Genomic DNA, 47,692 nt, shown 5'->3' on the forward strand with positions numbered 1-47,692 from the left:
GGATGATCGGACGGGGGCCGTCCAGCACCAGGCGAACGGCTTCGTCCTTGAACTGCTGTGTATATCTCTTCGGCACGTGCTTTCTCTTTCCGGTTTCCTACAACCCTACGCGGGTCGCTGTCCGGAAGATCAAGGGCACCTCATCCCGACATCCGAATCCCAGCCATATTCATCGGACCCTGCTCCCCGCGCACGCGGGGATGGTCCCCGGCCCTAGGCGGGTTTGGAGGCCGCTAGCCACTGCTCCCCGCGCACGCGGGGATGGTCCCTGACGAGGTAAAGCGCCTGGCGGCGGGTCAGGCTGCTCCCCGCGCACGCGGGGATGGTCCCCGGCCCTAGGCGGGTTTGGAGGCCGCTAGCCACTGCTCCCCGCGCACGCGGGGATGGTCCCAAGGCCATCAATGATTTGAGTACGCGGCTCGACTGCTCCCCGCGCACGCGGGGATGGTCCCGCCCCGCCGAAAATTTGCATGATCGAGTCAAACTGCTCCCCGCGCACGCGGGGATGGTCCCCGCGTGCTGTGCGTCACCGGCACCGGATACGGCTGCTCCCCGCGCACGCGGGGATGGTCCCAGGCCCGGGAACAGGGCGGATCCGGTCTCACCCTGCTCCCCGCGCACGCGGGGATGGTCCCCCGCTGGCGGAGTCGCGTTCACCGTTCGCGTTCTGCTCCCCGCGCACGCGGGGATGGTCCCGTCTGCGCCAGGGTCAGCGCGGTGAAGGTCTTCTGCTCCCCGCGCACGCGGGGATGGTCCCGGCCCATGCCGCACGAAGGCCGACCTCGACGCCTGCTCCCCGCGCACGCGGGGATGGTCCCACCGAGGCGTCGACCACCATGGCGAGGAAGTTCTGCTCCCCGCGCACGCGGGGATGGTCCCAGGGAGGCACGACCATGATCCGCACCGTGATCCTGCCCCCCGCGCACGCGGGGATGGTCCCACCGACGCCGCGAACAAGGCGGCCGGCGACGCCTGCTCCCCGCGCACGCGGGGATGGTCCCGCGGCCTCTGTGGCGACGAACCACAAGGAGCGCTGCTCCCCGCGCACGCGGGGATGGTCCCATGGCCTCCAGGACATGCTGGTAGGCCGTCGTCTGCTCCCCGCGCACGCGGGGATGGTCCCTCGCGCGCCAGGAGGCTGCCGCTGATCGAGGGGCTGCTCCCCGCGCACGCGGGGATGGTCCCGCGAATCCGATCACGTCCCCGGGCCGCATTTGCTGCTCCCCGCGCACGCGGGGATGGTCCCTGCTGCCGGTACTGGCCGGCGATCGTGGTCGACTGCTCCCCGCGCACGCGGGGATGGTCCCTCGATCGGGCTGACGTGCACGTGCATCCGTCCCTGCTCCCCGCGCACGCGGGGATGGTCCCAGGGGCGCGCCGTTGACGTCGATCAGCGCAATCTGCTCCCCGCGCACGCGGGGATGGTCCCAGGGGCGCGCCGTTGACGTCGATCAGCGCAATCTGCTCCCCGCGCACGCGGGGCTGGTCCCTACAGACTCCGTCATGTGCAGAAGGGGTAAGGCCGGGCCGGGTATTGGGCGATCACGGAGTGGTGGGACGTGCATGGGCGTTACCGCGAGTTGCAGCGCCGGCTCGACGTAGCATGGGCCGACCTGGGCGGCCTGGGTGTGGGGGCTCGAGACTGCGCCGCCCTACGCGGACCCGCTGCGAATGCGCATCGATCCGATCCGGTGCTCGTGGAGGAGGCGGTGCGGGTGATGAGTGACCCGTCCGGTGAGAGCGGATGCGACAGCACCGAGGTGGCGGCCCACGACGGCTTCGCCCGGGAGTCCCGGCGTGGATTGGAGCCTCGGACAACCTCCGCAGTGCGCGGCACCGTCCCGATGGACGGGTGGGCGGCGTACGGCGTTCAAGACAAGACGCCTGATCGAGAAGGTGCCCGACGGCGGCGATGTGGCAGGCGACGACGGGGCTGGGGATGCGGCGCCCGCGGGTGCCGCCGGTGTTGTGGGCACATCTGGAAGTCCGCGCTCGCCAAGGCCGGCGTCATCGGGATGCCGGCCGAGGGCGAGTGGTGCGTGGAGTCTCGGAGCGGGGGATGCATACGCTTTGGCGCCACTGCGTCGTTGTCGTGGTGGACGTGGGTGAGAACATCCGGGTGCTTGCCCGAGTATCTGGGGCACGCCGATCCCGGTTTCACACGCCGGATCTGTACCCACCTCATGTCCGCGGGCGACGAGTGCATGAAGAAGGCCGCCGACCGCGTGATGGCAGCGGTCGACGGCCTTGTCTTCGGGAGGGCGGCGGGGCCGCTCTCGGGGGGTTTAGATGTCGAAGTAGAGCTCGAACTCGTGGGGGTGGGGGCGCAGGCGGACCGGGTCGATTTCCTTGGTGCGCTTGTATTCGATCCAGGTGTCGATCAGGTCCTGGGTGAAGACGCCGCCTTCGAGGAGGTACTCGTGGTCGGCCTCCAGGGCGTCGAGGACCTCGGCGAGGGTGCCGGGGACCTGGGGGACGGCCTGGTGCTCGTCGGGGGCCAGCTCGTACAGGTCCTTGTCGACCGGCTCCAGCGGCTCGATCTTGTTCTTGACGCCGTCGAGGCCGGCCATCAGCTGGGCGGCGAAGGCCAGGTACGGGTTGGCCGACGGGTCCGGGACGCGGAACTCGACGCGCTTGGCCTTCGGGTTGCTGCCCGTGATCGGGATGCGGATGCAGGCCGAGCGGTTGCGCTGCGAGTAGACCAGGTTGACCGGCGCCTCGAAGCCCGGGACCAGGCGGTGGTACGAGTTCACCGTCGGGTTGGTGAAGGCCAGCAGCGACGGGGCGTGCTTGAGCAGGCCGCCGATGAAGTAGCGGGCGGTGTCCGACAGCCCCGCGTAGCCCTGCTCGTCGTAGAACAGCGGCGAGCCGTCGGCCCACAGCGACATGTGGCAGTGCATGCCCGAGCCGTTGTCGCCGAAGATCGGCTTCGGCATGAAGGTCGCGGTCTTGCCGTTGCGCCACGCGACGTTCTTGACGATGTACTTGAACAGCATCAGGTCGTCGGCCGCCGCGAGCAGCGTGTTGAACTTGTAGTTGATCTCGGCCTGGCCGGCGGTGCCCACCTCGTGGTGCTGACGCTCGATCTCCAGACCCGCCGCCTCCAGCTCCAGGGAGATCTCCGCGCGCAGGTCGGCGAAGTGGTCGACCGGCGGGGTCGGGAAGTAGCCGCCCTTGTAGCGGACCTTGTAGCCGCGGTTGTTCTCCTCCGCACCGGTGTTCCAGGCACCCGCCTCGGAGTCGATGTGGTAGAAGGACTCGTTCGCGCCGGTCGCGAAGCGCACGCTGTCGAACACGTAGAACTCGGCCTCGGGGCCGAAGTACGCCGTGTCGGCGATGCCGGTGCCGGCGAGGTAGCGCTCGGCCTTCTTCGCGACGTTGCGCGGGTCGCGGCTGTACTCCTCATCCGTCAGCGGGTCGTGGATGAAGAAGTTGATGTTGAGCGTCTTGTCCTTGCGGAACGGGTCGAGTCGCGCCGTGGACAGGTCCGGGCGAAGCGCCATGTCCGACTCGTGGATCGCCTGGAAGCCGCGGATCGAGGATCCGTCGAAGGCCAGCGTCTCACTCGGGTCGAAGGTCTTCGCCGGAACCGTGAAGTGCTGCATCACGCCAGGCAGGTCGCAAAAACGAACGTCGACGAACTTGACGTCGTTGTCGGCGATGTATCGCGACACCTCTTCGGCGTTGTTGAACATCAATCCTCCTCGACCCGGCGCCAGGCGCGGGTAGTTGCGTTCGCGGGGAGCGGCCTCCTCCCCGGTGGCCACTAGGCCATGAAGGTAGGCGCGAGCGGTTTCCCGTCGGTGTCCCTCGTGTTTCCGGGATGTTACGCACCCACCCGTACGGTCTAGCCGGTTTGCCTGGATGCGTGCCCGTGATCGGCCACCCGTATGCCCACCCCCGGGGCGGGTGAATCGGCCCGGCTCGTCTACTTTGGAGGGGTGGACGAGAACACGAGCGCATCGCGGACCCAGGCCTCCGGGGCGGCGGACGACGAATTCGCCTACCGCGGCAAGCGTCTCGGGTTGCCCGAGGACGGACCCAATTCACTGGCGCCGACCGGGCGCCGGCTCCTTGCCCTGGTCATCGACTGGGGCATCTGCTACGTCATCGCGCTGTCCTTCCTGGGCGGCGGCAAGCTCAACGCGGTCGGCACCAGCTGGGGCACGCTCGGCGTGTTCGCCGTGGAGAACCTGCTCCTGGTGAGCACGCTCGGCTGGACCCTGGGCAAGCGGATCATGGGCATCCGGGTGGTCTCGGTCACCCGCGGTTCGCTGCTGCCGCTCGCGGTCGTGGTGCGGACGTTCCTGTTGTGCCTGGTGATCCCGCCGGCCATCTACGACCGGGACGGGCGCGGCTTCCACGACAAGGCGGTCGGCACGGCGGTGGTCCGGGCTTAGGCCCTCCTGCGACATCCGTGCTCCGAAACAGAAGAGACAGAAGAGAGCGGCGGCGATCCGGGTTCGGATCGCCGCCGCTCTCGCGTCGAACGGGGGACGGGCGCGGGTGTCGCGCGGGTGCGTGGCGCCGGAGTGGGTCAGCCGCGCGGGCCGCGCGGCATGCGCGCGCCCTTCGGCATCGGGCCCTTGGGCACCGGCATGTTCTTCATCAGGTCGCCGACCGCCCGCAGCCGGTCGTTGACCTGCGCGACCTCGGGCTTGGCCATGGTCGGGGTCAGCTTCATGATGTGCCGCTGGAGCTTGAGCAGCGGGACCTGACCCTCGTCGTTGCCGACGATGATCGTGTGCACCGTGGTGTTCGCCGCCAGTCGGGACATGCGCTTCTTCTCATCGGCCAACAGTCGCGTCACACGACCTGTCTGACCCTCGCCCACCAGGATGATGCCGGGGCGACCCACGGCGCGGTGTACGACATCCTGGTTGCGGGTGATGGCCACGGTGGGGGTCACGACCCAGCCACGCTTGAGTGACTGCATGACCGCCAACGCGGCGCCGGGCTGGCCCTCCATCTGGCCGAGCACCGACTTCTCGGCCCTGCGTCCGAAGATGAAGGCCGCCGCGAGCAGACCCACGAGGGCACCGAAGATGCCCAGGTAGATCGGATGTCCCCACCAGAAGCCGATGGCCAGGAGTACTGCGAATACGCCCAGGCCCCAGGCCGCCACAATCAAGCCGACCCACGGATCGGCCTTCTTCGTCTGCTGGTAGGCGAGCCGGATCTGCTTCAGCCGGCCGCTCTTCTCGGATGGTTCCTTGCTCGCCATGTGAAAAGGATACTGGCGTGCCGTCCACCGGGGACAATGCCTGGCGCCGGCTTGTCGCGACCTTCCCGCCGAAGGCGCGGCGATTCGGCCGTCCGGCGGGAAATCCATCCCGCGAGGACGGCCGAATCACGGGCCGACCGGCCCCGCGCGGCCCTAGCGCGAGCCGGCGCCCGGTGCCTGCTTGACCGGGGCCAGCCGGGCCAGGATGTCGGAGGCTTCGGCGCGGGCCCGGGCGCGGCTGCGGTCGGCGCACACGGCCGCCCACGCGTTGCGGCGGGCGGTGCGCTGACCACCCTCGAACATCAGGACGGTCTCGACGGCCCGGAAGACCCGGCCGACGGTGGCCCGGCGTGCGGCGAGGCCGCGATCGAACGCGCCGCGCAGCACCGAGACGTTGTCCTGCTGCGTGTCTGGCATGAGGTCGTCCCCCTAGCTGTGCTCGATGCGAGCTTCGGCCGCACCACGACCGACTCTCGCGACACTGTGTTGCCCGATGATGGCGCCCGGGTCACACCGAGGTGAAACTCTGCGCACCTTCGGCCGACGCGGCGCGCGTCTCGCGCACCTCCAGGGCTTGGCGGTACAGCCGACCCGCGCGGTACGACGAGCGGACCAGGGGTCCGGAGAGCACGCCCGCGAAGCCGATCTCCTCGGCCTCCTCGTTCAGCTCGACGAACTCCTCCGGCTTCACCCAGCGCTCGACGGGGTGGTGCCGCACGCTCGGCCGCAGGTATTGCGTGATGGTCAGCAGTTCGCAGCCGGCGTCGTGCAGGTCCTGCATCGCCTGGCTGATCTCGGCGCGCTCCTCGCCCATGCCCAGGATCAGGTTGGACTTGGTGACCAGACCCGCCGCCCTGGCCTGGCTGATCACGTCGAGCGAGCGCTCGTAGCGAAAGCCGGGCCGGATGCGCTTGAAGATGCGCGGCACGGTCTCGATGTTGTGCGCCAGCACCTCGGGGCGCGAGGAGAACACCTCGGCCAACTGGTCCGGTTGCGCGGTGAAGTCCGGGATCAGCAGCTCGACGCCGGTGCCCGGGTTCAGCTCCTTGATCTGCCGGACGGTCTCCGCGTACAACCACGCGCCGCCGTCGGGCAGGTCGTCGCGGGCCACGCCCGTGACCGTGGCGTACTTCAGACCCATCGCCTGGACCGACTCGGCCACCCGACGCGGCTCGTCGCGGTCCAACTCGGCGGGCTTGCCGGTGTCGATCTGGCAGAAGTCGCAGCGCCGGGTGCACTGGTCGCCGCCGATCAGGAAGGTCGCCTCGCGATCTTCCCAGCACTCGTAGATGTTGGGACAGCCCGCTTCCTCGCACACCGTGTGCAGCCCCTCGCGCTTCACGAGTTGCTTGAGCTCGGTGTATTCGGGGCCCATCTTCGCCCGGGTCTTGATCCACGAAGGCTTGCGCTCGATGGGAGTCTCGGCGTTGCGGACTTCCAGGCGAAGCAGCTTGCGGCCGTCGGGTGCGACAGCGGACACGCGCGACTCCCTCTTCTCGGGTCGGCCTGCGGGCGGGACAGACCGCAGTGGGCCCGACAGGATGGGACGGGCCCGTGGTGGGGCGGTACGTCCAGAGTACGCCGAGCGGATCGGGGCTCCGGACGCCCCGTCAAGTGGCAACCGGGACGAACCCGGGTGGATTCCCCGGTGGTCGGGTCCGGGGCGAGGCGTGCGTCACGCGGCGCGGGTCGTGCGGTGCGGTGCGCGTCACGCGGTGTGCCCGCTACGCGGCTCGCCTCACGCGGCTCGCATCACGCCGGGATCCGGGCGAAGACGTCGGCCAGGTGCCGCTCGGCCAGCGGCAGGATCTCGGCGACGGTGACCTCGCGGCCGAGTTCGCGGCTGAGCGAGGTGACCCCGGCGTCCTTGATGCCGCACGGCACGATGCGGTCGTAGTAGGTCATGTCGGCGTCACAGTTGATCGCGAAGCCGTGCATGGTGACCTTGCGCGAGACCCGGACGCCGATCGCCGCGAGCTTGCGGTCGTCGCCGCGCTGCCCCGCGTTGGAGGGCGCGTACTCCGGACCGGCCAGCCGCGGGTCGAACTCCGGGTGCAGGCGCGGGTCGGGCACGGCCGTGAGCCGGCTGTCCAGGCGCAGGTCGAGGCCGCCGGTCGGGGCGGCCCGCTGCGGCACCGCGTCGCCCAGGACCCACACGCCGCTGCGTCCCTCGATCCGGGTGGTCTCCAGACCCAGGTCGGCGCAGACCCGGATCAGCGCCTCCTCCATCCGACGCACGTGCGCAACCACGTCGACCGGCTCGGGCAGGCGCACGATCGGGTAGCCGACGAGCTGGCCGGGACCGTGCCAGGTGATCTTGCCGCCGCGGTCGACGTCGACCACGGGCGTGCCGTCCATCGGGCGCTCGGAGGGGTCGGTACGGCGGCCGGCGGTGTAGACCGCGGGGTGTTCCAGGAGCAGACAGGTGTCGCCGATTTCGCCGCTCACCACCTGCTCGTGCACGCGGCGCTGTTCCTCCCAGGCAGCCTCGTACGGAACGGCGTCGGCGCCGAGGCCCAGGTGCACGAATCGCAAGAAGCTGGTCACGCCCACCAGCGTACGACGGGGTCGAACGTCACCCGCGACCGGCGTCGAGGCCGCGGACTCGGCAGGTCACGCCGGTGAAGGTGCAGCTGATCGCCTCGACCCGGCCGTACAGGCCGAACTCGATCACCACGCTCGCCCCGGGCGCCAGCGGTCCCCGGCCGCGGGCGGTCGCGACGCCGCGATCGGTGCTGGTGCGCATGTCCTCGCCGTAGAGCATGGTGAAGCCGCTCTGCCGGCCCGACGTGGTGAGCGTGAGGTCCCAGGCGGGCAGCGGGCGCGGGGTGCGGTTGGTGATCACCACGGTGCCGTCGGCGCCCCAGCCGGAGTCGGTCACGGTGGCGTCGACGGAGATGTCCGCGGGGCCGGTGGTGGCGGGCGGCGGCGGGACGGGCGGGACCGGCGGCGCGCTGGAGCGGGTCGCGGTCGCGCTCGCCCCGGGGTTGGCGCTCGCCGAGGCGGACGGGGAGCGGGTCGCCGACCGTGTCGCGCTCGCGGTCGTCGGCGGGCCCGTGGCGGTGGCCGTACCCGCGCCCGGGCTCGCCGCGGCGGTGCCGGGCAGCGGGAACGCGGGCGCCGGCAGCGGCAGGTTCCGGTCGAGCGAGACCGGGGCGTCGCCCCGATCCGAGTCGCCGAGTCCGGCGAACAGGAAGACCCCGCTGGTGAGCAGCAGGCAGACGATCGCGACCGCGGCGAGGGGGATCACGATCCCGCGGGCGGTGTCGTCCGATTGCCGGGTCACGCGTGCGTTTCCTTCGCCTGGTCGCGGGCGGCTCGCGATTCCCGGACACTCCGGCCGATGTGGCCCGACGCCCCCGAGGCGCGTCCGCGCGGACGTCGGCCGCGCGGAAGTCGATCACCCCAACGGGTGAACTGCCTCGCGCATGTTCCACCACCGCTACGCGCATCGCAAGCGGCGGCAGCTGGTGACAGCGCGGTGGATCCGTGTCGCCGATTCGGCAGGTTTTGCCGAACTTGGCCGAACCGGGGCTTCCTCGGGGCGAATTCGCCCCATCCCGACGGGTCCTTCGGGCGTAACTCGAAAGGGTCATTGTTGTGAGCGTTCGGGTTGTAGCGCTCCAGAAATCGCTAGATTCTCGCGCGATCACCCACCCACACCCGAACCACCGCACCAGCGGGAGGCGTTCATCTCCATGGCAGCCAGGGTCGAGCGGCGCCCCAATCACCGGCTGGCGGCGCTTGTCGAGGAAGCCGGCTTCTCGCATGCCGGTCTGGCCCGACGCGTTGACCAACTCGGTGCGGAACAGGGCATCGATCTCCGGTACGACAAGACCTCAGTGGCACGCTGGCTGCGGGGCCAACATCCGCGCGGGATCGTGCCGATACTGCTCGCGGAGGTCTTCACCCAACGACTCGGCCGCAAACTCAGCGCCGAGGATCTGGGCATGGCCGGATGCCGGCCGGACTACGCCGGGCTGGAGTACGCGTCCGGTCCGCCCGAGGCGGTCGAGATCGTCACCGGCATGTGGCAGGCCGACTCGGCGCAGCGATCCGCCCTGGTGGAGGCCGCGTTCACACCCGGGGCGCTGGTGGTGCCCAGCCGGGACTGGCTGATCGGCGCCGGCGACGAGCGGCCGGCGCGGCAGGACGGGGACCGCGTGGGCCTCGGCGACGTGGCCGCGGTGCGGGCGGTCGGCGAGGCGTTCCGGCGGTTGGACAACTCGTTCGGCGGGGGGCACGGCCGGCAGGCGCTGGTGCGCTACCTCGACACCGAGGTGACCGCGATACTGCGCGGGACCTACGACTCGCGCACCGGCAGCGCGCTGTTCGGCGCGGCGGCCACGCTCACCCGCCTGGTCGGCTGGATGGCGTACGACGTGGGCGTGCACGGGATGGCGCAGCGCTATTTCGTCCAGGCGCTGCGGCTGGCCCAGGCGTCGGGGGATCGGGCGCTCGGTGGGTTCGTGTTGTCCACGATGAGCCGGCAGGCGGTATACCTCGGGCACGGGCGCGAGGCGGTACAGCTGGCGCGGGTCGCCCAGCAGGGCGCGTCGGCGGCGGCCACGCCCCGGGTGCGCGCGCTCTTCCACGCGGTCGAGGCGCGCGGACACGGCCTGCTCGGCGACGCGCGGGCGTGCGGGGCGGCGCTGTTGCGGGCCGAGCAGGCGTTGGAGTGCGTCACGTCCGGGGACGACGAGCCGGAGTGGGTCGCGTTCATGAACGAGGCCCAGTTGGCCGACGATCACGCGCACTGCTACCGGGACTTGGAGGACTACGACAAGGCGCGCGAATACGCCGAGCGTTCGTTGCGGCTGCGCGGGAGCGAGTACGCGCGCAGCCGGTTGTTCTGCCAGACGATCCTGGCCACCGCGTTGCTGGAGCTGGGCGAGGTGGAGCAGGCATGCCGGGTGGAGGCGGAGGCGACCGAACAGGCGGAGGGGCTGCGGTCGTCGCGGGCGGTGGACTATGTACGCGAGTTCACCCATCGGTTGGCGCCGTATCGGGACGTGCCGGCGGTACGCGAATTCGAGGCGCGGTCGGGCTGCTTCGTCCGCACGGCCTGAGCGGCGCGGCGGGTCAGGCCGCGAGGGCGCCCAGGTCGGCGAGGGCGGAGCGGGCCGCTCTGCGACCGGAGGCCAGGGCGCCCTGGATGGAGCTGGAGTCGCGATGGTCGCCGCAGACGTACAGGCCGCCGATCAGCCGGACCGGTCGGCGGAAGTTGTGGCCGGGCTCGACGACCGGGACGGCCTGCGGGATGTGACAGGTGGTCAGGTGTGCCCACGTGGTGGTGGGCGTGTCGTGGACGACCGCGAGCCGTTCGCGGACCCGTAGTTCGAGCTTGGCCGGCTCCGAGCCGTCGTGCCCGAGCACGGTGGTGGCGATCAGCGCCCGGCGGTCCGGCGCGTAGGTGGGGGCGACCTGGCTGACCACCGTCGTGTGCGCGAACGGGCTGCGGGCGTCGGCCTCCACGAGCAGCGACGCGTCGGCCCGGGGCGCGCCTCGGGCCACGTGGTACAGCGTGGTCACCGGGTGGAACGCGGGCATCCGCAGACCCGGCAGCAGCGCCACCGCCGTACTCGGATCGGTGGCCACGATCACCGCGCGGGCCCGGATCTCGCCCGCCAGGTCGGTCAGTACACGATCGGCCGAGACGGACGACACGCGCACGCCGTAGTGCACCACGCCCGCCGGCAGGGCCGCCGCGAGCTGGGTCGGCACCGCCGCCATGCCCCGGGCGGGCAGCGCCACCCGGCCGCGCAGGAAGGACCGGAGCATCAGCTCGGCGAACCGGCTGGACGAGCGCAGCTCGGGATCGTGCAACAGCGCGGCCAGCAGCGGGCGCAGGGTCCGCCGGGTCAGCTCGGGCGGCAGCGCGCGCAACACCGGCGCATCGGCGGCGGCCGTCTCGGCGGCGCCGAACACCCGCGCCACCGGGGCGGACGCGGTCCGGGCGAGCAGGGCGGCCAGCCGCGCCCGGTCGGTGCCGCTGCCGTTGCGCAGCCCGCCGATCGCGTCCCGGACCCGGTGCACGTCGCCGATCCGCTGCGTGCGGCCGTCCTCGTACAACAGCACACCGGGCTGGAACGCGCGCAACCCCAGTGCGGCGACATCGAGTTGCCGGCGCACCTGGGGCCAGGAGGTGGTCAGCGACTGAAAGCCGCGGTCGACCCGGAAGCCGTCCACGACATCCGTCCGCACCCGCCCCCCGGGTCGATCGCCCGCTTCCAGCACGGTGACCGGCACCCCGGCCGCGGCCACGGTCCGTGCCGCGCTCAAGCCGGCCAACCCGGCCCCCACCACGATCACCTCGGTACGGCGCACGTCGACCACGATCGTCCTCCCGTCCCCCAGCCCACGACCACCCACGCCGCGGTGTCGGTTTCATCGCCTACAGGTCGTACCCCTCGAAAGCCGGGTCGGTCTCACCGCCTACAGGTCAACCCCTCGAAAACCGGGTCGGTTTCATCGCCTACAGGTCATACCCCTCGAAGGCCCGGTCGGTTTCATCGCCTACGGGTCATACCCCTCGAAGGCCCGGTCGGTTTCATCGCCTACGGGTCATACCCACCAAAAGCCCGAAGGAGCGCACCGACCAACACCGGTTGTCCGACGGGCAACAGCAGGGCGTCCACCTGTCGACGAGCGTGCCGGACGTGACGTCGGGACTCAGCCGTCGAGGGCGGCGGCGATCGCGGTGTCGATGGTGGGGTGTTCGAAGGTGAAGGCGGAGTCCAGGAGGGCCCTGGGGACCATGCGTTGGCCGGTGAGGATTTCCTTGGCGAAGTCGCCGAGGGCGATGCGCAGGGCGAATGGGGGGACCGCGAGGAAGGTGGGGCGGTGCAGGGCCCGGCCCATGGCTTTGGTGGCCTCGGCGTTGGTGACCGGGTGCGGGGTGGTCAGGTTGACCGGGCCGGACAGGGTCGGGTGGTCCAGGACGTGGCGGATCGCGGCCACCTCGTCGGTCAGGGAGATGAAGCTCCAGTATTGCCGGCCCGAGCCGAGTCGGCCGCCGAGGCCGGCCCGGAACAGCGGGAACATCCGGCCCCACGCGCCGCCGGAGCGGGAGACCACCAGGCCGGTGCGCAGGTGGGCGACTCGGATGCCGGCCTCGACGGCGGGCGTGGTGGCCGCCTCCCACTCCGTGCACAGGTCGGCCAGGAAGCCGGTCCCGGGCGGGGACGACTCGTCCACCTCGCGCTCGCCCGTGTCGCCGTAGTAGCCCATCGCGGAGCCGGACAGCAGTACCCGCGGCGCCGGTCGCAGGGCCGCCAGCGCGCGGGAGACGGCCGCCGTGCCCAGGACCCGGCTGTCCCGGAGTTCGCGCTTGTACGCGGCCGTCCAGCGCCGATCCCCGATGCCCGCGCCGGCCAGATGCACCGCCGCGTCCACCGGGCCGAGCGCGGCGGTGTCCACCGTGCCGCCGTGCGGGTCCCAGCGCACCTCGTCGGGCCCGCGGGGGGCCCGGCGGACCAGCCGGACCACCTCGTGGCCGTCGGCGGCGAGCGAGCGGACGAGAGCGGAACCCACGAGGCCGGACGAGCCGGTGACGGCGATACGCATGGGAGCATCCTCGCCCACCCGTCGCCGAACATGGCGAAGGCGGCCCGGACCGGGGTCCGAACCGCCTTCGGGTCGTGCGTGTCGCCGGCTGCCTACAGGCGGGTGCCCGCAGCCGGCTGGGCTGCCTACAGGCCGAGGTCGCCCTCGAAGGCGCCTTCCTCGAGACGGGTCTTCACCGTCTGCAGGAAGCGGGCCGCGTCCGCGCCGTCCACCAGACGGTGGTCGTAGGACAGGGCCAGGTACACCATCGAGCGCACCGCGATGACCTCGCCGAGCGTCGGGTCGTTGACCACGACCGGGCGCTTGACGACCGCGCCCGTGCCGAGCATCGCGACCTGCGGCTGCGGGAAGATCGGCGTGTCGAACAGCGCGCCGCGCGAACCGGTGTTGGTCAGCGTGAACGTGCCGCCGGCCAGCTCGTCGGGGCTGACCTTGTTGGTGCGGGTGCGCTCCGCCAGGTCCGAGATCTTCCGGGACAGGCCCGCGATGTTCAGGTCACCCGCGTTGTGGATGACCGGGACCATCAGACCGCGGTCGGTGTCCACCGCGATCACCAGGTGCTCGGCGTCGTGGTAGGTGACCGTGCCCGCGTCCAGGTCCATCGAGGCGTTCAGGACCGGGTGGACCTTGAGCGCCTCGACCGCCGCCTTGGCGAAGAACGGCATGAACGACAGCTTGACGCCCTCGCGGGCCACGAAGTCGTTCTTGGCCCGGTCGCGCAGGCGGGCGATGTTGGTGACGTCCACCTCGACGACGGTGGTCAGCTGGGCCGAGGTCTGCAGCGACTCGACCATGCGCTTGGCGATCACCGTGCGCATCCGCGACAACTTCTCGGTCCGACCGCGCAGCGGCGACGGCTCGATCGGCGCCGCGGCCTTGGCGGCCGGAGCGGCGGCGGGAGCCGCGGCCGAAGCCGAGGCAGCCGCAGCGGCCTGGGCCGCCTGCTGCTTGCGGGCCGTCTCCAGGACGTCCTGCTTGCGGATGCGGCCACCGATGCCGGTGCCCTCGATCGCGCCCAGGTCCACGTTGTGCTCGGCGGCGAGCTTGCGCACCAGCGGCGTGACATACGCGCCGTCGGCCTCGGCCGGCGGGGCGAGCTGCGCCGCCGGGGCGGCGGCCTGCGGAGCGGGAGCCGGCGCGGGCGTCGGAGCCGGCTTCGGCGCGGGCGCCTGAACCGGAGCCGCGGCGGGAGCCGGAGCCGGAGCGGGCGCCGCGGCCTGGGCCGGCGCGGTGGCCGGAGCAGCCGCCGGAGCCGGAGCCGCAGCCGCCGGAGCGGGCGCCGCCGCCGGAGCCGCACCGGGCGCGCCGATGACGGCCAGCTCGGCGCCGACCTCCACCGTCTCGTCCTCGGCGACCTTGATCTTCAGCAGCACGCCGCCGACCGGCGACGGGATCTCGGTGTCGACCTTGTCCGTCGAGACCTCGAGCAGCGGCTCGTCGGCCTCGACCGTGTCACCCTCCTGCTTCAGCCAGCGGGTGATGGTGCCCTCCTGCACGCTCTCGCCGAGCGCGGGCAGCAGCACCGGGGTGCCCTGCGCGTCGCCGGCGGGCGCGGCCGGAGCCTGGGCGGGCTCCTGCGCGGCCGGAGCGGCGGGTGCGGCGGGTGCCTCGGCGGCCGGAGCAGCCTGCGCGGGCGCGGCCGGCGCCGGAGCCTCGGCCTCCTGCGGAGCCGGCGCGGCGGCCGGAGCCGCAGCCCCTGAGCCGTCGTCGATCACGGCCAGTTCGGCGCCGACGTCGACCGTGTCGTCTTCCTGGGCCTTGATCGACACCAGGATGCCCGCGGCGGGGGAGGGGATCTCGGTGTCGACCTTGTCGGTCGAGACCTCGAGCAGGGGCTCGTCCAGCTCGACGCGCTCACCCTCCTGCTTCAGCCAGCGGGTGATGGTGCCCTCCTGCACGCTTTCGCCGAGCGCGGGCAGTGTTACGGAGACCGGCATGGGTCAATGACTCCTTCTCAACGCTTCAAGGCGTGGGTCTTGGATGACGGGGCGCGATAGGGGGCGCGTCGTCAGTCGTGGACGTGCAGAGGCTTGCCCGCCAACGCGAGGTGGGCCTCGCCAAGCGCCTCGGACTGCGTCGGGTGCGGGTGGATGAGCTGGGCGACCTCGGCCGGCAGGGCCTCCCAGTTGTAGATCAGCTGGGCCTCCGAGGTCAGCTCGCCCATCCGGGCGCCGACCATGTGGATGCCGACGACCGGGCCGTCCTTGACCGAGACGACCTTGACCTGGCCGGTCGTCTTGAGGATCTGGCTCTTGCCGTTGCCGCCGAGGCTGTAGCTGATCGACGCGAGCTTGTCCGAGCCGTAACGCTCGACCGCCTGCGCCTCGGTGAGGCCGACCGAGGCCACCTCCGGGTCGCAGTAGGTCACGCGCGGCACACCCGCGTAGTCGATCGGCACCGGGTTCAACCCGGCGATCCGCTCGGCGACCAAAATGCCCTCGCCGAAACCGACGTGGGCGAGCTGAAGGGTGGGGATGAGGTCGCCCACGGCCGAGATCGTCGGCACGTTGGTGGCGCAGTACTCGTCGACCAGGACGTAGCCGCGGTCCATCGCGACGCCGGCCTCCTCGTAGCCCAGGCCCGCCGAGACGGGGCCGCGGCCGACGGCGACGAGCAGCAACTCGGCCTCGATCTGCTTGCCGTTCTCCAGCGAGACCCGAACGCCCGCGTCGGTGTACTCGACACCGGAGAAGCGCGCGCCGAGTTCGAACTTGATGCCGCGACGACGGAAGGCGCGCTCCAGGAGCTTGCTGCTCGCCTCGTCCTCCAGGGCGACCAGGTGCGGCAGCGCCTCGACGATGGTCACGTCCACACCGAAGGACTTCCAGGCGCTGGCGAACTCGACGCCGATCACGCCGCCGCCCAGCACCACCGCGGACTGCGGGACCCGGTCCAGCACGAGCGCGTGGTCGCTGTTGATCACGCGGTTGCCGTCGACCTCCAGGCCCGGCAGCGACTTCGGCACCGAGCCGGTCGCCAGTACCACGTGTCGACCCTCGTAGCGCTGCCCGTTCACCTCGACCGCGGTCGGCGACACAAGCTTCCCGGCGCCCTCGACGACGGTGATCTTGCGGCTCGCGATCAGCCCGGTCAGGCCCTTGAACAGGCGCGAAACGACGCCGTCCTTGTACGCGTGCACCGCGGCGATGTCGATGCCGTCGAAGGTCGACTTGACGCCGAACTGCTCGCTCTCGCGCGTCTGGTCCGCGACCTCGCCGGCGTGCAGCAGCGCCTTGGTCGGGATGCAGCCGTTGTGCAGACACGTGCCGCCGAGCTTGCCCTTTTCGACGAGGACGACGCGCATACCGAGTTCGGCCGCGCGCAGGGCGCACGCGTAGCCGCCACTCCCGCCGCCGAGAATGACTACATCGAAAACGGCTCCGGCGTCGTTCGCCACGTCACGTCCTCCTGTGATTGCGATGCCGACCCGCGCGGTACGCGGCGGGCGGCACCCCCTTCTTGTGGAAGGTCTCAAGTGCCGGTACAACATCCTCCCACTTGTCGGAGGCAGCCGAGCACTCCGCCCCGGTGTTGCCTGTCCCACAGGGGCCGCACCGAAATGGCGGGTCGGGGGCACAACACACCCTCGTGACTCGTTGTTCCGGCACGATCCCGGCGTCCGCGCAGGACGGACGCGGGCGAACGCGCGAACGACAGGAAGGAAATCCCCGTGGGGCTGTTCCGACGCAAACGCGGTACCGGCACGGACGCGCCCGATCGTAAGCAGGCCGCCGCGACGGCCGACCACCTGAGCGAATTCGCGCGCAGCCGCAAGGGTGTCGAGGCGTACATCGAACCGGTGACCACGCTGAGCGGCACGACCGTGGTGTTCATCGCCGACACGGGGGAGTGGACCCGGCGCCGGGTCGCCGACCCCGCGGCGGCGCGCTCCCTCGCGCGCAAGCTCGGCATCCCGGTGTACGAGGCGGCCCTGGTGGGTTACCCCAAGCGCATGCGCGAGTGGACCCGACGGCAGTCCGGCGGCGGTTCCTGACCCGATCCGCCGCCGCGCCGTGCGCGGGTGAGGCGCACGCCGGCGCGGTACGGCCGGTCCGGCCGGGGCGCCTGCGTGCCCCGGCCGGACCGGACCGCCGTCCGCGTCCGGGTCAGATCCGGTTGTCCGCCACGTCCTGCGCGACCTGGAGCAGCGAACGCACCGCGACGCCCGTGCCGCCCTTGGCCCGGTAGCCGCCGGCCTCGCCCTCGTGGAACGCCGGGCCCGCGATGTCCAGGTGCGCCCAGTGCACACCCTCGGCGACGAACTCCTGGAGGAAGATGCCGGCGATCAGGCCGCCACCCATCCGCGAGTTGCCCATGTTCTTCAGGTCCGCGATCGGCGAGTCCATCTGCTTGCGCATGTCGGCCGGCAGCGGCATCGGCCAGGCCTGCTCGCCCGCCCGCGTCGCCGCGTCGTACACCGCGTCGCGGAAGGTGTCGTCGTTGGCCATGATCCCGTACATGTCGTTGCCCAGGGCGACCATCATCGCGCCGGTCAGCGTGGCCACGTCGATCAGCATCTGCGGCGACTCCTCGCACGCGCGCGTGATCGCGTCGGCGAGCACCAGGCGGCCCTCGGCGTCGGTGTTCAGCACCTCGACGGTGCGACCGCCGTACATCCGCAGCACGTCGCCGGGGCGGATCGCGGTGCCGGAGGGCATGTTCTCCGCCAGCGCCAGCCAGCCGGTCACGTTGACCTCGAGGCCGAGCCGGGCCACCGCGGTGACCGCGCCCAGGACGGCCGCCGCGCCGCCCATGTCCATCTTCATCGTCTCGTTGGACCCGGCCGGCTTGAGCGAGATGCCGCCCGAGTCGTAGGTGATGCCCTTGCCGACCAGCGCGATGGTGCGCTTGGCCTTGGGGTGCGTGTAGCCCAGGCGGACCAGGCGCGGCTTGTTGGCCGAACCCTGGCCGACGCCGAGGATGCCGCCGAAGCCGCCCTTGGCGAGCGCCTTGTCGTCCAGCACCTCGACCTTGAAGCCGGCGTTCTTGCCGGTGTCCACCGCGATCGCGGCGAAGTCCTTCGGGTTCAGGTCGTTCGGCGGGGTGTTGACCAGGTCGCGGGCGTGGTTCACGCTCTCCGCGGTGATCGCGGCGCGCTCCGCGGCGGCCTTGACCGCCTTGTTGGCCTTCAGGCCGAGCAGCACGACGTCCTTGACCGCGTCCTTGCGGCCCTCGCGCGACTTCTCCCGGTAGGTCTCGAAGGAGTACGCGCCGAGCAGCACGCCCTCCCCGAACGCACCCACCGCCTCCGCACCGGCCAACGGCAGCGCCACACCGGCCTTCTTGACGCCCGCGAGCGCCCGCGCCACGGTGCCGCCCACGCGGCGCAGCGTCTCGTGCGCGAAGCCGTCGGCGGGCTGCTCGCCCAGGCCGACGACCAGCACGAGCGGGGCCTTGGCCGCGCCGAACGTCGGCACCCGGTGTAGTTCGCCCTCGGCCCCGGTGGCGTCGACGGCGGACAGGGTGGCGGTGAGCCGGCCGTCGAGCGCCGCGTCGACGCTTTCGGCGCCCTCGGCCAGGACGGCGCCGTCCTTGCCCTTGACGGCGCCGATCACGAGAACGTCGGCGCGCAGGGAAAGGGCCGCGGTGGAGCCGATACTCAGTGTGGTCACGAGTGTCCTGTCTCTCATCTCTCGGAGGTGCTGAGTGCCCGCACGATCGGTGGGGCACCGACGCGGCGATCCTTGCTCGGGATGCCTCGTCGAGCGGTGACGAGCCGTATGGAAGATACGTTCGCCCTCAGCATTTCACGCCTTCCCGGCAAACGTCTCAGCCAGTGGACAGGACCACCAGCGCGACGCAGCCGGCGGTCTCCACGACGGCGCCCAGCACATCACCGGTGATGCCGCCGAATCGGCGCGTGGTGTGCCGCAACAGCAGGGCGGCGGCGGTGAGTCCGGCGATCGCCGCGCCCAGCGCGCGCAGTGCCTCGGCCGGGTCCCGGACGAGGCCGTACAGGCCGGCGCCGGCGACCAGGACGAGCGACCAGGCGAGCAGCACGCCGCGCCCGACGGTGCCGGCGACCATCGCCCCGAGTCCGTCGGGACGTGCCGACGGTACGCCCCGGCCGCACGCGATCGACAGCGCGACCCGACCCGTGACCACCGCGAACACCAGGGCGGCTGCGGCCGATCCGCCGCCGTGCTGCCCGAGCCGACTCAGCGCGCCGATCTCGATCAGGACCAGGAAGAGCAGAGCGAGCACGCCGAACGGGCCGATGTCGGACGCCTTCATCACGCGCAGCGCGTCCGGGGCGGGCTTGGCCGAGCCCAGGCCGTCGGCGGTGTCGGCCAGGCCGTCCAGGTGCAGCCCTCGGGTGAGCAGGGCCAGGGTGGCGACGGCGAGCGCGGCGGCGGTGAACGCGCCGGTGCCGGCCCATTCGGCGAGGGCCAGGACACCCGCGGCGAGGCCGCCCAGGACCAGGCCGACGAGCGGTGCGCAGGCCATTGCGCGGCCGGCCACCGGGCGGTCCACCCGCGCCACCTCGACCGGGATCACCGACAGGATGCCGAACGCCAGGCGCAGCCCGGCCGAGGTGGTACCGGCGCTCACGGGGTGGGCTGCACCCGGGCCACCAGGTCGACGGCCGCGCGCAGCACCGGGAGCGCGAGCAGCGCGCCGACGCCCTCGCCGCCGCGGACCCGGTAGTCCAGGACCGGTTCGAGGGCGAGCCGATCCAGCGCCTTGACGTGGCCGGGCTCGGGGGTGACGTGGCCGGCCAGCCACCAGTCGGGCGCGCGGTAGGAGATCCGCTGGGCGACCAGGGCCGCTGCGGCGGTGGAGACGTCGTCGAGCAGCACCGGCGTGCGGCGGACCGAGCACTGGAGCAGGAATCCGGTCATCGCGGCGAAGTCGGCCCCGCCGCTGACGCCGAGCAGCCGCATCGGGTCGCCGAGCACGGGCCGGGCCCGGCGCAGCGCGTCGCGGATGGTGGCGCACTTGCGGATCCAGGTCGCGTCGTCGATGCCGGAGCCGCGGCCGATCACCGCCGCCGCGTCCATGCCGGTGAGCGCGCCGATCAGGACGGCCGCCGGGGTGGTGGCCGCCGCGCCCAGGGAGCCCAGGAGCAGTACGTCGGCGCCGGAGTCGATCTCGGCGTCGGCGATCTCGGTCCCGACCCGAAACGCCGCCTCGGCCTCGCCGGGAGCGAGCGCGTCCGCGCTGTCCAGCGCGCCGGAACCGCGCCGGATCCGGTGGCGCGCGATCGGCTCGGGGAAGGCGTCGGGCTCGGTGTCGACGGCGATGTCGACGACCCGGATCGGCGTGTCGAGCGCGGCGGCGAACGTGGCCGCGGGCGTGGTGCCGGCGAGGGTGGCCCGCACCTCGCGCGCGGTCCAGCCGGGCGGGCGGACCGACACCCCGTGCGCGACTACGCCGTGGTCGGCGGCGAACAGCACCACGCGGGGGGCGCCGATGGGCGCGGTGGTCTTGCCGCCCCGGATCGAGGCGTACCGGATCGCGAGCTCTTCGAGTCGGCCGTACGCGCTCGGGGCGCCCGCGAGGTCTGCCAGGTGTGTACGGACGCGTGCGCGGGCGTCGTCGTCCGGGCGCTCCACCTGTGCGGCCAGGGAGTCGAGGTCGATTGTCACCTGGTCAGGGTAGTTGTCGTCGGCGCGGTGGTTGCGCTTCGGTGGGCTCGGGTCGGTTTACCCACCCGCTCCACCCGTTGCGTTGCGCCCGAAGCCTGCGGTCATACGGCGCAGGGGCCCACCGATCCCGCCCCACAAGCCCGCTCGGGGCCGTTGCGAGTCCTCACGAAGCCCCGGCCGCGGTCCCGCTTCCGCCCGCCCGCTTGCCCGCTCGCCCGCCTGCCCGCCCGTTTGCCGGCTTGCCCGCTCGCCCGCCTGCCCGCCCGCTTGCCGGCTTGCTCGCCTGCCCGCCTGCTCGCCTGCTCGCCTGCCCGCCTGCCCGCCTGCCCGCCTGCCCCCTCGCTCGCTTCGCGGGTCTCCGCGGTTGGCGTCAGGAGGCGGCGTGTTCGGCTTGGCTCGGGAGGGTGCGCAACGTGAGGACCTGACCCGCCACGACCAGCAGGACCTCGTCGGATTCCGCCGCGATCGTCGCGTTGAGGCGGCCCAGTTCGTCGCGGAATCGGCGGCCGGCGGGGGTTGCCGGCACCACCCCGCTGCCCACCTCGTTGCTCACCCCGACCACGGGGACGCGGCACGCCCGCCACGCGGCGGCCAGCGCCGCGACGTCGGCCCGCACCGCCTCGCGCGCGCCGCCGTCCGCCCACGCGTCGTCGTCCCACGCGCCGTGCGCGTCCATCACCGCGGTCAGCCACAACGACAGGCAGTCCACCAAGAGCGGCCGACGCGCCTTCGTGAGCAGCGCGGTCAGCTCCACCGTCTCGGCGGTGCCCCAGGTGTCCGGTCGGCGATCACGATGCAGCGCGACTCGCTCGGCCCACTCCGGATCGCCCTCCCGGGTGCCACCGGTCGCCACGTAGAGCACGTCCGGACAGGCCGCCAGGCGCCGTTCGGCCTCCGCCGACTTGCCCGAGCGGGCCCCGCCCAGGACGAGGGTGCGATGCGGACGCGGCCTCGGCGAGGGGTCGGCGCCGACTCGCACCACACCGCCGTCCGGCACCGCGCGAGCGCCCCACGCGGCCAACCGGCGGTGCAACTCCTCGCCCGGCGGCGACTCGTGCGACAGGTGGATCGCCAGCACGTCGGTGTCCTCGGTGACCGCGCCGTCGCGACGCAGCGTGGCCAGCCGCTCCGGCCACGACACCACGTCGAGCAACACCACGTCGTAGTGCCCGCCCTCGCGCGTCCAGGCCCGGCCGGCCTCGGCCTCCGGCGGCAGCGTCGAGGGCGGCACGTACAGCAGCCGCGTGCCGTCGGCTCCGATGACCTCGTAGGCGACTCGCCCGGGAGTCCCGCCGGGCAACACCCGTATTCGCCGACCGTCCACCTCGAACGTGTCACCCGCCGCGACCCGTCGCCACCGCGGCCCGCCCGCCGAGGGCGCCGGCAACCAGGCCGGCGGCGCGGACGGCGCGGCCACCTCGTCGAGCCCCGCCGCGGGCAGCCAGGCCAGCGGCGCGGCCTCGGCCGGACCGCTCAGCAACAACCGTCGCACCCCGGTCAGCGGGTATCCGGCCCGCGCGGCGGCGTGCGCGGGCTCCGGCCCGCAGTCGAGCAGCAGCGTGCCGTCGAGCAGCACGCACGCGGGTCCGCGCACCGCCGGTCCGGTGCACCCCAGGCACGAGGCACACGTGCAGAACGGCTGGGGCCAGCCCTTGGGACCGGCCGTGCCGAGCAGCGTCAGCTCCATGGGTGTCGTCGAGCTCCTGGCTATGAGGTGGGTGGGCTTGATCTACTGTGCAGGTCTTTTGACGGTCCGAGATCCGAGATGAGGAGCCCGACATGTCGTGGGTGTGGCGGTATGAGGACGCGGACGGTGCCCCCGTCGAGGGCCCGGAGGCCGAGGACTTCACCAACCAGTCGGACGCCGAGAGCTGGCTCGGCGAGACCTGGAAGGACCTGCTCGCGGCGGGCATCGAGCAGGTGAGCCTGCTGGAGGACGACGCCGTCGTCTACGAACACATGAGTCTGCGCGCGGCCGAGGGCTGACCCCGCGCGGCGGACCGCGCCGATCGCACACGCCGGAGGGCGCGGCCAGGGCCGCGCCCTCCGGCGGTTCGGCTACGGACGCGTGCTCGGGCTCAGGGTGAGCGCCGGGTCGCGGTTGACCACCGGGTCGAGGATCACGTCGATCTTGGTCAGCAGGCTCTCGTCCAGCCGGACACCCGCCGCCTTGACGTTCTCCCGCACCTGCTCCGGGCGGGACGCGCCGATGATCGCGGCCGACACGTTCGGGTTCTGCAGGACCCACGCGACGGCGAGCTGGGCGAGCGAGAGACCGACCTCGTCGGCCAGCGGGCGCAGCTGCTGGACACGGGTGAGCACGTCGTCCGTGAGCATCCGCGAGACGAAGTCCTGGCCGCCCTTGTCGTCGGTGGCGCGCGACCCGGCCGGCGGCGGCTGCCCCGGCAGATACTTGCCGGTGAGCACGCCCTGCGCGATCGGCGACCAGACGATCTGGCCGAGCCCCAGCTCCTCCGAGGCCGGCACCACCTCGGCCTCGATCACCCGCCACAACATCGAGTATTGCGGCTGGTTCGAGACCAGCGGCACCCGCAACTCGCGGGCGAGTTCGGCGGCGGCGCGGATCTGCTCGGCGGTCCACTCGGAGACCCCGATGTACAGCGCCTTGCCGGCGCGGACCACGTCGGCGAAGGCCAGCATGGTCTCTTCCAGCGGCGTCGCGTAGTCGAAGCGATGGGCCTGGTACAGGTCCACGTAGTCGGTGCCCAGGCGCGACAACGACCCGTCGATCGCCTCGAGGATGTGCTTGCGCGACAGACCCCGGTCGTTGCGACCGGGACCGGTGGGCCAGTAGACCTTGGTGAAGATCTCCAGGCCCTCGCGGCGCTCGCCCTTCAGCGCCCGGCCGAGCACCGATTCCGCGCGCGTCTCCGCGTACACGTCGGCGGTGTCGAAGGTGGTGATGCCACAGTCGAGCGCGGCCCGCACACACGCGAGTGCCGCGTCCTCCTCCACCTGGGAGCCGTGGGTGAGCCAGTTGCCGTAGGCGATCTCACTGATGACGAGACCGCTGCGGCCGAGGTGTCGGAAGTCCATGCGAACACCCTATGTCGGACACCCGCGCGACGATCTTCCGCATCACCGGACACACCCGTCCCATGACGGAACACCGGGCCCCTCCGACGACGTCCCGCCCCCCGAAGCCCGGGCGCGTCCTAGCGCACGGTCTTTTCGGCGACCAGGTGCAGGACCGGCGCGATCAGGCGGTACGGGTCGCGGCGCGACGCGTCCTCCTCGCAGGCGAGCAGGTTCGTCCACGCCTTCTGGCCGCGCGGCGGCTCGGCGTCGTCGGGCTGGAGGCCGCTGAAGACGCCCACGCCGTACCAGTCCAGGACCGGCGCGCCCAGGTCCGCGAGCACCGTGCACAGCCCGTCGACGGTGTCCGCGCGCAGCGTGCCGCCGGCCGGGTTGGGGTACGTGGTCGCGGACAGGCCCTTGAGCGTCGCGGTCCACTGGGCCGCGGCACCGGCGCGCATCGCCAGCGAGCCGGCGTTGCGCGAGGTGACCGAGATCAGCCCGCCCTGCGTCATCATCCGGGCCAGCGCGGCGAGCATGCCGTCGGGCTCTGGCTGGGCCTCCAGCACGTCGTGGCAGATGGCCAGGTCGAAGCTGCCCGGCGGGAAGTGCCGGCCGGCCTCGGCGCCGTCGCCCTCGACCAGCCGCATCCGCCCCTGCACGTCGGCCGACTCCCGAGCCAGGTCCTCGTGCAGTGTCGTGAGCACGTCGGTGTCGGTGTTCACCGAGGTGACGATGTGTCCCGCACGGGCGAGCAGGATGCCGGGCGAGGCCGGCCCGCAGCCGACGTCGAGCACCCGCAGCGGACCGCGGTCGCGCAGGCTCGTCATGTGCTCGGCCAGTTGGCGGGCCACCAACTCGCGGCGGACCTGCGTGTGCAGGTCGCCGCTCAGCCCGGTGATCGTCGTCATGCGACCTTCTCGCCTCGTTTGACCTGCGGTTTGGGCAACCGCAGCCGACGGAGCTGGAGACAGCGCATCAGCGCGTACGGGGTGACGCCCTTGAGGTTCTCCTTCGGGAACTTCGCCCGCAACGCCTTCTTCAGGCCCACGTTGACCCGGACCGAGTCGAGGATGATCAGCAGGATCACCGCGATCCACAGGAAGAGCGAGAAGTTCTTGATCGCGAGGCTGGGCAGGATGCTCAGGATCAGGATGATCACGGCCGAGGGCAGGAAGAACTCGCCGACCGTGTAGCGCGCGTCGACGTAGTCGCGGGCGAACCGGCGCAGCGGCCCCCGGTCGCGGGCCGGCAGCGCCCGCTCGTCGCCGGTGAGCAGCGCCTGGCGCTGCGTCTCGCGCTCCTCGCGCATCCGCAGCCGGGCCTGCCTGCGCGCCGCCTTGGGGTCCTTGGGGACGGACACCTTGGTCTTGCGGTTGGCCTGCGCCTCGGAGCGCTTGGGCGTGGGGCGGCCCTTCGGGGCCTGGGGGTCCCGGACGGCCGACTCGCCCTGGAGACGCTCCAGGGACTGCTCGGCGGTCTCGGGCTCTGCGTGGGAACGTCGTCGGAACACGGTCAAAGCCTACGTGTTCGAGGGGCGGGAGATTTCAACGCTCCCCGAATCGGGCACGAGGACGATCCGGAACTCTCGCGGGCGGGAACACGTCAAGTGAGGCAAAGCCCTGCTGCCACAAGGTCGCTTGGGCATTTAGGCTTCAGGGAGCAGCACGGGTTGCCTACGAAGGGGGCACGCGAGGCCCATGAGCGGTGTAATGAAGCGAATGGCGATGATCTTCCGCGCGAAGGCCAACAAGGCCCTCGACAAGGCCGAGGATCCACGCGAGATGCTCGATTACTCGTACCAGAAGCAGCTCGAACTGCTGCAGAAGGTGCGCAGGGGTGTGGCCGATGTGGCGACCTCCCGCAAGCGGCTCGAATTGCAGATGACCGGTCTGCAGCAGCAGTCGGGCAAGCTCGAGGACCAGGGCCGCAAGGCGCTGGCGCTCGGTCGCGAGGATCTGGCCCGCGAGGCGCTGATGCGCCGCTCGGGTGTGCAGCAGCAGATCTCGGACCTCGGTACCCAACACCAGAACCTCCAGGCGGAGGAGGAGAAGCTCGTCCTGGCCTCGCAGCGACTGCAGGCCAAGGTCGACGCCTTCCGCACCCGCAAGGAGACGATCAAGGCGACGTACACGGCCGCCGAGGCCCAGGCGCGGATCGGTGGCGCGGTCGCCGGCATCTCCGAGGAGATGGGCGACGTCGGGCTCGCGATCCAGCGGGCCGAGGACAAGACCGCGCAGATGCAGGCCCGTGCGGGCGCGATCGACGAGCTGCTCGCCTCGGGCGCGCTCGACGACCCGACCGGGATGGCGAAGGACGACATCACCGCCGAGCTGGAGCGTTTGTCCAGCACGTCGGATGTGGAACTGGAGCTGGAGCGGATGAAGGCCGAGTTGTCCGGAGGCACCCCGCCGCCGGCGATCGGCCCGGGTCAGCCCCGGCCGCGGTTCGACAAGCAGGGAGAAGGCACATGATCGTGCGGATCGTGGGTGAGGGCCAGCTCGACGTCGCGGAGGAGCATCTCGATGTGCTCAACCGGCTCGACAACGAGCTTCAGGCCGCGATCGAGGGTGGCGACGACGCCGCCTTTCGCGCGGGGCTGACGGCGCTTTTGTCCAGGGTCCGCGAACTCGGCGCCCCGGTGCCGGACGACGAGATCGTGCCCTCCGACCTGCTGCTGCCGGCGGAGGACGCGCATGTGGACGAGGTCAGGAAGATGTTGAGTACGGACGGCCTGATCCCGGGCTGACCGAACCATCGCTCTTCCGTGCTGCGTGTGGGCGGTGTGCCCCGGGGTTTCCGGGACACACCGCTCGCTCACGTGGGTACACCGCCCGCGCCCGCCCGGCGACGATCCGCCGTCGGGGCCCGCGGTGGCGGGCGCCTAGGGCAGGGCCAGCATGCGGTCCAGCGCGACCTTGGCGAACTTCTCGGTCTCCGCGTCCACCCGGATGCGGTTGACCACGGTGCCCTCGACCAGCGACTCCAGGGCCCAGACCAGGTGCGGCAGGTCGATCCGGTTCATCGTCGAGCAAAAGCACACCGTCTTGTCGAGGAAGACGACCTGCTTGTCCGGATGCGCCGCGGCGACCCGGCGGACCAGGTTCAGCTCGGTGCCGATCGCCCACGCGGACCCCGGCTCGGCGGCGTCCAGCGTGTTGATGATGTATTCGGTCGAGCCCACGTGATCGGCGGCGGTGACCACCTCGTGCCGGCACTCCGGGTGGACCAGCACGTTGACCCCGGGGACGCGTTCGCGCACCTCCTCGACGGAGCTCACGTCGAACCGGCCGTGCACCGAGCAGTGCCCGCGCCACAGGATCATCTTCGCCGCCCGCAGCTGCTCGACGGTGAGGCCGCCGTTCGGCTTGTGCGGGTTGTACAGCACGCAGTCGTCCAGGCTCAGCCCCAGCTCCAGGACGGCGGTGTTGCGGCCGAGGTGCTGGTCGGGCAGGAACAGCACCTTCTCGCCCTGCTCGAAGGCCCAGTCCAGGGCCCTCTTGGCGTTGGACGACGTGCATATCGTGCCGCCGTTGCGGCCGGTGAACGCCTTGATGTCGGCCGAGGAGTTCATGTACGAGACCGGCACGGTCACGTCCGCGATGCCCGCCTCGGCGAGCACGTCCCAGCACTCCTCGACCTGCTCCGAGGTGGCCATGTCGGCCATCGAGCAGCCCGCGGCCAGGTCCGGCAGGATCACCTGCTGCTCGTCGGAGGTGAGGATGTCCGCGCTCTCGGCCATGAAGTGCACACCGCAGAAGACGATGTACGGCGCGTCGGGTCGGGCCGCCGCCTCGCGCGCGAGCTTGAACGAGTCGCCGGTCACGTCGGCGAACTCGATCACCTCGTCGCGCTGGTAGTGGTGACCCAGGATGAAGACCTTGTCGCCGAGCTTCTCCTTGGCCGCGCGTGCCCGCGCCACCAGGTTCGGGTCGGAGGGCGAGGGAAGGTCGCCGGGACACTCGACGCCGCGTTCGCTGCGCGCGTCGGCGGCGCGCCCGAGCATCAGCAGGGCGAGCGGCGTCGGCCGCACCCCCGGCGGCAGGTCCAGATCGTGTGTCGCGGTCACTGCGCGCACCTCTTTTCGTCTACTTGACATTAATCATCTTATCCTGTTCATGTCAGGTTGACGAGAGTGGGGGTGTGCGACCATGAGTAAAACGCGAGGGCCCGAAGCATGATGTGGGAATAGGGCCGAGCCACCATCGGTTGCCGACGGTGGAAGTGGCGTACGAATGTCGAACCACCACGTGGGAGCTTGCAGATGACTGTCCAGGACGAGACCACCAAGACCGGTGGCATCCTCCTCAGCGATGAGGCGGCGGCCAAGGTCAAGACTCTGCTGGAGCAAGAGGGTCGCGACGATCTCGCGCTGCGCGTGGCCGTCCAGCCCGGCGGTTGTTCCGGCATGCGGTACCAGCTGTTCTTCGACGAGCGCTCGCTCGACGGCGATGTCGTGGCCGACTTCAACGGTGTCTCCGTGGTCACCGACCGGATGAGCTCGCCCTACCTGAGCGGTGCCACCATCGACTTCGTCGACACCATCGAGAAGCAGGGCTTCACGATCGACAACCCGAACGCGGCCGGTTCCTGCGCGTGCGGCGACTCGTTCCACTGATCCTGTCGGGACACGTCCCGAACCACGACGCCGCGTCGGCCCGCAGGGGCCGGCGCGGCGTCGTCGTGTGTGGGTCCGGGGCGGGTGCGGTCAGCCGGCGGTGAAGGGATTGCCGCCAGGGGTGACGGTCGCGCCGGTCTCGGCGTCGACGAGCCGGCGGGCGCCCAGCGGTGTGGGAAGCATCACGTCGGCTTTGTTCTCGACGGCCATGTCGGTGCATACGTCGCCGGTCCGGGTGACCTCCACCCGCACGGCCACCGCGTCGGCCGTGTCGCTCGCGACCACCAGGCGGTCGCTCTCGCACTGGCCGCCCCACAACCACGCGGTCAGGGCGCGGCCGTCGGGGGCCAGCGTGTAGCGGCTGAAGCGGGTGTTCGGCTGGGCCGGGTGATAGGTGTGCGGAGCGGCCCCGGGCAGCACGGGGGAGGACGTCGAGGTGTCGGGGCCCGCGCCGTTGTCGGCGGCGGGCGCGCCGGGTCGGGCCTGGGCGGGGTCGCTCGGGGAAGCGGGCGGAGCGCCGCTCGCCGCGCCGCCGGGGGCGACCGGTTCGGTCTGCGCCGGTGCGCTCGGGTCGGCGGCGCTCGAACGGGGTGATCCCTTGTCGCCGTCGCCCTGCAGCGCCCAGGCACCGCCGCCGATGCCGAGCACCCCGACGATCGCCAGGACGGTGATCAACGGGCGCCGGCGCGCGGTGGGTTCGGGTCGGATGCGGTCATCGGGCTCGCCGTGGATACGCATGACCCTCGGACGCGCCCGCCGCCGGGGCGGTTCCCGCGGTGGGGCGGCCCGGGACGGTCAGTCGCCGTACTCGGACATGCCCGCCACGAGGGTCGCGCCGTGCGCGGGCACGTCGGTGGCGGGGGCGTGCGAGCCGGCGGGCGCCGCCTTGGCCGGCGTGCGCTCCGGGCCGGGCGTGGTCCACGACGCATCGATGTGACGGCAGTCGCCGCGCAGGTCGTCGAGCGTCTCGGGCTCGGCCTGGGACGGCATCGCGGGCATCACGGGCATCGGGGACATTCCCTGACTCCTCGACTTGACTGATCATCGGGTGTTTTCCAGCCTAGTTCGCACGGAGCGTGACGGCACGATGTACCGATGGGTAGTTTGCGAAGGTCACCGGAGCGAGGTGGGTTAATGTGTGTGGGTTTCCCTCCACCCCCTTCCTCGTTCGCACCGTTGCTCGCCGTACTCCACAGGAGAGACGTGCCATGCGTATTGCCGTGACCGGATCGATCGCCACCGATCACCTGATGACGTTCCCGGGTCGCTTCGCCGACCAGCTCGTCTCGGACAAGTTGCACGTGGTCTCGCTTTCCTTCCTCGTCGACAGGCTGGACATCCGACGCGGCGGAGTGGCGCCGAACATCTGCTTCGGCATGGGCTGCCTGGGGTTGTCGCCGATCCTGGTCGGCGCCGCCGGCGCGGACTTCGTCGACTACCGTTCGTGGTTGGACCGACACCAGGTGGACACCGAGTCGGTGCACATCTCGCAGACCCACCACACCGCCCGGTTCGTCTGCACCACCGACGAGGAGCACAACCAGATCGCCTCCTTCTATACGGGGGCGATGAGCGAGGCGCGGGAGATCGAACTGCGCCCGGTGGCCGATCGGGTCGGCGGCCTGGACCTGGTCGTGATCGGCGCCAACGACCCCGAGGCGATGTTGCGCCACAGCGACGAGTGCCGCGAGCGCGGCTACCCGTTCGCGGCCGACCCCTCGCAGCAGTTGGCGCGGATGGACGGGGAGGACATCCGCCGGCTCATCGAGGGCGCCGCTTACCTGCTCACCAACGAGTACGAGAGCGCGCTGATCGTGCAAAAGACGGGATGGTCCGAGGCGGACATCCTGAAGAAGGTCGGCGTACGGGTGACCACTCTCGGCCCCGGCGGCGCCCGGGTGGAGCAGGCCGACGCGGACCCGATCGTGGTGACCTGCCCGGCCGAGGAGGCCAAGGTCGACCCGACGGGCGTCGGCGACGCGTTCCGCGCCGGCTTCCTGTCCGCCATCTCGTGGGGCCTGTCCCTGGAGCGCGCTGCGCAGGTCGGCAACATGCTCGCCACCCTGGTCATCGAGACGGTGGGCACCCAGGAATACTCGCTGCGCCGCGCGCCGTTCCTGACCCGGCTCGCCGGGGCGTACGGCGACGCGGCCGCGGCCGAGGTCGCGGAGCACCTGCCGCTCTGACGTGAGGACGACTCTCGGGTGCCGGTCGGGCCGAAGCGGCCCGACCGGCGCCCGAGGTCGTCGCGGCGCGGATCAGCAACGGCGCCGGACCACGTACGCGCTGCCGCGCTCGCGGGGTTCGGCGCGGACGAACTCGTGGCCGGTCATCTCGCACCAGGCCGGGATGTCCAGCGCCGACGCCTCGTCGTCGGAGAGCACGGTCACCGCCGCGCCCTCCTCGACGTCGAGGATGCGCTTGGCCAGTTCGATCACCGGGATCGGACAGCGCCGGCCCAGCGCGTCGACCACCACACCCTCCTCGGCGCCGACCGCGGCCGGCGCCGCCGGCGGTTGCGCGACCACCGTGCGCAGCCGGGCGACCAGGCCCGGCAGCAGCGCCAGGAAACGGTCCACCTCGGCCTCGGCCGTGCCGCGCGGCAGCGAGACGCGGATGTTGCCCTGGGACAACACGCCCATCGCCTCCAGGACATGACTGGGCGTCAGCGTCGAGGACGTGCACGAGGACCCCGAGGACACCGCGAACCCCGCCCGGTCCAACTCGGCCAGCAGCGCCTCGCCGTCGACGTACAGGCAGGAGAACGTGACGATGTGCGGGAGTCGCTCGACCGGGTCGCCGACCACCTCGACGTCGGGCACCGTCTCGCGGACCCGGGCCCGGATCCGGTCGATCAGCCCGGACAGGCGCGCGTCCTCCTCGGCCGACTCGGTGCTCGCCGCGCCCAGCGCGACCGCGGCCGCCACGATCGCCGGCACGTTCTCGAAGCCGGGCACGCGCCGCGCCTCGCGCTCGTCGTAGGGCAGCGCCGACACGTAGCGGGTGCCCTTGCGCACCACGAGCAGGCCGACCCCGGCCGGGCCGCCCCACTTGTGCGCGCTCGCGGTCAACACCGACCACCCGTCCGGGACCGGCATTCGGCCCACCGACTGCGCGGCGTCCACGAGCAGCGGCACGCCCGCCGCCCGACACGCCGTCACCACCTCGGCGATCGGCTGTACCGTGCCCACCTCGTGGTTGGCGCTCTGCACACACGCGAGTGCGGTGTCCGAACGAAGCGCGGACGCGAACGCCGACACGTCGAGGCGGCCCGTACGGTCCACCCCCGTCCGGGTGATTTCCGCGGTCGTTCCGCGCTGCTCCGAACGGGCCGCGTGAGCGTCCGCGGTGTGCAGTACAGAGGAGTGTTCGACCGCGCCGAGCACCAGATGGGCACCCACCCGGCGGCGTCCGGCCAGCACGCCGAGCATGCCCAACTGGACCGCCTGTGTCCCGGATGTGGTGAATGACACTTCATCAGGTCGGGTGCCGAGCACGGACGCCACGGTCTCCCGCGCGGCGTCGAGCAGCATCCGCGCCCGTCGACCGTCGTGATAACCGCGCGCGGGGTCGCCCCAGCCCTCGTCGAGCGTGCTCAGGAACGCCGCTTTCGCGGCCGGGTGCAGTGGTTCGGTGGAGGCCGCGTCGAAATACGCCATGGGTCGGACCGTAGCCAATATCCGAATCCCGGACGCGTTCGGGCTGTTCGCCCGAACGGACGCACCGTCACATCAACCCGGCCCGCCACACCAGACCTCCGCGCGCGACCCGAATAGGGCTGGAGTAGGGTTTGGCCCGCAGAAACATCCATACCTGTCCGCGCAACGGGTCGCCAGGGAAGAAAAGTTCCCCACCCCGACTCGCGCGCGGGCGAGACATTCGGGAAGGCGCTACGTGAGTCCCTACGGCTCCGACCGCTCGCCGCGGCGCTGGATGCGGCGCAGGGTGCCGCAGCTGCTGGCTCTGGGCCTCGTCACCGCGACCGCCACCGGCTGCTCCGTCGATTCCAAGGACCTGCCGAGACTCGGCCTGCCCAACCCTGTCACCGAGCAGGGTCCGCGAGTCCTGTCGCTCTGGCAGGGCGCCTGGATTGCAGCGCTGATCGTCGGGGCCGTGGTGTGGGGGCTCATCCTGTGGAGCGTCGCGTTCCACCGCCGGTCGCGCACCAAGATCGAGATCCCGCCGCAGACGCGATACAACCTCCCCATCGAGGTTTTGTACACGGTCATCCCCGGCATCATGATCGCGGTCTTCTTCTACTTCACCGCGCGTGACGAGACCAAGCTCGAAGAGCTCTCCAAGAACCCCGACAACGTGATCAACGTGGTCGGTGTGCAGTGGAGCTGGTCCTTCAACTACAAGGGCGACCCGGCCGACGGCACGGTCGACGTCTACGAGCAGGGCACGCCCGGCAAGAAGCCGACGCTCTACCTGCCCGTCAAGGAGTCGATCCGGTTCGATCTCACGTCGCCGGACGTCATCCACTCGTTCTGGGTCCCGAACTTCCTGTACAAGAAGGACATCATCCCGGGCCGCACGAACAAGTTCGAGGTCGTTCCGACCAAGAAGGGCACCTACGGCGGCAAGTGCGCCGAACTGTGCGGTGTGGACCACTCGCGCATGCTCTTCGACGTGAAGATCGTGGACAAGGCCGACTACGTCCAGCACCTCAAGGAGCTGGCCGCGAAGGGCCAGACCGGCGAGCTGCGCAGCAAGATCAACGAGCCGGCCCCCGTTGACGCGCACGGGAAGAAGTGACGAGTGACAATCCTCAGTGAGCCACAGACCGTGGCCCCGGACGGGCCGCCCCCGATCCGCCGGAAGCAGCCCGGGAACATCGTCGTCAAGTGGATGACGACCACTGACCACAAGACGATCGGGTCGATGTACCTGATCACCTCCTTCGTCTTCTTCTGCATCGGTGGTGTGCTCGCGCTGCTCATGCGCGCGGAGCTGGCTCGCCCCGGCACGCAGTTCATGTCGAACGAGCAGTTCAACCAGTCGTTCACGATGCACGGCACGATCATGCTGCTGATGTTCGCGACGCCGCTGTTCGCCGGCTTCACGAACTGGATCATGCCGCTGCAGATCGGCGCCCCCGACGTGGCGTTCCCGCGCCTGAACATGTTCGCCTACTGGCTGTACCTGTTCGGCTCGATCATCGCGGTGGCCGGCTTCATCACCCCGCAGGGTGCCGCCGACTTCGGGTGGTTCGCGTACGCGCCGCTGTCGGACGCGGTGCGTTCGCCGGGCATCGGCGGCGACATGTGGATCATGGGTCTGGCGATGTCGGGCTTCGGCACCATCCTCGGTGCCGTCAACTTCATCACCACGATCATCTGCATGCGCGCGCCCGGTCTGACGATGTTCCGCATGTCGATCTTCTGCTGGAACGTCCTGCTGACCTCGGTCCTGGTCCTGATGGCGTTCCCGGTGCTGGCCGCAGCGCTGTTCGCGCTGGAGGCGGACCGCAAGTTCGGCACACACGTCTTCGATCCGGCCAACGGCGGACCGATCCTGTGGCAGCACCTCTTCTGGTTCTTCGGCCATCCCGAGGTGTACATCATCGCGCTGCCGTTCTTCGGCATCGTCTCGGAGATCATCCCGGTCTTCGCGCGCAAGCCGATGTTCGGTTACAAGAGCCTGATCGCCGCGACGATCTCGATCGCGGGTCTGTCGGTCACCGTGTGGGCGCACCACATGTTCCCGACCGGCGCGGTCATGCTGCCGTTCTTCTCCTTCATGACGTTCCTCATCGCCGTACCGACCGGCGTGAAGTTCTTCAACTGGATCGGCACCATGTGGCGCGGCTCGTTGTCCTTCGAGACACCGATGTTGTGGACCGTCGGCTTCCTGGTCACCTTCGCCTTCGGTGGCCTCACCGGCGTCATCCTCGCCTCGCCGCCGCTGGACTTCCACGTCTCCGACACCTACTTCGTGGTGGCGCACTTCCACTACGTGGTGTTCGGCACCGTGGTGTTCGCGATGTTCGCGGGCTTCCACTTCTGGTGGCCCAAGTTCACCGGCAAGATGCTCGACGAGCGGCTGGGCAAGATCACCTTCTGGACGTTGTTCATCGGCTTCCACACCACGTTCCTGGTGCAGCACTGGCTGGGTGCCGAGGGCATGGCCCGTCGGTACGCGGACTACCTGGACTCGGAAGGCTTCACCACGCTGAACACGATCTCGACCCTGGGCTCGTTCCTGCTGGGTCTGTCGATCCTGCCGTTCTTCTACAACATCTGGAAGACGCACAAGTACGGCAAGAAGATCACCGTGGACGACCCGTGGGGCTACGGCCGTTCGCTGGAGTGGGCGACCTCCTGCCCGCCGCCGCGGCACAACTTCACGAGCATTCCGCGGATCCGTTCCGAGGCGCCCGCCTTCGACCTCCACCACCCGGAGATCGCCGCGCTGGAGTACCTCACCGACGAGCGTTCCGAGGCATCGCCCGAGCTGGCGAAGGGAGCCGAGAAGTGAAGTTCAACGGTGTCCTGTTCGCCGTCCTGGCCGTGTTCCTGCTGCCCGTGACGATCGTCTACTGGGTGCTCTCCGAGGACCCGACCGGTACCACCGCGTTGTCGCTGACCTTCGGTCTCGCGCTGATGATCGGGTTCTACCTGATCTTCACCGCGCGGCGGATGGACCTGCTCGCGCAGGACAACGAAGAGGGCGAGATCGCCGACGACGCCGGCGAGTTGGGCTTCTTCGCCCCGCACAGCTGGCAGCCGCTGATGCTCGCGCTCGGTTCGGCGCTGCTGTTCCTGGGCGTCATCTTCGGGTGGTGGCTGGCGATGTTCGCCGCGCCGATCGTCGCGATCGGCGTCTTCGGCTGGGTCTTCGAGTTCTACCGGGGCGCCGACCAGCGCTACTAGGACCGCCGCCGCGGGCCACCGGTTCGCAACCAACGCAATACGGTTTCGCCACAAGGCCGATCATCCGAAAGGGTGGTCGGCCTTGTGTGATATCTACAAGGGACTCCCACACCCTCGAATGTCACCGATGTGTGACTGTTCGCCGGTTGTAGCAACCTCGACGGGGGGTCGATGCGTCAAATGGGCGCAAGGGAGTACCAGGACGAGGGAGGGACACGCGTGCCCCGGATACACGGAGCATCGCGCACGGGGGCAGCGGGCGGCGGCATACGCCTCTTCGCGGGACTCATGGTGGCGCCGCTCATATTCATCGCAGGCTGCTCGTCCGACGGCGGCAAGACCGAACCCGGCGGCTCCGGAGGTACTTCCGGCGGCACGGGGGGCGGAACGAACAAGAAGGTCGCGGCCGGTCCGGCGACCATCGCGATCACTCCCGCCGACGGCACCAAGAGCGTGGAGACCGACGGCGTCCTCAAGGTCGACGCGACCGGGGGCAAGCTCACGTCGGTGGTGGTGACCGACGCCAAGGGCAAGACCGTGGACGGGCAGATCAGCCCCGACGGCATCGGCTGGAAGCCGACCGCGCCGCTGGCCAACGGCGGGGCCTACACGGTGGCCGCCAAGGCCGCCAACGCGGACGGCGCCGAGGTCACCGCGCAGAGCAAGTTCAACACCAAGTCCGCCGACGACACCTTCGTGGCCGACTTCAACGTCGACCCCGACAGCACCTGGGGCGTCGGCGCCATCATCTCGCTGAAGTTCAACGCGCCGATCAAGGACAAGGCCGCGATCGAGCGCAACCTCAAGGTGGTCAGCGAGCCCGCGGTGCAGGGCTCGTGGTCCTGGCTCAAGGACCTCGACGGCAACGACCGGATCGACTACCGCCCGGAGAAGTACTGGGCGAGCGGTACGAAGGTCAACCTCAAGGCCAACCTGACCGGCGCCAAGGCGGCGCCGGGGGTCTACGGCAAGCAGACCAAGGACATCAAGTTCACCATCGGCCGCTCGCTGGTGGCGACCGCGGACCTGAAGTCCAAGCACATGTCGGTGAAGAAGGACGGCGCCGAGGTGGAGGACCTGCCGATCTCGGCCGGCGGGCCCAACTACCCGACCTGGGGCGGCACGATGGTCGTGCTCGACAAGGTCGACGGCATCACGATGGACTCCGAGACGGTCGGTCTCGGCGACGCCTACAACATGAAGAACGTGCGGCACGCGGTACACCTGACCGCGTCCGGGACGTACGCGCACGGCGCGCCGTGGAACGAGGGCAAGTTCGGGCGGCAGAACGACAGCCACGGCTGCATCGGGCTCAGCGCCTCCAACGCGAAGACCTTCTTCGACCTGGTCAACCAGGGTGACCCGGTGGAGGTCGTGAACAGCACCGACAAGACCGTCAAGGCCGGCAACGGGCTCGGCGGCTGGAACGTGGACTGGGCGACCTGGGTCAAGGGCAGCGCGCTCGGCGGCGCCGGTTCGCCGGCGGCTCCCGCCGCTCCGGCCGCGTAGGGCGCGGGATCCGAGGAAGACGAGAACAGCGGACCGGGCCCGTGATCGGGCCCGACACGGTAGGGCGAACCGCCCGATCGCGCGATCCGACCGGTGGTCGGAATCAGGCGATCGGGCGGTTTGTCTGATTATCCGAATGAATTGGGACCATCCCGGCCACTCTCGATGCGGCAACCGCGCGTGCTCCGCGCTCGCCCCGCACGGCTGGAGGTCTTGCATGATGCGGAATGGAGCTGTTCGCCCCCGGTGGCTCTGCGCGGCCCTCGTGTCGGCGATTCCCCTGGTGTTCGTCGCCGGCTGCGGGACCTGGGACAAGCACCGCGATGTCGACAAGCCCCGCCCCGACGCGGGCGTCGCCCAGGTGGCGGTGGACGTGCGGCCGGACCGACCCGCGCAGCCGGGCCGGCCGATCGTGGTCAGCGTGCGCGAGGGCCGGTTGTACGCGGTGAACCTGGTCGGCCCCGACGGCAGGGCGGTGCCCGGGGGCAACGCGCCCGGCGACGCGACCTGGTCCAACTCCGAGCCGCTGGGCTACGCCACCAAATACACGCTCACTGCGTCCGCGGTGGACGCCTTCGGGCACACCACGACGCGTACCGAGGACTTCACCACCATCGCCCGGGACGCCGAGTTGACGGTGGACACGGTGACGCCGGACGCCGACTCGACGGTGGGCGTCGGCATGCCGATCACCGTCACGTTCCACGGGCCGGTCACCGATCCCGCGCAGCGCGCCGAGGTGGAGCGGCACCTGGAGGTGTCCACTTCCGCGCCGGTCGAGGGCGCCTGGGGCTGGGTGGACGACAAGACGGTGCGTTATCGGCCCAGGGCGTACTGGCCGGTCGGCACGAAGGTGGCGGTGCTCACCAGCCTGCTCGGCGTCGACTTCGGGCACGGCGTGTACGGCGGTCCCGGCGGGCGGGTCGGCTTCGACATCGGCGATTCGGTGATCGCCACGGTGGACTCCGGGGCGCACACGATGACGGTCAGGCGCAACGGCACCGACCTCAAGACCGTCCCGGTGACCACCGGCAAGCCCGGCTTCACCACCCGCTCCGGCACCAAGGTCGTGCTCGGCAAGGCGCCGCACGTGCTGATGGACGGCACCACGGTCGGCATCTCGGCGGACAGCAGCGACGGCTACCGGCTCGACGTGGAGTGGGCCACCCGGGTGACCTGGAGCGGCGAGTTCGTGCACGCCGCGCCGTGGTCGGTGGGCTCGCAGGGCAGCGCCAACGTGAGCCACGGGTGTGTGGGGATGAGCACCGACAACGCCAAGTGGTTCTACGACCAGGTCAAGATCGGCGACGTGGTCACCGTGGTGAACACGGGCGATCCCAAGGCGATGGAGCCGATCGGCAACGGCTACGGCGAGTGGAACCTGGACTGGCCGGACTGGTTGGCCAGGAGCGTCGTGGGAGCGGGCACGACCCGGCCGCTGTGAGGGCGATGTCGGTGCCTGTGCCGCCAACCGTGACCTCCGGGGCCGCGTCGGCCCGCGGGGCGGCCGGGAAGGGCCCTGTACGGCCGACTGCGGGGCGAACGACGAAGGGCCCCACCGGATTCCCCGGTGGGGCCCTTCGTCGTTCCTGCGCGTCCTACGGGTCGTGCCGATGTGGCGTCAGCAGCCCGGCCCCGGTCGCGTCAGTGGTGACCGTGTCCGCTGGTCAGCTCCTTGTACTCCTCCGCCGTCGGCTTCTCGATCGGCTCGGCGAAGTACCAGTGCGACATCCGCGACCGCAGCTTGTCCGAACGCTTGACCTTGCGGGCCACACCGTTCTCGTCCTCGGCCGCTTCCAACTCGTACGGCTTCGGCTGCTCGTGCGCGGTCAGGGTGTGCCGCATCCCCGGGTCCAGCGGCTCGTGGATCTCGATGAACTCGCCGTGCGGGAGCTTCTTGATCACACCGGTCTCGCGGCCGTGCAGGACCTTGTCCCGGTCCCGGCGCTGCAGACCCTTGCAGATCCGCACCGTGGCCAGGTAGGCCAGCACCGGGGCGACGAAGAAGGCGACCCGACCGATCCAGGTGATCGAGTTGATCGACATGTGGAAGTGCGTCGCGATGATGTCGTTGCCACCGCAGACCCACAACACGCCGTAGCAGGTGATCCAGGCGACACCCAGACCGGTGCGCACCGGCATGTTGCGCGGGCGGTCCAGGAGGTGGTGCTCACGCTTGTCGCCGGTGATCCAGCCTTCGATCCACGGGTACATCGCCATGAACGTGAACAGCACACCGGGCAGGATCAGGGACGGGATCAGCACGTTGAAGCTGAACGTGTGGCCCCAGATGTTCCACTCCCAGTTCGGCATCAGGCGCAGGGATCCCTCGAGGAATCCGATGTACCAGTCGGGCTGGGAGCCCGCAGTGATCTGTCCCGGGTTGTATGGACCGTAGGACCAGATCGGGTTGATCTGCACCAGGCCGCCGAGCGCGGCGGTGATGCCGAACACAATGAAGAAGAAGCCACCGGCCTTGGCCGCGTAGACCGGCAGCAGCGGCAGGCCCACGACGTTCTTCTCGGTCTTGCCCGGGCCGGGGAACTGGGTGTGCTTCTGGTAGAAGACCAGGATCAGGTGGACGGTCACCAGACCGACCATGATCGCCGGGATCAGCAGCACGTGGATGGTGAACAGGCGCGGGACGATGTCCTCGCCCGGGAACTCCCCGCCGAACAGGAAGAACTGCACGTAGGTGCCGACCAGCGGGATCGCCAGGACGACGCCCTCGGCGATGCGCAGACCGGTACCGGAGAGCAGGTCGTCGGGCAGCGAGTAGCCGGTGAAGCCGTTGACCATGGCCAGCACGAGCAGCAGGAAGCCGAACAGCCAGTTTATTTCGCGCGGCTTGCGGAACGCCCCGGTGAAGAAGATCCGGAACATGTGCACGAACAGCGAGGACACGAAGATCAGCGCCGCCCAGTGGTGGATCTGACGCATCGCCAGACCACCGCGGATGTCGAAGCTGATGTCCAGCGTCGAGGCGTACGCCTGCGACATGTGGATGCCCTGCAGCGGCACGTAGGAGCCGTCGTAGACGACCTCCTGCATGCTCGGCTTGAAGAACAGCGTGAGGAACACGCCGGTCAGCAGCAGCACGATGAAGCTGTACAGCGCCACTTCACCGAGCATGAAGGACCAGTGGTCCGGAAAGACCTTGCGCAGGTTCTTCTTCGCCGCGCCGTAGATGCCCAGCCGGCTGTCCAGCGCGTCGGCCGCGCGAACGGCCGCGTTGTCCGGGATCGGGGTGCTCTTGTTGGCCCCGCCCTTGGGTTGTTCGCTCGACATCAGCCACGCTCCCAGAAGCTCGCGCCGACCGGTTCGGCGAAGTCCTGCGACGCGGCGAGATTACCCGCCTCGTTCACATGGATCTTCAACTGCGGCAGCGAGCGAGCGGCCGGGCCGAACACGACCTTGCCGTCGTCCGCCAGGTCGAAGGTGGACTGGTGGCACGGGCACAGCAGGTGGTGCGTCTGCTGCTCGTACAGGCCGATCGGGCAACCCACGTGGGTGCAGATCTTCGAGTACGCCACGATGCCCTCGTGGCCCCAGGCCAGTTCCTTCTTGGACTTGATGTCCTTCGGCTCCAACCGGACCAGCAGGACCGCGGACATGCCCGCCTTCTCCAGCCAGCCGTGCGAGAGCTCCTCCTTCTGACCGGCCGGGCCGTACTTCTCGACCAGACCCTCGGGAAGCGCCATGGTGAGCGAGCCCTTGACGATGTCGTCCGGCTTGATCGGCAGGCCGGTCGCCTCGTTGATCAGCTCCTTGCCCGGCTTCCACTCGGTGTGCCGGAGCTTGGTGCCGGGCAGCGGGCCGAGGTCGCGCAGCAGCACCACGCCGGACAGCGGCACCAGGGCCATCGCGCCGATCATCGTGCGCCGGATCAGCGGCCGACGGCCGATCACCGAGTCGGAGGCGCCCTGGGTGAACTCGCGGATCGCGTATTCGCGCGTCTCCGGGTCCGAGGTGAACTCGTGGCGCTCCTGAACGATCTCCTCGTCCGTCATCAGCGTGCGCGCCCAGTGGATCGCGCCGGCGCCGATGCAGAACAGCGCGATGCCCAGGGTGCCGCCGAGGGCGGCGTTCTGGGCGCCGATCTTCCCGAAGAAGAAGATGTCGATGATGCGGTCTTTGTCGATGCCGACGTACGACCAGATGAAGCCGATCGTGGCCAGCATCGAGATCACGAAGAGGAACGCGACCTGACGCTCGGCGCGATTGGCCGCCTTCTCGTCGATGTCGGTGCGGCGCGGCTCGTGGGCCGGCAGGCCGGGGTCGGCGAACGGGTCGCCTTCCGCCGGAACATGTGCCGAGGCGGGAACCTCGGGCAGGTGCTCTTCGGGCACTTCGGATTTGTCCTGGCTACTCATTTGGTCCTGGCCTTGGGGGTCCGGGCGGCAATCCAGATCGCACAGCCGATCAGCAGGCCGAGCGCGATGATCCAGCCGAAGAGGCCCTCGGAGACCGGGCCGAGGCGGCCGAGACCGAGACCGCCGGGGTTCGGCTCCTTGTGCGTCGTCTCACGCACGTAGGTGACGATGTCCTTCTTCTGCTGCTCGGGCATCGTGCTGTCCGGGAACGAAGGCATGTTCTGCGGGCCGGTGAGCATGGCCTCGTAGATGTGCTTCGGGTCCACGTTCTTCAGCGGCGGTGCGAACTTGCCCTGGGTCAGGGCGCCGCCCTCGCCGGAGAAGTTGTGGCACTGCGAGCAGTTCGTGCGGAACAGCTCGGCGCCGTTGACGATGTCGCCGTCGGGCGCGTACATGTTCGCCGTCGGGATCTTGGGCCCGGCGCCGAGGGAGGCCACGTACGCGGAGAGCTGCTCGATCTGCGCCGGGGTGTAGACCTCGGGCTTGCGCGGTGCCTGGGCACCGGGCTGCTGGAGGGGCATCCGGCCGGTCGACACCTGGAAGTCGACGGCGGCCGCGCCGACGCCGATCAGGGAGGGTCCGTCCGAGGAGCCCTGGGCGTCGAGCCCGTGGCAGGTCGAACATCCGCTCAGGTAGAGCTTCTTGCCCGCTTCGACCGCGATGGAGGCAGAGTCGTCGGCCTCCGCCTTCTTGGCGGGCGCGAACGCGGCGTACAGCCCCCCCGTGGCCGCGAGCGCAAAAATGAGTACGACGATCGCCGCCAAGGGGTGGCGTCGCCGCGCGGAGAGCTTTTTCACGGATAACCCCGGTCCAATGTCGTCTGCGTAGTGAGTGTCGGGACGTCTACCTGATGACGTAGATCGTGAAGAACAGACCGATCCAGACCACGTCGACGAAGTGCCAGTAGTACGAGACGACGATTGCGGCCGTGGCCTGCTCGTGCGTGAACCGTCGGGCCGCGTAGGTGCGTCCGAGGACCAACAGGAAGGCGATCAGACCGCCCGTCACGTGCATGCCGTGGAAGCCGGTGGTCAGGTAGAAGACCGAACCGTAAGCCGACGACGAAAGAGTCGTGCCCTCCTTGACCAGCTCCGTGTACTCCATCACCTGACCGCCGACGAAGACGGCGCCCATGATGAAGGTGATGATGAACCACATGCGGAGCTTCTTGACGTCACCGCGTTCGGCCGCGAAGACGCCGAGCTGACAGGTGAGCGAGGACAACACGAGGATCGTCGTGTTGCCCGTCGAGAACGGGATGTTCAGCTCACTGGCATGCTCGCGCCAGGCGTCCGAGCCGGTGACCGACCGGATCGTGAAATACATCGCGAACAAGGCCGCGAAGAACATCAGCTCCGACGCCAACCAGACGATCGTGCCGATGCTGACCAAGTTGGGACGGTTGAGTGTCCCGTGTGTCCCGTGTGAGGGGGGCCCGGTTTCTAGTGAAGTTGCTGTCGCCACGGCGGCCATTATTGCGGTCGCCGGATCTGCCCACACTTCGGGGGGTAACCCTCGTTGAACGTGTCGGGGTTAGGCTCTGGTTCCGTGAGTGGCTCTGCAGGCGATGCCGGGATGTTCCTGGCACACGCGACCCCCGGGAACGTCCCGCCCGAACTGACCCCCATTCGGCTCCTGACCGGGTGGGTGTTCGAGCCGATCCCGATCCTGGTCGCGATGTTGTTCGGCGGGCTCTATCTGTACGGGGTGCACAAGCTCAGGGCCCGCGGGGACGCGTGGTCGCGGTGGCGCACCTTCTCGTTCCTGGGATTGGGCCTCGGCACGTTCCTGATCGCGACCGAGTCGGCGCTGGCCGCCTACGACACCGTGTTGTTGAGCGTGCACATGGTGCAGCACATGGTGCTGGCGATGATCACGCCGATCTTCCTGGCGCTGGGCGCGCCGATCACCCTCGCGCTGCGCACCCTGCCGACCAAGTGGCGTAATCGGCTCAACGCCCTCCTGCACAGCAGATTCTCGAAGGTGGTCACCTTCCCGGCCTTCGCCGGCTTCGTCTTCGTGCTCAATCCGTTCGCGCTGTACTTCACGCCCTGGTACGAGCTGACGCTGCGCAACACCTTCATGCACGACATGAATCACGTGCACTTCGTGATCATCGGTTGCATGTGGTTCTGGCCACTGCTCGGGCTCGACCCGATGCCGCGCGCGAGCCATCCGATGCGGTTGCTCGCGGTCTTCGCGACGCTGCCGTTCCACGCCTGGCTGGGCATCGCGATCATGAGTTCGTCCACCGTGCTGGCCGGTGACTGGTACAACGACCTCGGTCGCGACTGGGGCGCGAGTCCGCTGTCCGATCAGGGCACCGCCGGCGGGATCCTGTGGGGCAGCGGCGACATCATCGGACTGCTCGTCTTCCTCGTGTTGTTCGTGCAGTGGGCCAAGGCGTCCGAACGTGAGGCGGTGCGCGAGGACCGGCGGCTCGATCGACTCGAACTGATCGAGGCCGGGCGCAAGGCCCGGGAGGAGCGGTTGGCGCGCGAGGCGGCGGCGGGCGGCGACGGCGCCGGGGGCGTCGGGGATGCCGGAAAATCCGTCGCGAAGAGCACTCTTGCGGGTGACTCTGCCCGAACGGCGGACGGCGATTCGGCCGTCCGGGTGGCCCCCGGAGCCGAGCCGAGGTCGGCGAGCGGGGCCGAGTAGCGTCGCGGCATGATCCTCGAACGGTTCCTCCGCCGGCGGCGTGCCGAGCCCGTGCCCGTGCTCGTCGACGACGGCACGCTGGTCGTGGTCGGCTCCTGCTTCGATCCGGCGCGGGCCGACTCGGCGGTGGTCGCGGAGATGCGGGCGGCCGGGGTGGCGGTGGAGACCGGTCCGTTCGTGATGCGGCACGTGGTGACCCTGCCGGACCACGACGCGGTCGCGGAGGCGACCCGGATCCTGGCGGCGGACGGATGGGCAGTCACGGTCGTGGCGGCCGACGAGCGGCCGCTGCGGGTGCGGATCGCGCGGCAGCAGGTGCTCACCGGCCTCGAACCGGCCCGCGAGCGCACCCGGATGGCGGGGCTGGCGCAGCGGTTGGGCGGGGACGCCGAGGGCTACGAGGTGCTGGCGCGTGGGTGAGTCGGGCGGACCCGGGCGGTCGGGCCGGGATCGGAGCGTGACGAGCCCCACATTCCGGCGGGGAAAAGCGCTAACATCCGGGGCGGATCCAAGTTGTCGTCCCGTACCCGGACTCAGGCAGGTGGACATGACGCGCGGCGAGACCATGACCGTCCTTGTGTACAGCGACGACCGCAACACCCGTCGGAAGGTCACCCTCGCGCTCGGGCGCAGGCCCGCCGTCGACGTGCCGTTCGTGGAATACCTGGAGTGCGCCACCGAGCCCGCCGTGATCGAGGCGATGGACAAGGGCGGCGTGGACCTCGTGATCCTGGACGGGGAGACCGCCCCCGCCGGCGGCATGGGTGTGTGCCGGCAGCTCAAGGACGAGATCTACAACTGCCCGCCCGTACTCACCCTGGTCGGTCGCCCGCAGGACGCGTGGCTGGCCACCTGGTGCCGGGCCGACGCGGTGGTCGCGCATCCGTTGGACCCGCGCACGCTTGCCTCGGCGGCGGCCGACCTGATCCGCGGGCGGATCGCGGGACGCCAGCCGGCCTGACCGCATCGCGGATAACCGTCGGGTGTCGCCGGTCCCGGTCGGTACGCTGGCGCCGACTCATCCGATGACACTGCGGGAGCGGACCATGGGCGCCTCGGCCTCTACATACCAGAGCGGCGGCAACCCGGCGGCCCGTTCCTGGCGCGACATCCTGGCCTCGCTCATGCGGGGTGACGACCTGCCGGCGGATGCCACGGCGTGGGCGATGGACCACATCATGACGGGTGAGGCCACGCCGGTGCAGGTGGCCGGGTTCGTGATCGCGCTGCGGGCCAAGGGCGAGACCGTGGACGAGGTCTCGGGTCTGGTGCGGGCGATGTACGAGCACGCGTCGACCATCGAGGTACCCGGCCGCACGGTGGACATCGTCGGCACGGGCGGCGACCTCGCCCGCACGGTGAACATCTCGACCATGTCCGCGATCGTGGTCGCGGGCGCGGGCGAGACCGTGGTCAAGCACGGCAACCGGGCGGCGTCGTCCGCCAGCGGCGCGGCCGACGTGCTCGAAGCGCTCGGCGTGGTGCTGGATCTGACCCCGGAGCAGGTGGCCCGGACGGCCGGGGAGGCGGGCATCACGCTGTGCTTCGCGCAGCGCTTCCACCCGTCGTTGCGGCACGCCGCGCAGGCGCGGCGCGAGCTGGGGGTGCCGACCACGTTCAACTTCCTGGGCCCGCTGACCAATCCGGCGCGGGTCCGGCATCACGCGATCGGGGTCGCGGATCTGCGGATGGCGCCGATCGTGGCCGGTGTGCTGGCCGATCGTGGGGCCACCGCGCTGGTCTTTCGCGGTGACGACGGGTTGGACGAGTTGACCGTGACCACCACGTCCCAGGTGTGGATCGTGCGGGACGGCGACGTGCGCGAGGACCGGGTGGATCCGCGCGACCTGGGTATCGCGTTGAACGGGATCGAGTCGCTGCGCGGCGGCGACGCGATGTTCAACGCGGGGGTGGCCCGGAAGCTGCTCGCGGGGGAGAAGGGCGCGGTGCGCGACGCGGTGTTGTTGAACTCGGCGGCGGCGCTGGCCGCGCTCGGCCCGGGAGACGGATCGTTGACGCAGCAGTTGGCGGCCGGGATCGAGCGGGCGGCGGAGGCGATCGACTCGGGGGCGGCGCAGGCGGCGCTCGATCGATGGGTGGGCGTGACGCGGTCGTTCGCGCGAGGGTAGCCGGAGGCGGATGTGTACGCCGGGTGGGCCGAGGTGGGCCTGCCCGGCGTCGTCGCGTTCGGGCTCCGTCGGGGCGTGGGGGCGGTGTCCAGTATGTGGAACCGGTGGGGTGGTCGTTGCGCGCGGCGATTCCTGCGGTAATAATTCTGCGCAGGTCACGAGTGACAGTGGAAAGCCCCGGCTTGCTGTCCGGCAACCCTCGCTCCGCGGTGGGGTGCCCCGGGTGATGACACGGTCGGGCGTCGTCAGGCGTCCCGGCAAGCGCGGACCCCTGGTGTGGCGGCAGGCAATTGCCCCATGCGAACCGGGTCCTGTACCTGGGGAGCATGTGATGGCGTGAAATCTCTTTCTCGAAACGGGCTGATCGGCCCATTCCGTACGCGCTGAGTCGTCGCGCGTCGCTTTTCCGAGACCACATTTCATCCGGGGATCACTCCGCGCTGTTTTGATGTCGACTTCTCGACATTGCGTGGGTCGGTTCTCGTCTGCCGAGGAGATTTGCCATGACCGCCGGTACCGCTTCCGCCGCTTCCGCCGCCTCCGTTGCCTTCGACGCCGATGTCGCCATTGCCGCCCCGCTGCCCGTGGTCGGGCGGGATGTGCTCGTTCCGCTGGTCACCGGGGGTGAGGTGGAGTACGCGGCGCTCGACTACGGGGCCAGCGCGCCGTGTCTGCAGCGGGTGTGGGACGACGTGGCCGGCTATCTGCCGTACTACGGCAGCGTGCATCGCGGTGCCGGCTACCTGTCGCAGTTGTCCACCGAGCTGTACGAGCAGAGCCGGGCCACGGTCGCGGAGTTCCTCGGGTTGCGGGGTGACGACACGTTGCTGTTCACCCGGGGCACCACCGATTCGCTGAACCTGCTCGCCTCGGTACTGCCGCGCGGCACCCGGGTGTTCGTGTTCGAGACCGAGCACCACGCGGCGCTGCTGCCGTGGCGTCGGCATGCCGGGGTGACCCAGTTGGCGGCGCCGTCCTCGCCCGAACAGGCGGTCGCGGCGCTGGAGGCCGCGCTCGAAGGCTCCGGCGACGGGCCTCGGCTGGTGTGCGTGACCGGTGCCTCGAACGTGACCGGCGAGCTGTTCCCGGTGGCGGAACTGGCCGAGGTGGCACACCGGTTCGGGGCGCGGATCGTGCTGGACGCGGCGCAACTGGCGCCGCACCACCCGGTGTCGGTCGCGGACCTGGACGTGGACTGGGTCGCGCTGTCGGCGCACAAGCTGTACGCGCCGTTCGGCTCAGGGGTGTTGGCGGGGCGCGGGGACTGGCTGGACGCGGCGGAGCCGTACCTGGCGGGCGGCGGGGCGAGCAAGGCGGTCTCGCGCGACCACGTCGAGTGGCAGAGCGGCGCGGCCCGGCACGAGGCGGGGTCGCCGAACGTGATCGGCGCCTACGCGTTGGCGTCCGCGTGCCGGGCGATCACCGAGGCGGGGCCGGCGGCGCTGGTCGCGCGTGAGGAGGCGTTGTTGGCGCGGTTGCGGGCTCGGTTGGCGGAGATTCCCCAGGTGCGGACGCTGGAGCTGTTCGGGCCCGAGTCGGCGCGGGTGGGTGTGCTCTCGTTCGTGGTCGAGGGGTGGAACAGCTCGCGGTTCGCGGCGGTGTTGTCGGCGGAGTACGGGATCGGGGTGCGGGACGGGCTGTTCTGCGCGCACCCGCTGGTGCGGCACCTGTTGGGCGGGCGGGCCGATCAGCCGACCGAGTGTGGGTCGCCGGACGCGCCGGAGGGGCAGCAGAACCTCAACGCGATCCGGGTCAGCTTCGGTGTGGGGACGCCCGTCGAGCACCTGGACCGCTTTGCGGCGGCGGTTCGGGAAGTGGTGGAGCGGGGGGCGCGGTGGAGCTACACGGTGGATGGGGGCCGGTGCGTTCCTGATTCGGACCCGCGCGTGTTGCCTGCGGCGTGACGGGGGTGTGGGTCGGCGGGGGTCGCGTGCCTGGGCCTTGGACGGGGCGGGTCGTCCTCAAACGCCGGACGGGCTGACTGGGTCGCCTGCGGAGTTGGGTTGCGGCTTGCTTGTCCTCAAACGCCGGACGGGCTGACTGGGTCGCCTGCGGAGTTGGGTTGCGGCTTGCTTGTCCTCAAACGCCGGACGGGCTGACTGGGTCGCCTGT

Annotated in this window: 43 protein-coding genes, 1 CRISPR repeat array and 1 riboswitch; of the genes, 18 read left to right on the plus strand and 25 right to left on the minus strand. The window is 70.5% G+C overall.

The annotated features are described in order from the left end of the window. Nucleotides 1-179: 179 nt before the first annotated feature. Nucleotides 180-1,490: direct repeats of the CRISPR family, unit length 29 nt; unit sequence CTGCTCCCCGCGCACGCGGGGATGGTCCC. Nucleotides 1,491-2,285: 795 nt separating this feature from the next. After that, complete coding sequence (gene glnA / locus ACFXKZ_RS46570) at nt 2,286-3,695, minus strand: type I glutamate--ammonia ligase (RefSeq protein WP_380012475.1); 1,410 nt, start codon at nt 3,693-3,695, stop codon at nt 2,286-2,288. 246 nt (nt 3,696-3,941) lie between these two features. On the opposite strand from glnA, the gene ACFXKZ_RS46575 reads away from it, so the two are divergent. Beyond that, entirely contained in the window at nt 3,942-4,400 is a 459-nt protein-coding gene (locus tag ACFXKZ_RS46575) for an RDD family protein (protein WP_380012478.1), read from the plus strand. A gap of 137 nt (nt 4,401-4,537) precedes the next feature. On the opposite strand, the gene ACFXKZ_RS46580 is transcribed toward ACFXKZ_RS46575, so the two are convergent. The 5 genes from ACFXKZ_RS46580 to ACFXKZ_RS46600 all read right to left on the minus strand — a co-directional run bounded on the left by ACFXKZ_RS46580 (nt 4,538) and on the right by ACFXKZ_RS46600 (nt 8,510). Continuing rightward, complete coding sequence (locus tag ACFXKZ_RS46580; RefSeq protein WP_078977506.1) at nt 4,538-5,224, minus strand: DUF4191 domain-containing protein; 687 nt, start codon at nt 5,222-5,224, stop codon at nt 4,538-4,540. Nucleotides 5,225-5,377: 153 nt separating this feature from the next. Then, nucleotides 5,378-5,641 carry a hypothetical protein gene (locus ACFXKZ_RS46585; protein ID WP_380012481.1) on the minus strand — a complete coding sequence of 88 codons (264 nt, stop codon included), beginning with the start codon at nt 5,639-5,641 and terminating at the stop codon, nt 5,378-5,380. 91 nt (nt 5,642-5,732) lie between these two features. Continuing rightward, nucleotides 5,733-6,704, minus strand: coding sequence for a lipoyl synthase (gene lipA / locus ACFXKZ_RS46590; protein ID WP_380012484.1), 972 nt, complete (start codon nt 6,702-6,704; stop codon nt 5,733-5,735). A gap of 272 nt (nt 6,705-6,976) precedes the next feature. After that, nucleotides 6,977-7,771 (minus strand): lipoyl(octanoyl) transferase LipB, encoded by a 795-nt coding sequence (gene lipB / locus ACFXKZ_RS46595; RefSeq protein ID WP_380012487.1) that lies wholly within the window; start codon nt 7,769-7,771, stop codon nt 6,977-6,979. A 28-nt stretch (nt 7,772-7,799) separates the two neighbouring features. Then, complete coding sequence (locus ACFXKZ_RS46600) at nt 7,800-8,510, minus strand: hypothetical protein (protein ID WP_380012490.1); 711 nt, start codon at nt 8,508-8,510, stop codon at nt 7,800-7,802. Between the two features lie 412 nt (nt 8,511-8,922). Here ACFXKZ_RS46600 and ACFXKZ_RS46605 point away from each other — a divergent pair, with 412 nt between their 5' ends. After that, nucleotides 8,923-10,293: a regulator gene (locus tag ACFXKZ_RS46605; RefSeq protein ID WP_380012493.1), complete on the plus strand. Its 1,371-nt coding sequence runs from the start codon at nt 8,923-8,925 to the stop codon at nt 10,291-10,293. Nucleotides 10,294-10,306: 13 nt separating this feature from the next. On the opposite strand, the gene ACFXKZ_RS46610 is transcribed toward ACFXKZ_RS46605, so the two are convergent. The 4 genes from ACFXKZ_RS46610 to lpdA form a co-directional block, all read right to left on the minus strand. Further along, a complete protein-coding gene (locus ACFXKZ_RS46610) occupies nt 10,307-11,560 on the minus strand; it encodes an NAD(P)/FAD-dependent oxidoreductase (RefSeq protein ID WP_380012496.1) in 1,254 nt (417 codons plus the stop codon). A gap of 336 nt (nt 11,561-11,896) precedes the next feature. Beyond that, nucleotides 11,897-12,790, minus strand: coding sequence for a TIGR01777 family oxidoreductase (locus tag ACFXKZ_RS46615; protein ID WP_380012499.1), 894 nt, complete (start codon nt 12,788-12,790; stop codon nt 11,897-11,899). A 125-nt stretch (nt 12,791-12,915) separates the two neighbouring features. Continuing rightward, nucleotides 12,916-14,727, minus strand: a complete 1,812-nt coding sequence (gene sucB, locus ACFXKZ_RS46620; RefSeq protein ID WP_380012502.1) for a 2-oxoglutarate dehydrogenase, E2 component, dihydrolipoamide succinyltransferase — start codon at nt 14,725-14,727, stop codon at nt 12,916-12,918. Between the two features lie 71 nt (nt 14,728-14,798). Next, a complete protein-coding gene (lpdA, locus tag ACFXKZ_RS46625; RefSeq protein WP_380012505.1) occupies nt 14,799-16,187 on the minus strand; it encodes a dihydrolipoyl dehydrogenase in 1,389 nt (462 codons plus the stop codon). Between the two features lie 273 nt (nt 16,188-16,460). On the opposite strand from lpdA, the gene ACFXKZ_RS46630 reads away from it, so the two are divergent. Next, nucleotides 16,461-16,784, plus strand: coding sequence for a hypothetical protein (locus ACFXKZ_RS46630; protein WP_380012508.1), 324 nt, complete (start codon nt 16,461-16,463; stop codon nt 16,782-16,784). A 112-nt stretch (nt 16,785-16,896) separates the two neighbouring features. On the opposite strand, the gene ACFXKZ_RS46635 is transcribed toward ACFXKZ_RS46630, so the two are convergent. From ACFXKZ_RS46635 to ACFXKZ_RS46650, 4 genes are all read right to left on the minus strand, one after another. Then, nucleotides 16,897-18,402, minus strand: coding sequence for a leucyl aminopeptidase (locus ACFXKZ_RS46635; protein WP_380012511.1), 1,506 nt, complete (start codon nt 18,400-18,402; stop codon nt 16,897-16,899). Nucleotides 18,403-18,559: 157 nt separating this feature from the next. Continuing rightward, nucleotides 18,560-19,342, minus strand: a complete 783-nt coding sequence (locus ACFXKZ_RS46640; protein WP_380012514.1) for an adenosylcobinamide-GDP ribazoletransferase — start codon at nt 19,340-19,342, stop codon at nt 18,560-18,562. Then, a complete protein-coding gene (locus ACFXKZ_RS46645; protein WP_380012517.1) occupies nt 19,339-20,379 on the minus strand; it encodes a nicotinate-nucleotide--dimethylbenzimidazole phosphoribosyltransferase in 1,041 nt (346 codons plus the stop codon). The genes ACFXKZ_RS46640 and ACFXKZ_RS46645 overlap by 4 nt, the downstream gene beginning before the upstream one ends. Before the next feature lie 370 nt (nt 20,380-20,749). Beyond that, complete coding sequence (locus ACFXKZ_RS46650) at nt 20,750-22,066, minus strand: bifunctional adenosylcobinamide kinase/adenosylcobinamide-phosphate guanylyltransferase (protein WP_380012520.1); 1,317 nt, start codon at nt 22,064-22,066, stop codon at nt 20,750-20,752. 92 nt (nt 22,067-22,158) lie between these two features. Here ACFXKZ_RS46650 and ACFXKZ_RS46655 point away from each other — a divergent pair, with 92 nt between their 5' ends. After that, nucleotides 22,159-22,365 (plus strand): hypothetical protein, encoded by a 207-nt coding sequence (locus tag ACFXKZ_RS46655; protein WP_078977518.1) that lies wholly within the window; start codon nt 22,159-22,161, stop codon nt 22,363-22,365. Between the two features lie 72 nt (nt 22,366-22,437). Here ACFXKZ_RS46655 and ACFXKZ_RS46660 read toward each other — a convergent pair whose 3' ends face one another. The 3 genes from ACFXKZ_RS46660 to ACFXKZ_RS46670 all read right to left on the minus strand — a co-directional run bounded on the left by ACFXKZ_RS46660 (nt 22,438) and on the right by ACFXKZ_RS46670 (nt 24,928). After that, on the minus strand, nt 22,438-23,436 hold the full coding sequence (locus ACFXKZ_RS46660) for an aldo/keto reductase family protein (RefSeq protein WP_380012523.1): 999 nt from the start codon (nt 23,434-23,436) through the stop codon (nt 22,438-22,440). A 119-nt stretch (nt 23,437-23,555) separates the two neighbouring features. Continuing rightward, nucleotides 23,556-24,326: a class I SAM-dependent methyltransferase gene (locus ACFXKZ_RS46665; protein ID WP_380012526.1), complete on the minus strand. Its 771-nt coding sequence runs from the start codon at nt 24,324-24,326 to the stop codon at nt 23,556-23,558. Then, complete coding sequence (locus tag ACFXKZ_RS46670; RefSeq protein ID WP_380012529.1) at nt 24,323-24,928, minus strand: DUF3043 domain-containing protein; 606 nt, start codon at nt 24,926-24,928, stop codon at nt 24,323-24,325. The genes ACFXKZ_RS46665 and ACFXKZ_RS46670 overlap by 4 nt, the downstream gene beginning before the upstream one ends. A 187-nt stretch (nt 24,929-25,115) precedes the next feature. On the opposite strand from ACFXKZ_RS46670, the gene ACFXKZ_RS46675 reads away from it, so the two are divergent. Together ACFXKZ_RS46675 and ACFXKZ_RS46680 are read left to right on the plus strand one after the other, a co-directional pair. Then, a complete protein-coding gene (locus ACFXKZ_RS46675; protein WP_078977522.1) occupies nt 25,116-25,889 on the plus strand; it encodes a PspA/IM30 family protein in 774 nt (257 codons plus the stop codon). Then, a complete protein-coding gene (locus tag ACFXKZ_RS46680; RefSeq protein WP_380012532.1) occupies nt 25,886-26,164 on the plus strand; it encodes a hypothetical protein in 279 nt (92 codons plus the stop codon). The genes ACFXKZ_RS46675 and ACFXKZ_RS46680 overlap by 4 nt, the downstream gene beginning before the upstream one ends. 135 nt (nt 26,165-26,299) lie before the next feature. On the opposite strand, the gene nadA is transcribed toward ACFXKZ_RS46680, so the two are convergent. Next, nucleotides 26,300-27,514: a quinolinate synthase NadA gene (gene nadA, locus ACFXKZ_RS46685; RefSeq protein WP_380012535.1), complete on the minus strand. Its 1,215-nt coding sequence runs from the start codon at nt 27,512-27,514 to the stop codon at nt 26,300-26,302. A 165-nt stretch (nt 27,515-27,679) separates the two neighbouring features. Between nadA and ACFXKZ_RS46690 the strand changes: the two genes are divergently transcribed. Next, a complete protein-coding gene (locus tag ACFXKZ_RS46690; RefSeq protein ID WP_020553010.1) occupies nt 27,680-28,033 on the plus strand; it encodes an iron-sulfur cluster assembly accessory protein in 354 nt (117 codons plus the stop codon). A gap of 90 nt (nt 28,034-28,123) precedes the next feature. Here the strand turns inward: ACFXKZ_RS46690 and ACFXKZ_RS46695 are convergent, their stop codons facing one another. Further along, nucleotides 28,124-28,771, minus strand: coding sequence for a hypothetical protein (locus tag ACFXKZ_RS46695; RefSeq protein WP_380012538.1), 648 nt, complete (start codon nt 28,769-28,771; stop codon nt 28,124-28,126). 57 nt (nt 28,772-28,828) lie between these two features. After that, nucleotides 28,829-29,050, minus strand: a complete 222-nt coding sequence (locus ACFXKZ_RS46700) for a hypothetical protein (protein ID WP_078977526.1) — start codon at nt 29,048-29,050, stop codon at nt 28,829-28,831. A gap of 191 nt (nt 29,051-29,241) precedes the next feature. Between ACFXKZ_RS46700 and ACFXKZ_RS46705 the strand changes: the two genes are divergently transcribed. Further along, the gene (locus ACFXKZ_RS46705; protein WP_380012541.1) at nt 29,242-30,219 is read left to right on the plus strand and encodes a carbohydrate kinase family protein; all 978 of its coding nucleotides are present in this window, start codon (nt 29,242-29,244) and stop codon (nt 30,217-30,219) included. A 72-nt stretch (nt 30,220-30,291) separates the two neighbouring features. On the opposite strand, the gene ACFXKZ_RS46710 is transcribed toward ACFXKZ_RS46705, so the two are convergent. Then, a complete protein-coding gene (locus ACFXKZ_RS46710) occupies nt 30,292-31,692 on the minus strand; it encodes a cysteine desulfurase/sulfurtransferase TusA family protein (protein ID WP_380012544.1) in 1,401 nt (466 codons plus the stop codon). A gap of 235 nt (nt 31,693-31,927) precedes the next feature. On the opposite strand from ACFXKZ_RS46710, the gene coxB reads away from it, so the two are divergent. The 5 genes from coxB to ACFXKZ_RS46735 all read left to right on the plus strand — a co-directional run bounded on the left by coxB (nt 31,928) and on the right by ACFXKZ_RS46735 (nt 37,861). Then, nucleotides 31,928-32,791 carry a cytochrome c oxidase subunit II gene (gene coxB / locus ACFXKZ_RS46715; RefSeq protein ID WP_380012547.1) on the plus strand — a complete coding sequence of 288 codons (864 nt, stop codon included), beginning with the start codon at nt 31,928-31,930 and terminating at the stop codon, nt 32,789-32,791. A 3-nt stretch (nt 32,792-32,794) separates the two neighbouring features. Then, nucleotides 32,795-34,513: a cytochrome c oxidase subunit I gene (gene ctaD / locus ACFXKZ_RS46720; protein ID WP_380012550.1), complete on the plus strand. Its 1,719-nt coding sequence runs from the start codon at nt 32,795-32,797 to the stop codon at nt 34,511-34,513. After that, nucleotides 34,510-34,908, plus strand: coding sequence for a cytochrome c oxidase subunit 4 (locus ACFXKZ_RS46725; RefSeq protein ID WP_078977531.1), 399 nt, complete (start codon nt 34,510-34,512; stop codon nt 34,906-34,908). The genes ctaD and ACFXKZ_RS46725 overlap by 4 nt, the downstream gene beginning before the upstream one ends. A 219-nt stretch (nt 34,909-35,127) precedes the next feature. Further along, complete coding sequence (locus ACFXKZ_RS46730) at nt 35,128-36,417, plus strand: Ig-like domain-containing protein (protein WP_380012553.1); 1,290 nt, start codon at nt 35,128-35,130, stop codon at nt 36,415-36,417. Nucleotides 36,418-36,682: 265 nt separating this feature from the next. Further along, on the plus strand, nt 36,683-37,861 hold the full coding sequence (locus tag ACFXKZ_RS46735) for an Ig-like domain-containing protein (protein ID WP_380012556.1): 1,179 nt from the start codon (nt 36,683-36,685) through the stop codon (nt 37,859-37,861). A 200-nt stretch (nt 37,862-38,061) separates the two neighbouring features. Here the strand turns inward: ACFXKZ_RS46735 and ACFXKZ_RS46740 are convergent, their stop codons facing one another. Genes ACFXKZ_RS46740 through ACFXKZ_RS46755 form a run of 4 tightly spaced genes read right to left on the minus strand, consistent with a single transcriptional unit; the run spans nt 38,062 to nt 42,263 of the window. After that, nucleotides 38,062-39,705 carry a cytochrome bc complex cytochrome b subunit gene (locus ACFXKZ_RS46740; protein ID WP_380012559.1) on the minus strand — a complete coding sequence of 548 codons (1,644 nt, stop codon included), beginning with the start codon at nt 39,703-39,705 and terminating at the stop codon, nt 38,062-38,064. Further along, the gene (locus tag ACFXKZ_RS46745; protein ID WP_380012562.1) at nt 39,705-40,790 is read right to left on the minus strand and encodes a Rieske 2Fe-2S domain-containing protein; all 1,086 of its coding nucleotides are present in this window, start codon (nt 40,788-40,790) and stop codon (nt 39,705-39,707) included. The genes ACFXKZ_RS46740 and ACFXKZ_RS46745 overlap by 1 nt, the downstream gene beginning before the upstream one ends. After that, nucleotides 40,787-41,587: a c-type cytochrome gene (locus ACFXKZ_RS46750; protein ID WP_380012565.1), complete on the minus strand. Its 801-nt coding sequence runs from the start codon at nt 41,585-41,587 to the stop codon at nt 40,787-40,789. Before ACFXKZ_RS46750 ends, ACFXKZ_RS46745 begins: the two co-directional genes overlap by 4 nt. A gap of 46 nt (nt 41,588-41,633) precedes the next feature. Continuing rightward, entirely contained in the window at nt 41,634-42,263 is a 630-nt protein-coding gene (locus tag ACFXKZ_RS46755; protein ID WP_126638353.1) for a heme-copper oxidase subunit III, read from the minus strand. Nucleotides 42,264-42,338: 75 nt separating this feature from the next. On the opposite strand from ACFXKZ_RS46755, the gene ACFXKZ_RS46760 reads away from it, so the two are divergent. From ACFXKZ_RS46760 to ACFXKZ_RS46780, 5 genes are all read left to right on the plus strand, one after another. After that, on the plus strand, nt 42,339-43,451 hold the full coding sequence (locus ACFXKZ_RS46760; RefSeq protein WP_380012568.1) for a cytochrome c oxidase assembly protein: 1,113 nt from the start codon (nt 42,339-42,341) through the stop codon (nt 43,449-43,451). Nucleotides 43,452-43,460: 9 nt separating this feature from the next. Next, complete coding sequence (locus ACFXKZ_RS46765; RefSeq protein WP_380012571.1) at nt 43,461-43,871, plus strand: ribonuclease E inhibitor RraB; 411 nt, start codon at nt 43,461-43,463, stop codon at nt 43,869-43,871. A 127-nt stretch (nt 43,872-43,998) separates the two neighbouring features. Then, nucleotides 43,999-44,412 (plus strand): response regulator transcription factor, encoded by a 414-nt coding sequence (locus tag ACFXKZ_RS46770; RefSeq protein WP_078977539.1) that lies wholly within the window; start codon nt 43,999-44,001, stop codon nt 44,410-44,412. 85 nt (nt 44,413-44,497) lie between these two features. Then, nucleotides 44,498-45,580, plus strand: coding sequence for an anthranilate phosphoribosyltransferase (trpD, locus tag ACFXKZ_RS46775; protein ID WP_380012821.1), 1,083 nt, complete (start codon nt 44,498-44,500; stop codon nt 45,578-45,580). A 153-nt stretch (nt 45,581-45,733) separates the two neighbouring features. Next, nucleotides 45,734-45,850, plus strand: a riboswitch (SAM riboswitch). A 233-nt stretch (nt 45,851-46,083) separates the two neighbouring features. After that, nucleotides 46,084-47,484, plus strand: coding sequence for an aminotransferase class V-fold PLP-dependent enzyme (locus ACFXKZ_RS46780; RefSeq protein ID WP_380012574.1), 1,401 nt, complete (start codon nt 46,084-46,086; stop codon nt 47,482-47,484). Nucleotides 47,485-47,692: the final 208 nt, after the last annotated feature.

The organism is Embleya sp. NPDC059237, assembly GCF_042754105.1.
Classification (GTDB): Bacteria; Actinomycetota; Actinomycetes; order Streptomycetales; family Streptomycetaceae; genus Embleya.

Coding starts and splice junctions, on each gene's coding strand:
- glnA (WP_380012475.1), bottom strand. CDS start 3,695: ATGTTCAACAACGCCGAAGAGGTGTCGCGATACATCGCCGACAACGAC.
- ACFXKZ_RS46580 (WP_078977506.1), bottom strand. CDS start 5,224: ATGGCGAGCAAGGAACCATCCGAGAAGAGCGGCCGGCTGAAGCAGATC.
- ACFXKZ_RS46585 (WP_380012481.1), bottom strand. CDS start 5,641: ATGCCAGACACGCAGCAGGACAACGTCTCGGTGCTGCGCGGCGCGTTC.
- ACFXKZ_RS46605 (WP_380012493.1), top strand. CDS start 8,923: ATGGCAGCCAGGGTCGAGCGGCGCCCCAATCACCGGCTGGCGGCGCTT.
- ACFXKZ_RS46615 (WP_380012499.1), bottom strand. CDS start 12,790: ATGCGTATCGCCGTCACCGGCTCGTCCGGCCTCGTGGGTTCCGCTCTC.
- sucB (WP_380012502.1), bottom strand. CDS start 14,727: ATGCCGGTCTCCGTAACACTGCCCGCGCTCGGCGAAAGCGTGCAGGAG.
- ACFXKZ_RS46650 (WP_380012520.1), bottom strand. CDS start 22,066: ATGGAGCTGACGCTGCTCGGCACGGCCGGTCCCAAGGGCTGGCCCCAG.
- ACFXKZ_RS46655 (WP_078977518.1), top strand. CDS start 22,159: ATGTCGTGGGTGTGGCGGTATGAGGACGCGGACGGTGCCCCCGTCGAG.
- ACFXKZ_RS46660 (WP_380012523.1), bottom strand. CDS start 23,436: ATGGACTTCCGACACCTCGGCCGCAGCGGTCTCGTCATCAGTGAGATC.
- ACFXKZ_RS46665 (WP_380012526.1), bottom strand. CDS start 24,326: ATGACGACGATCACCGGGCTGAGCGGCGACCTGCACACGCAGGTCCGC.
- ACFXKZ_RS46675 (WP_078977522.1), top strand. CDS start 25,116: ATGAGCGGTGTAATGAAGCGAATGGCGATGATCTTCCGCGCGAAGGCC.
- ACFXKZ_RS46680 (WP_380012532.1), top strand. CDS start 25,886: ATGATCGTGCGGATCGTGGGTGAGGGCCAGCTCGACGTCGCGGAGGAG.
- nadA (WP_380012535.1), bottom strand. CDS start 27,514: ATGTCAAGTAGACGAAAAGAGGTGCGCGCAGTGACCGCGACACACGAT.
- ACFXKZ_RS46690 (WP_020553010.1), top strand. CDS start 27,680: ATGACTGTCCAGGACGAGACCACCAAGACCGGTGGCATCCTCCTCAGC.
- ACFXKZ_RS46695 (WP_380012538.1), bottom strand. CDS start 28,771: ATGCGTATCCACGGCGAGCCCGATGACCGCATCCGACCCGAACCCACC.
- ACFXKZ_RS46700 (WP_078977526.1), bottom strand. CDS start 29,050: ATGTCCCCGATGCCCGTGATGCCCGCGATGCCGTCCCAGGCCGAGCCC.
- ACFXKZ_RS46705 (WP_380012541.1), top strand. CDS start 29,242: ATGCGTATTGCCGTGACCGGATCGATCGCCACCGATCACCTGATGACG.
- ACFXKZ_RS46710 (WP_380012544.1), bottom strand. CDS start 31,692: ATGGCGTATTTCGACGCGGCCTCCACCGAACCACTGCACCCGGCCGCG.
- ACFXKZ_RS46740 (WP_380012559.1), bottom strand. CDS start 39,705: ATGTCGAGCGAACAACCCAAGGGCGGGGCCAACAAGAGCACCCCGATC.
- ACFXKZ_RS46745 (WP_380012562.1), bottom strand. CDS start 40,790: ATGAGTAGCCAGGACAAATCCGAAGTGCCCGAAGAGCACCTGCCCGAG.
- ACFXKZ_RS46755 (WP_126638353.1), bottom strand. CDS start 42,263: ATGGCCGCCGTGGCGACAGCAACTTCACTAGAAACCGGGCCCCCCTCA.
- ACFXKZ_RS46765 (WP_380012571.1), top strand. CDS start 43,461: ATGATCCTCGAACGGTTCCTCCGCCGGCGGCGTGCCGAGCCCGTGCCC.
- ACFXKZ_RS46770 (WP_078977539.1), top strand. CDS start 43,999: ATGACGCGCGGCGAGACCATGACCGTCCTTGTGTACAGCGACGACCGC.
- trpD (WP_380012821.1), top strand. CDS start 44,498: ATGGGCGCCTCGGCCTCTACATACCAGAGCGGCGGCAACCCGGCGGCC.
- ACFXKZ_RS46780 (WP_380012574.1), top strand. CDS start 46,084: ATGACCGCCGGTACCGCTTCCGCCGCTTCCGCCGCCTCCGTTGCCTTC.